Consider the following 47,390-nt stretch of genomic DNA (forward strand, 5'->3'; position numbering starts at 1 on the left):
GGTGGACTCCTTGCTGTTCGCGGCGCGCATTGCCGCTACGGGCTACGCCCTTCGCGCCAATGCGCGCCAGCATGAAAAACCAACCACTGTCAGATTTAGTCTAGTCCACCGCACATCAAGCAGGGTCATTCGAGCGTCGTCGTCGAGCTCGATTTGAGCGCGCCTTCGTTCTCCGACGCACTCTCGATCCTGTCCGGCACGAAGGAGAACGTGCGTCTCTATGAATCCATTGTCGCCGAGCTCGGCACGACCAACCCGGATGCGTGGCTTCCGGTGTTCTACGAAAGGAGAAATGCAGCATGAAACGCCTTGTTATTACCGCTGCCCTCTTGGCGGCACTGGCTTCCGGGTCGGCCTTCGCGCAGGGCATTCCGGTGTACGACAACACTTCGTTCCTGCAACTCGTCCAGAGCTTCCAGCAGGCGCAGGCGACCTATCAGCAGTTGCAGCAGACGTACAACTCGACGATCGGCAGCCGCGGCCTGAGCGGTCTCATCAACAACCCGGCCGCGCGGCAATACCTGCCGTCCGACTTCCAGAATGTGCTGTCGGGAATCAGTACGGGTAGCGGCGATCTGTCGGGCGTGGCGAAACAGATCCTCTCGAAAAGCGCCGTGCTGAGTTCGAGCCAGCTTGCGGCCCTGAGCCCGGCCAACCAGCAGTTGATTTCGAACGCGCGCAATCAAAACGCGTCGCTCGCGGCGGCTGCGCAGTCGGCTTTCTCGGCCGCAGGCCAGCGTTTTTCGACGCTGCAAACGCTGATTGACTCGATCGACTCGGAAACCGACCCGAAGGCCATTCAAGACTTGCAGGCACGGATTCAGGCCGAGAACGTCATGATGCAAAACGAGAATGCGCGCCTTGCGGCCATGAGCGCCGCGAGCACGCAGCAACAGCAAGTGCAGATGCAGGCGGATCGTGAGCGCGCTGTCGGCTTCACGAACACCGCTCCCCCTGCTTTCTAAGGAGTCACACACTCATGCGCCGAAACACGCAATTGAAGGTTGTCGCGGGCTTCGCGTTGTGCGCCGCACTCGCGGCGTGCAACACGAAACCGACTGCGATCCCGTTCTTGGATCGCGTTTTGACCGTCGACGAATTCACGCAGCAGGCCGACATGCGCAAGCGTGTCATCGACGCCTGCCACGCGAATCCGGGCGAGCTCGGCCAAGACCCGAACTGCATCAACGCGGCGAAGTCGGCGGAAGCGCAGTTCACGAAGGGCAATATCCCGAAGTTCTAACGAAGGCACGGCCCCATGAATATCACTCTGTTCCAAAACATATTCACGCACTATCAGGCCGCGATCGACGCGTTCCTGAATGCGGGAATCTCGCGCACCATCAGCGCGTTTCTTCCGGTCGCGACAACGTGCTTGGGTATCTACTTCATCCTGTACGCTTGGGCCGGAATTCGGGGCAAGGTGCAAGACTGGGGTAACGATATGGTCGCGCGCACGATCAAGCTCGTGCTCATTCTGAGCATTGGGTTCTCGGTCGCGGGATACGGTACATACGTGCTCAATCCTGTCCTGAACCTGCCGAACGATCTGACGACGGTTGTAACGGGCCAAACGGCCGACTCCGTTGCCGGCCCGTCGATCCTCGATCAGCAGCTTGGCAAGGCAATGGACATGGGTAATGACGCCATGTCGCAAGGTGGCATCACGTCGTCCAGCGGGTTTTCGTACTACCTCGCTGGCATCGTGTTCTATCTCGCGGGCATCATCATGACTGTCTATGCCGCGTACCTCATCCTGCTCTCTAAGGGCATGCTGACCGTGTTGCTCGCCTTCGGGCCCATCTTCGTCGGCTGTCTCATCTTCGACGTGACCAAGCGGTTTTTCGATGCATGGCTCGGCCTCATCGTCAATTACATCTTCGTCAACGTGTTCGCGGTAACGATCGTGTCGTTCACGTTCGTCGCCTTCCAGCAATACCTTGCGGCAATGAACTCCGAATCGGGCCTCGGCGGTGCGCTCGGTCTGCTCGTTATCGCGATCATCGACATTCTCATCATCATGGGCGTGCCGCATGTCGCATCGAGTCTCGCGGGTGGTTCGCCGGTCGGTACTGGCTTCGGCAATTGGGTCGTCTCGACCGCGACGGGCGGCGCTTCGCGCGTGCTCGCCGGCAAGCTGGGTCAGGGCGCGAAGTGGACGGGCGGGAAAGCCGGCCTCGGCGCGCGTGCTGCGGCCCGCGCTGCGACGAGCCGGTTCCGCATGAACAGCGTCAAGGGGCTCTGACGATCTAACCATCGGGTCAAAGCGGCGGGTTTCCGCCCGCTGCTTTTTCTTCGCCCCAACTCATCAAAACATACTGTTTTGATAAATCAAAATGTGCTATCTTGATTAGCGATTATCTAGTTCCTGGGAGTCCAAACCATGCGCTACACCTTCCTCGCTTTGCTCGCGCTGCTGCTGTCAGCTTGCGCATCTGGCCCGCCGAAGCCAGTCACGTGCGACGGTTCAAACCTTCGTCCGATCAACCCCGGCTATTCGGTGCAGTACCAGCCGAAGGCTGACGTTTCTTCGGCTGCGCCGGCTTCGGCCGCGTCGGCCGCACACCCCTGACCTGACGGAGTGACGTAATGCAACCGAAGACGCCCGAACCGGTGCGCGAGAGTTTGACGATGCACCACATGACGCCCGAAGAAGAGCGCGAGTATTTTGCGCGCGCTCGCACGTGGGACGAGGACCGCGTGACAAAAGCGGAAGCGAGCGAGAAACGCGCGTGGACCGTTGCGCGGTGGCAGTGGGTCGTGATTGTGCTGATTATCGTGCTCGCTATCGTGCTGGCCGCCTCGCGCAAGGTGTTCCCGTTCCTCATCATCCAGCATGCGGACGGCACGACCGAAACGACCGATCTGCTCGCGAATTCGCAGCAGACCTATCAAGAAGCGCTGAATCAGTATTTCATCCGGCAGGCTGTGCAGTACCGCGAGAACTACAACTACTCGCAGGCTCAGACGCTTTTCAACATGGCGCAGTTGTTCAACTCGCCCGAACAGCAGAAGGTCTACAAGGCGCAGTCCGACCCGGATAACCCCGAGTCGCCCTCGGCGAAGTATTCGAATCGCTTCGATGTGACGATCGACGAGAACAGCCCGCCCGTCACGCAGGATTTCAACAAGCACACCGGCATCACGATCGCCACGTACCGCTGGCGTCAGATTGTCACGCCGAAGGATGGAAGCCTGCCGGCGAAGCCCGTCAACTGGATTTCGACGATCACGTACAAGTACGTTGGTACGCCCGCGAATGCGAAGGTGCGTTCGATCAATCCGTTGGGCTTCCAAGTCCTCGACTATCGCCGCGACCCGGACCAAGGGGGGGCACTGCAATGAAACGCTTCCCTGCCCTCTTGGCTGCTCTGCTGATCGCTGCGGCCGTCGTGCCGAACCTCGCCTGTGCGGAGTCGATTCCGATGGCGAGCCCGGAAGATCCCCATATTCGGGTGGTCAAGTATGACCGCGCCGATGCGGTGCGACTGGTGGTTGCCTACGGGCAACGCACCCATATCGAGTTCGGCGCGGGTGAAACCGTGACGTATGTATCGACCGGCGACGATGCCGCATGGGACGTCGGCCCGGCCAAGAACATCAAGAATCACCTGTTCTTGAAGCCAGTCGATAAATTCCCGCAGACGAACTTGATCGTCGTCACTAACAAGCGCACGTATAACCTCAATCTCGTCGTTGGAACGAAGGCCACGTACTACGCCGATCTGCTCTATGTGTACCCCGACGAGCTCAAGGCGAAGGCCGACGCGAAGCACGCGCAATCGACGCTCGACGCAACGAGCGCCGGCAGCGAGCCGAAGCCCGGCGACAACACGAACTATTGGGTGCAGGGCTCGGACGAGCTCACGCCATCGCGTGCGTGGGATGACGGGCGGTTCACGTACATCGCCTTCCCGGCCGGCGCGCAGTTGCCCGCCATGTATACGGTGGGCGATGACGGCGAAGAAGTCATCGCGAATCCGTCCGTCGATCCGAATACCGGCGTCCTGTCCCTGCCCTACCTCGTCAAGAAGCTCGTTCTGCGGCGCGGCGACAAGCTCGTCGCGTGCGTGTTCAACAAGAGCTATAGCGGGCCGGGCCGTGGTTCTCCGACCGGCACGATTTCGAACAAGGTAGTACGCACGATCAAGGGGGCGGCGCAATGAGCATCTTCGATCGCTTCAAGCGCAACCAGCCGAACGCCGGCGAGACTGTTGAACAGTCCTCCATCGAGCCCGTACAGATCGAAGGCGATCGCGGCATTCCTTCGGTCAACACGAAGCGCCGCTCGTCGTTGATGACACGGCTTCTCGCTGGCGTGCTCTTCCTGTTCGCGCTCGCCCTGCTTGCCGTGTCCGTGTGGACGCTCTACAAGAAGTATTTCGCGCCTGCCGAAACGCCCACTCAGGCGACGGGCAAGAAGCGCGACGAGCTCGGCAACAGTGCGCCGCTCGACTTCTCGAAGGCAAAACCCGCCTTGCCGGCCTCACAGCCGGCAAGCGTGACTCCGCAGCCGGCATCGCAGCCCGCAGCGGCATCGCAACCCGCCGCGCAGCCTGTACGGGTGCAGGGCCAGCAGAAGGTTCCCTTGACGCCTGCGCAGCGCCGGATGGAGAAGGGCATGCTGTACGGTAGCGGTGAGTCTGCGGAAGCTGTGCAACCGCCTCCCGGCGGTGGTGCGGGTGGCGCAGGACCGCTTGGCGGTGGCAACGGCTCGCAGCAGAACGGCCTCGGCTCGATGCTGTCGAGCACGCGCACGCCGATGGCCGTTGCGTCGTTGCTGCCCGATCCCGACTACCTCATCCAGAAGGGCACGATCATCGACTGTATCGCGCAGTCCGCTATCAACACGACGCAGCCGGGCATGCTCAATTGCATTGGCTCCGACGACGTGTATAGCAAGAGCAATCGTGTGAAGCTGCTCGATCGCGGGACGGTCTACCACGTCGAGTATCAGCGCGGGTTGAATCAGGGGCAGGACCGTATTTTCCTGCTCGCGAGCCGCGCGGATACACCGCAGAATGTGTCGATCGACCTCGATTCGCCAGTTACCGACGCACTCGGTCGTGCGGGCCTCGATGGCACGATCAACACGCATTTCTGGCAGCGCTTCGGCGGCGCAATCATGGTCGGCCTGATTGGCGATTTCGGGCAGGCGGTATCAAACAAGGCCATGTCGAGCGGCAGTCAGTTCAGCGTCAACAACACGACGCAAAGCACAAGCAGTGCGGCCGACGTTGCGCTTCAAAACTCGGTCAACATTCCGCCGACACTGGAACATAACCAAGGCGCGCATATCAAGCTGTATATCGCACGCGACCTTGATTTCCGAAGTGTGTACGGCCTCGCGGAACAGCAGTAACGCGAGCACTCCCCGGTCGAGCTCCGGGGAGTTTTTCTTTGAGGGCCAATCTATGCAATCGCAACAACACTCCCGCACAAACGGCGTTGATTCGGCGGTGCTGTCGAAAGCGCCGCTCGACTACGGCAAGCCGCGCGACGCGAAGGATGAGCGGTCATCGTCCCTGCTGCGCTATCTGGACGAAGGGCTCGGCGAGTTCATGAACGACCCGGAAATCACCGACATTACGATCGACTATGCCGGCATGGTCGGCACGCTCGCATCGGATGGGTGGATTTTCCATAAGCGCGAGAACATCACCGAGAACTGGTGCCGCAATATCGCGTATTCGCTTGCGAGCTACCGCAAGCAAACCATCAGCGATGAAAAGCCCCTGCTCGGCGGCACGTTGCCGGGCGGTGAACGCGTTGCGATCGCGCTGCCGCCTGCGACGCCGGCCGGCGAAGTCTCTATCTCGATTCGCAAGCCATCGCGCCGACGCATGACGATCCATGAAATCGACGCGGGCGGTGCGTTCGCCGACACGATCTGCGAATACGACACGACAGAAGAGGAACAGGCGCGTATCCGGCTCTCGCCCGAAGAGCGCGAGCTTTGGGACCTTTTCATCGCGCGGCGTTTCGTCGAGTTCATCGAACGCGCCGTCGCGGTGTACCGGAAGAATTTCATCGCGTCGGGTGCGACCGGTAGCGGCAAGACGACGATCGGCAAGGCGATCGCCGACTTGATTCCGGCGAACGAGCGGCTTATCACGATCGAAGATACGCCGGAAATGGATCTGCCGAAGCATCCGCATCGCGTCCACCTGTTCTACAGCAAGGGCGATCAAGGCGTGTCGAAGGTCACGGCGAAAGACCTGCTCGAAAGCTGCCTGCGCATGAAGCCCGATCGTATCTTGCTGTCCGAGCTGCGGTCGGACGAAGCGTATTACTACCTGCGCAACGTCAACAGCGGGCATCCTGGCTCGATCACGACGATCCACGCTGACTCCGCGCCGCTCACGTTCACGCAATTGCTGCTGCTCATCAAGGATAGCCGCAGCGGTGGCGGCATGACGAACACGGAAATCTACGCGCTGCTGCACGCGCTGGTCGATGTTGTCGCGCACTTCAAATTCGATACCGTGAAGCGCAAGCGCGTCTGCACTGGCATCTATTTCGACCCGTTCAAGAAAAGGATGGCGATCCGTGGCTAAAGCTCTCCGCATTCTGGCCGGCATCGTTCTCTCGGCCCTGTTGTTGGCCCTCATGTTCGGCTATCTGTCGAGCGCGCTTTTCGTGCTGCTCTACACGCTCAAGTTCGACGTGCATCAGGTCGGCTTGCTGCGCACGTTCGAATACGCGCGCTACTACTGGACTGACAACGCCGTGAAGTGGCGTTTGATCGTGTCGTGGTCCATCGCCGGCCTGATCGTCGTTATGCCGATCATCGGCATGATCGCGCTGGTGATTCGCAAGATGCTGGCCGGCGAAAAGCTGTTCGGCGATGCCAAATGGGCGACGCCGGAAGAGGTGCAGCAATCCGGCCTGCTCGGCGAGCGCGGCATTATCGTCGGTAAGTACAAGGGCCGGTATCTGACCTTCGACGGTCAGCAATTCGTGCTGCTTTACGCGCCTACGCGATCGGGCAAGGGCGTCGGCGTCGTCGTGCCGAACTGCTTGAACTGGCCTGATTCGTTGGTGGTGCTCGACATTAAGCCCGAGCTCTGGCGCATCGCGTCGGGCTTCCGTCGCAAACATGGGCACGAGTGCTACCAGTTCTCGCCGCTCTCGCCGAACACGCATCGCTGGAATCCGCTGCACTACATTTCGGACGATCGCAACAGGCGCATTACTGACATTCAGCAGATTGCAAATATGCTGGTGCCCGACCGGCCGGGTGTCGATCCGATCTGGACGGCCACGCCTCGCAAGCTGTTTCTCGGTGTCGTGCTCTACATGCTCGAAACGCCGGGCGTGCCGGTGACACTCGGCGAACTGCTGCGGCAACTTTCGACGGCCGAAGATACGGCGAGCTACTTTGCGCGCGTCATCAACGAGCGCGAAGGATCTGACAACGAGCTCAGTTTCGCGTGTACGCAAGCGCTTATCAGCTTCATCGGCATCGAGTCGGAGAAAACGCGATCGGGCGTCAAGGAATCGCTCACGTCCACGCTCGAACTGTGGGCGAATCCGACGATCGACGCGGCGACGAGCGGCAACGACTTCGACTTGCGCGACCTTCGCAAGCGCCGCATGGGCGTGTTCCTGAGCATGAAGCCTGCGCAGCTTGAAATGCTCGCGCCGGTCATCAACCTGTTTTATCAGCAGGTGTTCAACCTGAACACCGACCAGATGCCGGAAGAGAATCCCGAGCTCAAGTATCAGGTGCTGTTCGTCAACGACGAGTTTCCGGCGATTGGCAAGATCGGCATCGTGGCGAAGGCAAACGCGTACATCGCCGGTTTCAACCTGCGACTGCTCACGATCTGCCAGAGCCCGGCGCAAATCCGCTCGGTCTATGGTGCGGACGACGCCGAGAGTTTCTTCGATAACCACGCGCTGGAAATCGTGTTCCGGCCCAAGAACAAGAAAATCGCGAAGGAAATTTCGGACAACCTGGGGACGAAAACGATCGACGTCACGTCGAAGAGCCGACCGCACTTGGGCGGCAAGGGTGGGTCGAATACCTCATCGCAGCAGGGGCGCGCGCTCATGCTCGCGCAAGAGCTCCGCAAGCTCGGAACGAAGCATCAAATCATCTTCCACGAAGAGATGGATAACCCGCTGTGGTGCGACAAGGTGCGGTACTACAAGGACCGCAATTTCAAGTCGCGACTGCTGCCGGCTGCGTCGGTGCCTGAGCTCGATCTGTCGGGCGTGCTGGCCCGGCAGGACGAATTGCAGGCGCAGTACAAGGCGCTACGCGAAGAGCAGGAAGCCGCCGAAGCCGCGGCCGCTGGCGAGGCCACTGAGCCCGAGTTTGTCGAAGTGACGCTCGACAACCTCGACAAGATCATGGCCGAGTCGCACACGATCAGCCTCAACGATCTTGAGCTTCCCGACGAACTCAAGGAGCAACTACCCGAGTCAATTGCGAGCGAAGAAGAAGTCGATGAGCTCGTCAATCTCTTTTTGGCGGAAGCCGAAGCATAAGGAGTCACGCACATGGCAGATTCGATCGAACACAACGGCAATCGCGTTACCTCGATTCGCTTCGAGCGGAGCCCGAGCCCGGACGGCTCGACCTCCACGTACAACCTTCGTTTCTTCGACGGTCGCAGGATTGTCGATCGCGCCGAACGCCTCTCGTCTGAGGCGACGGCGAAGCTGCTCGGCGATGAGAATTTCCGGGCAATGAATACCCTCGCGCCCGATCCTCACGCGGAAACGTCGGGCGTGCTCAAGGGCGAGAACCTGAGCCCGTTGGAGCCGCCGCAGCACACGCCGGCCGCGATGCCGCCGTCCCCTGCCCCAAGCCTCGCAACGGCAGTAGCCGCCAATGAGGCGAACGCGAAAAACGCGGCGAACGACAACACCATCGAGCCGCACCGCGAGCTCGAAAAGGACGTGCGCCAGTGGGTCGAGAAGCGGTGGGGCGAGCGCTCGTCTGCGCCGGCCGCTCCGGTCAATGACGATCCGTTCGCCTCGGAGTCGGCGAACTCGGTCGCCGACGTGACGACGACGCTCGATGCCGGCGACGCCGACGTGCCGCAGTACAAGCGCGTGCAGCGCGAGAAGCTGATGACGCCTGTTCCGGCGCACGTTGCCCGGCGCTTCGCGCAAGGCGAGAAGAATCAGTATTTCTTCGATCAGCAGCGACAGAAACTCGCGTTCGTGGATAAGGGCTTGCGTCTCGAAACGAAAGACGCCTCTCCTGTCGTCGCCGAATCGCTCGTCGAAATCGCGATGGCGCGCGGTTGGGAAACGCTTCGCGCGAAGGGCTCGAAGGATTTCCGCCGCGAAATCTGGCTCGCGGGCGAGCTCGCGGGTGCGGAAGTCGTTGGCTACGACCCGACCGAAGCGGACAAGGAATTGCTCGAGCGCAAACTCGAAGAGCGCGGCGTGCCGAAGCGTGAGGCCGCGCAGCGCGCGCACGTGGATCTCAACGCGGTCGAACCCGCAGGCGCCGAACTGGAGAAACCGGGCGAGAAGCGCGCAGGAGCGGCCGGCAAGAAGCGGCAGACCCCGGAAGCCGCAGAAGAGGTCGCGAGCGCCGCAGCGGGCATTCTCGCGGGCCGCGTATTGGCTCACGGTGCCGCGCATTACCAACACGACGAGCGCAACGACGAGAGCTACTTCGTGCGCCTCGAAACGGCGAACGGCAAAGAGCGCGAGGTGTGGGGCAAAGACCTCAAGCGGGCAATGCAGAACGCGAACGCGGACGTAGGCGACAACGTGACGTTGAAGCGCACCGGTCAAGAACCGGTCGTCGTCAAGGAAGCGGTGCGCGACGACAAGGGCGCTGTGGTCGGCACGCGCACGAAGGATGCCGTGCTGAACGGGTGGAGCGTCGAGAAAGCCCGCGACTTCCGCACGCTCGACCAGGCGCACTCGCTCGCCAAGCATCCCGATCTGCTCGGCGCACACGCCACGATGGCAACGACGGTCAAGGCGCTTGCGAACAAGTACCCGAACATGGCCGGCAAGATCGAAGAGCGCTTCCGCGAAGGGCTCGCGCAGCGCATCGAGCGCAACGAGACGATTACGCCGCCCAAGGTGAGCACAGCGAAAGCCGAGCAACGGCAGGAACCCAAGCAACAGCAGCGGCCGGCGCAGGCGCAGGAACGCTCGGAGCGTGCGCCGTCGCGTGGCCGTGAAGCGGAACGGTAATCAGGAGCGAAGAAACATGGCAACGACGAAACCGCAGACGACGGAGCGCCCGGAACCGAAAACGCGCAGCGGCCACATTACACACGTCACGGTCGCGAACGGCTCGCGCAATCTCGACGGCCCGATGCCGGGCCGTGGCGAGCGCGTGACGATTCACTCGCTGCCGCCGCGTGGTGTTCCGAGCGGCACGTATCGGCTCGATACGGCCGCGCCGGCTGCTACCAAAGGCGGCGAAACCTACCTCGGTGCCATCGTCCACAAGGACGATCGGCACGTGTTCCAGTCGGTCGGCTCGAAAGTCGTGCGGCACGATCTGGATCGTTTCGACGCGAAGAAGGTGCCCGAGCTCGGCGAAACCCGAAACATCAGCTACCTGCTCGGTCGAGCTCGCGTGCAATCTCTCACGCGCGAGAACGAGGCCGAGCGTTGAAAGGAGCCAGCAACCATGAATGACGATGTGCGCAAGTTGCTCAAGCTGGTTGACAACCTGCCCGCCGAGTCCGACGCCGACTTGTCGGCGTTCGAGCGCGCGCAACGAGTTTCGCGTGCGCTCTCGGATTCGCCGGCCGACGCGGAGACGGCCAACGTTTCAGGCAAGGTCGAAGGTCCGCAGCCGACCGACGATCTTCTACGGTTTCGCGACCTGGTGATTGAAGAAGCGTTAATTCGCTTCGTGTCGGGCACGTACTTCGATATTTGCCCGCTAGATCGGACAGCCGAAGCGATCGACGCGAGGCTTGGTCGTCCGTCGCGCAGCTACGGCGACAAGACGCCAGTGCAGGCCGCCATCGAGCCGGCGCTCCGCGCGTTGCACTGCGCGCACTACGACAAGATGACTGCGGCTGTGCGCGCGGGCTTGCCCGCCGCACTTTTGGCCTACTTCGGCCTCGACGACGCGAGCGGCGAGGAAATGCTGGGGCCAGAGGCATGGGCGCGAGTTGCAAACGCCTACAAGGCACTCGCCGCGCCTTCGGCTGAGTTGGTCGACGAAGCTGCACCGGGGCTCTTAGTGGAGCTCACTCGCGAGCATGCGACGCAGCGCCCCGGCGTCGTTCGGCGCATGGTTGCGTGGCTCTTCGGGGGCACGGCATGAATCGCAACGTGATTGAGGCCATGCCGACGATGGACGAGCCCCGAGTGATTTTTGAAGGCTCGCCCTCTCAAGTGGTCAACCTGCCAACCCTGACAGGTAACGCGCTTGCGGCGGTCGTGGTGCTCATCGCCGGTCATTTCGCCTCGGCGCGCTGGCACGTTACGCCGCTGGTCGGCGTTGTGCCGGCGCTGCTGCTAGTGGTGCGCGCGCTCTTTGCCTGCCTTCAAACGGCGTTCGTCGAAATCAGGATCGACGTGGAACGGATCACATACCGGCAAGGCATCTTGAACAAGGAAGTGTCGAGCCTCGAACTGTTCCGCATTCAGCACGTGACCTCGTTTCATCCGTGGTGGGAACGGCCGTTCGGCGTCGGCACTGTCATCGTGGCGACGAGCGATTCAGACGCGCCGCGCTGGCGTCTCGCCGGCCTGCCCGATGCCGAAGCCCTGCGCGCCGATCTGAACCGCGCAGCGATCGCCCTGCGCGACCGCAAGGGCATCCGCGAAGTCAACATGGGGCGCGTATGAGCCGTCGCAAGAAAAACCGGCCCGGCCTGCTCACGCTCGCATCGCGCGGGCCGTGGTGGGTCGGCGCTTCCATCGCAACGGCGATTCTCGCCGTCGAAGCGCTCGCGGCCACTGCGTCGCGACGCACCGGCCCGCTCGGCGCGGCCCTCGCTGTCGTCCAGTCGAAGCCAGTCGCGCTACTGGCGATCGCCGTTGCCCTGCTCTTCTTCGGCGCGGCTGTCGTCGCCGCGCTGCGTGGCCGCGAACGCGCGAACCTGCTCGACGTACAACGCGACCTGAACAGCCTCAAGGCGCTCGACTGGCGGCAGTTCGAGCGCCTTGTCGCCGAAGCGTATCGGCGGCTCGGCTATCGCGTGCGCGTGACCGGTCAAGGCGGTGCCGATGGTGGCGTCGATCTGATCCTCACGCGCGGCACGGAGAAAGTCATCGTCCAGTGCAAGCAGTGGCAATCGACGAGCATCGGCGCATCGGTGGTGCGTGAAATGTTCGGCTTGATGGCGCACCACAAGGCAACCGCCGTCGCGATCGTCTGTACTGGCAAGTTCACACGCGACGCCGCGACGTTCGCCGCTGGCAAGCCGATCGAGCTCGTAACCGGCAACGCCCTCGCCGAGCTCGTCGAGTCCGTGCGGCGCGGTGGTGTCTCCCCGGCGCGTGCGCGCCCCGTTGCGGCCGGCAGCCGTCGAGCGTAGGTGAATCATGGGCGAGTGGAAGCAAAACAGCGCATACGGCTGGTCCCATCCGAGCGGTTGGGAGATTGGCCGCTATCTCCAGAACGGCGAGGAAATCTTCATGCTCTGGCACGGTGGAGAAACGCAAGGGCGTTTTGCGACACTCGAAAAGGCCATCGGCCGACACGCCGAGCTCGTACCGCAACCCGCTGGCAAGTAACTCTCTCGGTAGCTCGTTCCGGCTCGACGGCCCTCGGATTACGGGCCGGAATTTTTGGACCGCTTCGGCGGTCCTTTTTTTCGTCTATGCACCCGGTGCGCGCCACGTGCGCCGCCACGCGTCGCGCGCTACCTGTTCCAGCCGGTCGGCCTCGCTCTTCGCCTCCAAGGCCGCGAGCTCAAGCGCGCGCTGCGCGTCGGTGCCGTCCTCGGCGTCGAGCACGCAATAGAAAAGCGCTTCGTGCTGAGCTTTCGCGGCCCGCCATGCTTCGTACTCGCGTGGTGCGACATGAGGCGCGTCTATCAAAAACCAGTCAACAGCCATCGTGCATCCCCCACGGTGAATGGTTAATCTCGATCGTAGTCTTTGTCGCCGCGCGGCTTCGGCGGCTGCTGTGCCTTGGTCGCCGGGCGGGGCGTCGTCGAGCCCCGCGTGCCCTGCTCGTTCGCCGCCTGCTTCTCGGCCTGCGCAGCGCGCTTGCGCACAACGTCGCGCATACGCTGCTCAAGCTCTTGCTGTTGGGTGAGCGGTGCAGGCATGTCACGCACGAACGCGCGAACCTGCTGCGCGAGCGCGGCATCGCCCGGCTCGGCGCTCTTGTCGAGCACGTCGGCGAGCGCAGTCCAGCCGGCCCGAATCGTCGCCTGACGGTCCGCAATGCGTTGCTCCCACGGTCTCGCCTCCGTGCTGTTGTCGAGCACGGCGCGGGCCGCATCGCGAATCGCGGACGCCTTGACTGTCGAGCGGTTCGCCTTCGAAGCCTGATACACCGGTTGCCTCATCGCCTTCTTGACGATCCCGCGCACGTTGCGGGGCGTCGCCGCAGCCTCGATGCCGCGCGCGCGCAACTGCTCGGCGAACATTTCACGCCACTCCTGCAACTCCTCGCGGCCGTGTACAAGCCTGCGCCCGTCTTTCCCTCGCGCCTTCACGGCCAGGTGAATGTGTGGATGCGGCGGCGCATCGGGGTCGGGGTCCGTCTCAGGGGTATGCAGAACAAACACGTATTCATGATTCGCGAATGCCTGCTTGGCGAATTCCCGCGCGGCTTCCTTCAAGCGCTCGGGATTCGTGCCGACCGGCATCGACAAAACCATGTTCACGGTCTGCTTGCCGTTCGCGCGCCGTTTGCCGATCTGCTGCGACCAGTGTTCGTGTAGCTCTTTGATTTCGTCGAGCCCGGAAAGAATCTCGCCCTCTTCGTTCTCTGCCTCGATCTGGCCGTTTCGCGTGATGTAGGTAAGGTGCGCCCACACTCGGCCCGTTTGCTTCCCGACACTGCTCACCTTCACCATGACTTCGGGAACCTTGCGAGTCACGCGGGCAATGACGTTTTTCGCGCGTCTCGCCCTGCCCTTGCCTGCCGAATTGGACCGGCCCGGCAACCCCGGTCGTACTTGGTCCCCCGGCGGTGATTTGCTGCCTGCCGGGCCGTGTACGAATTCTTCGAGCGAATCGAACATGCCGAGCGAGTCGAAGAGCGTTTCGAGCGGCGTCGTGTTCGTCATGAGTCGAGCCCCCAGCGATCCAGATTCGTATCCATGACCCGCGCAACGTGCGCGCGGTGCTGCTTCAAGTCCGCGACGAGCGTTTCGATTGCTTCCAGCGTAACGCTACGCATCGCGTTCGGGTCCATGTTGATGTTGCGCGCGATCTGATTCAGGTTCCGGCCGATGGCGGCGATCTGTCGGTTTGATTCCATCAGCGCATCGAGCTCGGCGGTCGAAAACTGAGGCTCGCGGAGAATGTGCGCCCGGATGAGATTAACGATCCACGTCGTGCGGTTCACCCCTTGCTGGCGCGCCCGTAACTCGACCTGGTAGTGCTCGTCGGGCGTCAACCCGATATTGATTTGCGCGCGCTTCGGTTTCGCCTCTCGAACCGGGCGCGGCGGCGGTGCCGGCTCATCCCCTAGAACGCGATCAATCACGACGCGCAGCAATTGCGCCTCGTTCGCGTAGCCGTGCTTGGTCGCGGCGGCGGCAAATTTGGCTTTGGTCTCTTCCGAGACGTAGGTTCGCAGTAACGGCTTTCGTGGCATTGGCAATCCCTCTCGATCCGGCTTCAACGCACGAAAACTTTCGTCAACGAAAGTCGCTGCCGAAGCCGCCCTCGCTTTGCTCTCGCCTTCAATCAATCCAGTCGTTCGGTGGGTTTCGTCGAGATAGTGAAGCGCGGGCGTGGGAGCGAGCACTTTCGTCAACGAAAGTGGCTCGTTCATTGTGCTGCAATTGTAGCACAATCCATATCCTGCCTTAGAATACAACCTCCCACGCCACTTTCGTCAACTAAAGTCTGCTAGCGCCGTAGGCGCTTCGCGCTGCGGCTTCGCCCTCGACGGGCGCGGGCGCTGCGCCGTCTGTATTGCACAATACAGACGAATTCGCCATACTCTGTATTGCACAATACAGAGACTAATTGACGAGGTTCGCCGATGGATGCCGCTGCCTTGAAACCGACTCCGAAAGCCTACGCAGAGCTTCAACAGGCATACGACTTTTTCAACGACGAGTTATTCGCAGGCGAGCTCCCGGCGTGCCTCATTACGTTTCAGCGCGAACGGCGATCGTATGGCTACTTCTCGAAGGAGCGATTTTTCGATCCCACGTCGGGCGAAGTGACAGACGAAATTGCGATGAATTGCAGGTATTTCGCGACCGTGCCGCTCATCGAAATCCTGCAAACGCTGGTGCATGAAATGGTGCATCTGTGGCAATTCCGATGCGGCACACCAAGCCGGAAGGGCTACCACAATCGCGAGTTCGCCGACAAGATGAAAGAGGTAGGGCTCATGCCGTCCTCGACGGGTCAGCCGGGCGGCAAGGAAGTCGGCCAGCACATGGCCGACTATCCGCTGCCGGGCGGGCCGTTCATCGTCGCGTGCGAAAAGCTGTTGCAGACAGCGTTTCGCATCACGTGGATGGATCGCTTTCCGATCCACCCGGAGCACGTAAGTACGCCAGAAGAGCTTGCGGGCGATCCATCAGCCGAAGCGCTCGTCGCGCTCGGCGCATTCGATGTTCCGGCAGAGAGCGATTCGCTCGACGGCGAGTCGCCCGCAATAGCGGGCGAGGTCAGTACGAACAACAGCAACCGCATGAAATACACATGCCCGGTCTGTGGCGACAACATTTGGGGCAAATGGGGCAAGAACAGGATTCAGGCGGGCTGCTTCCAGACCGACGAATGCAAGGGGGCTAGGTTCGAACCGCAGCAGTAGGGCACTCGTTTGCGCTCCCGCGCAAACAGGTCCGGACAGCGGCTTTCAGGGGCGAGGGCGTTGCCCTCGGGGGCGGCTCCCGCCGCTCGGCGCGAGCGCGGATTCGGCGGCGTCGTACTGCTCGACCCAATCGACGAGCTCGCGCAGGGTGTCTTTGTCGGGCTGCTCGGCGAGCGTGCGTAGCACGTGCCCGTAAAAATCGCCTTCCTTCGGAAACTCTATGCCGCGAGCGCGGAGAAACCCGGCTGCGATCCGTAGCCGGGTTTTTGCGCGCTCTGACAGGGGCTGCATCCGTCAGCCTTCTTGATCCTTGCGCGCGAGCTCGCGATCGAGTTGCGCAAGATTGATCCGGTCGAGCGACGAGATAAAGTCATCGGGCAAGCCCACGCCACGCAAGATACCGCGAGCCTTTCGTAGCACGCTCTCGACGCGCGTGACGTAGATGAATGCGACAACGAGCGAAAGCACGAACGCACCCGCGCCGATCGCCCTCGCAACGCCCGGCAGCGGCGACGACCAAGGCGCGCCCGCCGCGTCGTGCTCTACGGTGCTGGCGAACTGTTGCAGGACAAGCAATGCGACCGCCCCGACCGCCACGCCTGCCAATACCCACGCATACCGGCGCTGCTTGAACCGGCGCATTGCCAGATACGCGGCCACTTGCTCCTGCTGGCCGTCGTTGAGTTCGAGCTCGCCGGGCTCGGTGTTTTTCGTTGCGGTCATCATCAGTCTCCTACTTCGAAATCAGGTCGGTTAGCTTGTGGTGGCGAGCTTGGCGAGCGCGTCGCCGAGTTCGCGCGCGTTGAGGCTCTTGAACGTCTTGTAACGCCCGGCCTTGGTGAGCACGATTTCATCCCATATGCCGAGCGTGTCGCGGTAGATCACGCGATGCGTGCGCAAGTCCACGCCATCGCGTGCGATGTCCGAAAGCACGTTCTCAACGTCATTCGTGACGCTGCGGCCCTCGTCTTGATCGACGATGCAGACGACGTTGCCGCGTAGCTCGTAGGTGAAAGCGGCACGCGGCCCAAACAGGCTTTCGGTCATGTTCTTTGCCTCGCGGAGTTTGATATTGATCCGGCACACTGGCCCCACGCCGAACTGTACCGAAACAGGGTCGGTGAGGGGCTTGCCGCAAATGCCGCACGTACAGGCTCGCACTTCGCTTTGGGTGCTCATGGCCGGTCAGTCAGAGGGACACGGGCGCGCCGCTGAATCTCGGCCAACCCTGCGAGGCTGGATCAACAACCGGCCCGGCTTGGCGCTGCAACTCCTCGAAATCGGGATCGGTTTCCTCCCACGTGTCCGCGTCCGCGAAAACAGCGCGAGCGCCGTCGTATCCGATGAAGCGCACCAGTTCGCCATAGTTCGCGGTCGGCGTGCCGTCGCCGTCCTCGTCAACGAACACGCAGACATACATCGCGCCGACTTCAAGCGGCTTTCCCTGAATATCTTCCATCGCGTTACCTCTCCGGTTTCGTTTGAAGGATCAGCTTCGGTTACTCACGAACCAGCATGAGGCCGTTCCCGGCCATCACACCCAGCAGCGAATCGTAGCCCCACGCGAGCGCAATCGAGCCGATACCGACGCCGGCCAGCATAAGCCGCGTATGTAGCTCGACCGGAGACATAAACCACGTAACCACGAACGCCAGAAGCGACACGTAGGACAGGATTTGAAGCGGGAGATGCACCAACGGGCGCAGCCAGAGAAGCGCAAAAAACAGCGCTTTGACCAGGCCGTACAGAAGGCGGGATTTCGTCGTCATGATGCACCTCGGGGCTATTGACCACACATAACCCATTATACCTGTTACAAGCTATGGTAACAAGTGATTTTCACTCACTGTTACACTTTCCCGAAAGCCTAAAATCCAAGCGGGACAAGGCTTTGCGCCCGGTACGGCTTTCCCTCTGCAAGACAAACTAGGGCGGTTGAATACCTGTGGCGCACCGCTCCGCGCCTCGTCCAGACGGCGCGGAGGCGAAGGCATTTAGCCGTGTGTGCAGGCGTAGGACAGACAAGCCCGCCACGCATCAAACACGCTGCGCTGTGCTAGTTGTTGCGGACAGTCGCCATTGCCCGACCTGCGGAAACGCCAGCGCGGCTCGGCATCGGCTCGGCCTGCGTCGGTCGGCACAACCTCCCAACCGTCCGCGACACATACGGCGATCACCCACGGATACGGCTCGACGTATGCGCGGCACTCAGCGGCGAGCGCCTGCGCGACTTCAACGGCGGCGAGCTCGGTTCGATAGCTGTCGTGCTCGATACTGCGTCCATCGTTCCAGAGTTCGAACACTGTCCATCGCGCCGTGCGCGCGTCGGGGCCGTCGTGCTGCGGAGTTGAGATTCCGTCCACATCGGCGCACGGAAGGATCTGAAGCGCGGTAATAGCAGGGCATCGCATCGTTCCTCCCGTCCGGTTAGAAAGCAAAACCAAGCTGGCCCGTAGCGTCTGCGAACGCTTCGACGGGCGGCGCTGCGAGCTCGGCTAGCCAGGGTCGCGCGTCCTCCGCACGCCGCACCCGGTAATCGTCGCTAACCATGCACATACCCTCGGCCATGAGCTTGGCGAGCATGCCTTCTACGGCTTCCTTGACCGTTGCGCCGCCTACGGGCGAGGCGAAGTGCGACCGATAGCCCGTCTGCGAGATAAAGGGCCGGTCGAGGTCAACCGCGCGAAACTCGAAATGCGTACTGCGCACGCCGAAACCTTCGCTCACGCTCACAAGCGCTCGCATACCTTGCACGGTCGCGACGAATTCGCCCGCTTGCCCCCACTTTGGCGCGGTGCCGTCCGGGGCGCTGCATGCCTTCCTCGCGATCACACCGCCCGAATCCGGGCCTGCCATGCACCCGAAATAGGTCTTGCCGTTGAGCTTCCAGATTGCCGCCTCGTAGCGAAGCGCCGCGGCCTCGGCCGCGTCGTCATCGCTCGCCAGCACGGCATCGTTCATTGCGTCGATTGCCGCGCGAGCCTCGCAAAGAATGCCGCCGCGATCTTCGGGCATCTGCGCCGCGATCTGCTCGGCTTTCGCTTCGCGCTCGTCCCGCTCGTTCTGAATCTTCGTCATCGTTAGTACTCCTTCCTAATTGGCCCGGCGCTGTTGCAGGCCGGGCCGTGTTAGCCCTTAGCGTGCTGCCCGCTCCGCCATGTCGCGGAAGATTTGCGCGTAAAGCTGATTAGGAAACTCGGCGATGACTTCCAGCGCGTCCGTGCCGATGCGTCTACCGATAACGCGATGCGCGGTCACGGTGCCGTGCTGCGTGCTGATGGGTGCCTCGTCCTTGAAAAACAGGCTGTACTGCTTCAAGTCGTCAACGGATGAGAAGTAGAACAGGACCGGGTTAAGCGTGTCCGTGTTCCGAAAGAAAGGTGCGTTCATGCTCTGTCACTCCTGCTAGTTGAGGGTCGAGCCGGAAGCGGTTGCCGCCGCTTCGTTCCGGCTATCGCTGCGTACTATCGTGCGCCTCGATGTATCTATTATCGGTGATACCCGGCCCAAAGTCAATAGCAGTCAATAGTAAATGGTGATTATATTTACTTGCGACGGAACATGAAAAAACGGCCCGTGTGGGCCGCTCTCGCTTGCAGGTGGGCTCACCCTAGCAGGTGTTGCGCGGCGAGCTCCCACGCCTCGCCCTCGCTGTCAGCAAGGGGTATTGCGCACGCGCGCTCGGCAAGGTCCGACCCGGCAAGCGCAGAAACAAACCATTTCGCACGCTCTGCCTCGGGGATCGGCTTCCCTTCGCTGCCTGACTCGTACACCTCGCCTACGCGATAAACCGCTATACCGAGCTCTAGCAACGTGTCGTATTTCGCACGATCCAACATAGGCCCCGTCTCCTTACTTGCCTGTATCTATCCGGGCCTTCGCGTCTGCTGCCAACTGGCGCACTTGGGCCGCGAGCTCAGGCGGTAGCCATACCTCTACCTGTTCCCAATCTGCCGGGATTTCGCGCGCGATGGCCTGCACGCTCTTAACGAGCGAGTTAACGCGCTGTTTCGTCAACCCGCTTTCGTTCGCGGCTTCCACCTGTGAGAGCCCGTCAACGAGCACGCGCCGCGCGACTTCAACGTTACCGACCGTCATTCGTTTAAGGCGCGGCATAAGCGCCTTGAACTCCTTCGCCGTCATTTTTTCTGCTGCCATGATGGTTCGCATGGGTGGTTGTCTGAGGCTCGGAATTATCCGCTTACGGTCAATACCGGTCAACGGCACGGCGCGCACGCTGCTCATTGCTGCACCTTCGCCATAATTACCGCATGGGTGAGGGCGGCGACACCCTTAAGCTGCGCAATAAACGCCTCTTCGTCGTCGATCACGACACCGGGGTAACGCTCGGCAAGCTGCTCAAGCGTCTCGCGCGTCCAGTTCGTGACGACTCGGCCGTCGTCGAGCTCAAGCGCGTAGTCGATCGCGGTCGGCGTGCCGGGAATATAAAAAACCTTGCCCATGATGCTGTGCTCCGTCTGTCCCGATGGGAACTACCGGGCGGGTTTCCTCGCCCGGTAGCCTGCCGCGTTACGCCATCAGCTTGCGCATTTCATCGGCCAGAACCCACAACGCACGGTTCAACTTAACGTTTTGGTCGATGCCGGCAACCTCGCGCGTGGTCGTCGGGCGACCGTTCGCGTTACGGCCACGAAGCCCGCCCTTGGTCAAGTTCTCCTGCACGCGGTTAAAGGTCGTCCATAGATCCGGGCGCGCATCGTCCATGCGACGCGGGCGCAGAATCTGCGTTTCGGTAACGGGTGCAGCGACTTCTTCGGTGTCCCACTTGAGCTCAAGCGCCGCGCGGGCGAATGCCGTTTGCTGGCCTTCGGAAAGCGTGAGGGCTTGCATGCCTTCGCGCTGCTCGTCGGCTACCTCGAAGTTCTTCAAGACGCGGATTGCGCCCTCGATCACGTCGCCGACTACATCGCCCTTGTGCGGCACGCGCACCTCGCCGACGTTCTTGCCGCACACCATGCCGTTCTGGCACACGAAGCGGAACACGCCCGCAAGCATCTGATAGCTCGACGTGCCATCGTGGGAGTTGAGCAAAATGATTTCGTTTGCTTCCTTGCCGATGATTTGGTCGGCGTGGCGCAGGCGGATCATGTGCTTCGTGTGCTCGCGCTTGCCTTCATCGCGCACGCGGGTCTGTGCAACCATGAACGGCTGGAAGCCTTCGCGGCGCAGGCCGGTCAAAACTTCGATGGTCGGAATGTAGGTGTAACGCGCCGAGCGGCTGTCGTGCGCCTCTTCGGCAAAGATCGACGGGGCAACCGTGCGGATTTGGTCGTCCGTGAGCGGAACATGCGAGCGGAGAACCGGAGCGGTGCGGCCAAACTTGGATGCGAGTTGCATGGTAAGGACTCCTAGCTAGATTGGTGGAAAGTGAGCCGGGAGCGGTTGCCGCCGCTTGGTTCCCGGCTATCGCTGCGCCGTACTGTCTAGCGCCTCGATGTATGTATTATCGGCGATACCCGGCCTAAAGTCAATAGCGGTCAATAGAAATGAATTAAAATATTTACTTGCCTTCTGGCTTGAAAGCTGCTGCTCCGAGCGGCGAGTGTTGGGAGCGGTACGTGGCTTTTGATCTAGACGGGCGCGCAAGCGACCGTCTCATTCTCTCGGGAGTGGAGCGCGGCTAGGGCGCCTGGTGGCTCTGCTCGTCGGGGTCGGTCGGTCGCGGTAAGCCCGATCTGCTGCACGAACCGGCGCGGTCAAGGGGACCGTGGAATACCGCAGTCCGCGTAGCGGGCGAGGATATGCCGCGAAAGCCCCTTGACCGGAGAAGCCGGGGCGTGTGGCAGATTTAAGGGCGATAGCGGCCGGCCGACCCCGACGAGCTACCTGCAACACGCGGAACGACCGGCAAGCCCCGCTAGGGGCGCGCAGCGCCGCTAGGCGCGGAGTAGGGGAGGGCGGCACACCCGCAAAAGCAAAAGCCCGCAGCGCGGCAACGCTACGGGCTTTCTAGGCTTCCACCAATCTAGCAGGAGTGACGGAATAGCTTCCTGCCAGTGTACCTTACTCGACTGCCACCGATACGATCTGCTCGATTGTGCCGACCTCGATTTCCGTTTCGTGGCCGTCGTCCTCGTACTTGATCCACGCGAGGCCGTGTGTGCTCGGCACTTTCAGCAGCAGGCGAGCGGGCCGGCCGTCGTGGGTAACGTCAATGCCGGCAATCTTCGCCTTCGGCGGCTTGTGCGCTGCCGGCGAGCCTTCGCCGTCTGCCGGGCCTGCGTCGCCGTTCGAGCTCGTCGCGCTGCCGTGGCCGCCGTCGCCCTCGTTCGAGCTCGATGCGCTACCGTCGTCCGGTTCCTCCGGGTCGTCGTTCGAGCTCGACGCGTTGCCGCCCTCGCTCGGGTACGCATCCAGTCCGCCATTGCCGCCAATCACGCCTGCCGATCCGTTGCCGCTTGGCAGTACGGTAGGCGGGCTAGGCGGCGTCGGCGGCTCCTTGAGCTCCGCGATATACCTGCGCACCTGCGCCTGCGTGATTTCCTCGTTCTCTTCGCAGAATGCCGCGATTTCCTCGGGAAACTCTTCGTAGGCGCTGCCAAGCTGGAGCAGGGCAGTCACGTCCTGCGACTTGCCTTCGCGAATCATGGCCGCGACCGGCTCGGGCAACTTCAACAGGCGAAGGTGATTCGAAACATAGCTCGGCGACATGCCAATCTCTTGCGCAATGTCTTTCTTGCTCATGCCCTCCTTAACCTTCTTCTCGATCCCATGCGCAATGTCGAGCGGGTCAAGATCGGCGCGTTGGATGTTTTCGACGAGTGCGTCGATGCCGTCGTGGTCGTCATCGAGCACGGCGGGAATCGTCTCCTTGTTTCCCGCCATGACGGAACCGCGATAGCGGCGCTCGCCGTGGTTAATCTGATAGAACCCGTCGAGCTCGGTCGGCGCTTCGAGCCCCTTGCTCTGGTAGTAGAACGGCAGGCCCTTCGATTCGAAGTACGCCGCGACTTGCTCGGCGCTGACTGCGTGAACCGAAATCGGCGACTTCACGCGGCGCGCGCGAATCGACGCGGCAATGCGCTCCATCTTCTCGGGCGGAAACGTCGTGCGCGGGTTGTCGCCCGGAATGATCTTGTCGAGCGGGATTTCGAGCGGCACGCCCTTCGCGGCCTCGGCCGGCTGCTCGTTGAACGTCGCGAGATTACTGAGTGAAGTCAGATCCATTCTTAAAACCCTCCTACCTTGCTGCCAATCACATCGAACACTTCGCGCAGTTCCTTCGCCGCCTCACGCGCCGCGCTCTTGTCCACCTTCCAGACGGGCATACCATGATCGGCGGCATACGGAAACGCCGAACGGTCGCTGATCTTCGTGCGCAAAACGGTGTCCTTCTGGAACGTCAAGAGCTCTTTGAGGTGTCGCACCATTTCACGATCGTTCGCCTTGAACCGCACCGGCAACAAGCCGACGAGCTTTAATTTCGGATTCAAGTGCTGCTGTACAGCACGAATCCGCGTCAACATTTCGTTGGCGACGGGCAGGGCGTAAGAGTCGATCGTGCAGGGCACGATGACGTAATCCGCCGCGATCAGGGCCGCATTCGGCACCTTGCTATTTGCGCCCGGCGTGTCGATCACGCACCAATCGAACCGGTCGGAAATCTCATCCAGCCGCGCACGCAGGTTCGTCGCAATTTGCGGCAGGATGGCTTTCTTGTTCGCGTCTAGCTTGATTTGGTCATCCATCTTCTCGACCAGGCGTAGGTGCTCTTTGTCTGCCGAAAACAGCGTCATCGCGCCTTCGGCACCGTCGCCGTTCACCTTGACCGGCTCACTGCCAAAGAACTGATACGCACGGTTGCCGCCCTCGAACGCGCGAAGCGTATACGTGCTGCTTGCCTGCTCGTCCGCGTCGATGAACGCTACGCGCTTCTTCTCCACTTCCGAAAGATGGAAGCCGAATTGCGTCGAAAACACCGACTTGGCCGAACCGCCTTTTTGGTTCGCGACTACGAAGATTTTCATCGCTGATCCTTTCTCAATTTGTCGCGCGCCGACTTCTCCATCTGTGTGACGACCTTCGCCATTTCGGGCGGCAGTAGAGCGCTCACCTTGATCCAGTCACTCGGGATAGCAAGCCCGGATTCCTGCTCGTAGTGTTTCTGGAAGTGCTTCCAAACGGCATTCACGGCATCGCCAATGCTTTGCTGTGTCACGCCGAGCTCGCGCGCAATTTCAGACTGCGTTTTGTCGTTCACCAAGACCTGATAGGCCGCGTCAACGTTACGTTGGCTCATCCGCTTCAAGCGAGGTTTGATGGCCTTAAATTCTTCCGGGGTTAGCTTTCGCTGGATTTTCATCAGTGATCCTTGCAACCCTGCCGGGCGCGGGAACACTCGGCAGGGCAGGGGTTATTTAACTTGCTGCGCCGCTACCCGTCCTCTTGCCTCCACGCGAACCTTTGCCCTTGGCCGGTGCCGCTGCCTCCGATTCCGCGGCCGGTTGCTCGTCGAACGGCGCGCCGTCGTCGTGCCCGTTGCCGTGCCCGTCGCCCGCGTCGCTGTCGCCCGATGCGCCCGACTGGCGCTTGCCGCCGACGAAGCTGAACTCCTCGAGCACGACTTCCGCGACGGTGCGCTTAACGCCGTCCTCCGGCGTCCATTGGCGATAGCGAATCCGGCCCACGATCGCGACATTCGAGCCCGGCTTCGCGTGCTCAAGCCGACGCTTGAACGAATCGCCGAATGCCACGATGCGATGCCAGCAGGCCCGCGTTTTCCACTCGTTACCGTCCTTGTATGCCTCGTCGGTGGCGAGCGAAAAATTCACGACAGGATCGCCGTTAGGCATGAAACGCGCCGCGTCGATGTTGCCGATATTCCCTTCGAGAATGACCTTGTTGAGACTCATGATGTGACTCCTTTCGAATTGATTGACTTACAGGCAAACAACGGCGCTTGCATCCGAGGCAGATGCAGCCCCGAAAGGAGTGACGAAAACAGTAAAAAGCGCCAGAATATGAAACATTGCTAACTCCCGATTTACCTTCAAACAAGGCGGCTACAGTTCCCGCTGCTACCGCCCCGGCCATACGGCGACTGCTTACCGTATGAATCTATTATACTTGTTACAGGCACTTGTGACAAGTATATTTAGACCGTTGTTACAACTTTCTCGCGCTCAGACTTTCGTCAACGAAACCCCGTTCGACGCAGCCCCGAGCCCCGGCCGACCTCCCTCTCTGCAAGCCAAACTAGGGCCGTGGAATACCTGTGACGGCTCCGAGCGCATGTGTCCGAAGCCCAACAGTCCGGTGGACTGTTGGGTGCGGCGGTAGCCCCCCCGCCGTGGTAGCGGGCGCACGCGCGTAAGCGCGGGCGAGGGGGCGTATCCCGCCGCAGACATGCGCGCCCGACGAGCTCGAACCCGCGACGGTGTTGCATTGCCTCGCGCTCCCGCGCGTGGCACGTCGTCGATGGCTTTCAGGGGTGAGGGCGATGCCCTCGAAGCGGCTCCCGCCGCTGGCTTAGGGATGACAGCCCGAATGGGTCGAGACACGCGCAGCGTGGCTCGATGCCGCCCACGGTCACGGCGCGCGCGCCGTGAGCTCGGCTGCGGCACAACAGCCCGACCGCGACCGCAGGACGCGGGAAGCCTCAAGGTAGTACCTTGCAATAACCGGCAACCCGGCCTAGTATTCACGGGTAGTACCTTTTACTAAAGGCGCATCATGGCAACTTCGATCAAGCTCGATGACGAGCTCAAGGCTCGCATCCAACACCTTGCCGAGCAGCGGCAACGCACACCGCACTGGCTCATGCGCGAAGCGATCACGCAGTACGTCGAACGCGAAGAGGCGCGCGAAAGTTTCCGACGCGAAGCGCTCGCGTCCTGGGAGCACTACCGCGAAACCGGGCTTCACCTGACGGGCGAAGAGGTACACGCATGGCTCGACACGTGGGGCACGGACAAAGAAAAGGCGGTGCCTGAGTGCCACGAATAATCATTACCCTGAGCGCCGCGCGCGGCTTGGAGCGGTGCCGGCGTTTCTTGGAAGAGAAGGCCCCGGACGCAGCAAAGAGGGCGGCACAGACAATCAAACAGCACCTTTTGACGTTGGAGCGCTCGCCCGATATAGGCCGGCCGCTCGACGAGTCTCCCGAGCTCCGCGAGCTCATCATTCCCTTCGGTGGCGCTGGCTACGTGGCACGTTACCGATACGATCGCGGCGAAAACACGGTGTATGTACTCGCGTTTCGGCATCAACGCGAAGCCGGATATTGAGAATATGGCCCGACGAGGCAAGCGCGTAACAAGCCGTGAAAACGAGCATCCGAAATGTTCGATAACTTTAGTTATGTAAAATTACGTAGGAATCCTAACTAATCATCGGCCCTACAGCCGTGGACTGAGAGAAAAGGAGTCGCAACGATGGTCGACGAAAACAACGAAAACAAGCTGCTGGAACAACTCGGCAGCATCGCCGGTTCGCTCAAGGAAATCGCGGTACTTCGCGGCGTGGATGCGTTCTACTCACGCGATGAGCGCGCACAATTGGTCAACGATTACCTTGCACTTCGCGCTGCGGACGACGCTGCGTTCCAACGACTTCGCGACGCCGAAGGGGTGGACGCGAACACGGCAGCGCTTGAAGCACGCCGCACGACGATCGCGAACGTGGAAGCCTTCGAGAATCGTCATCCGCTCATCGAAAGGTTTGCGCGTCTGTATCCGTTCTATAAGGGGAGCCGGCAATCGTGAGAGTTAATGGCATGGCTGCGATCGCGGCTATGGTAATCGGAGCAACAGCCGTCGGCGTGGTGGCAACGAAGATCGCGAGCAACGCGGGCAAAGCCGATGCCGAGCTCGCGAAGCAACGCCTAGAGCTTGTGTGGCCGTCGTTTATGTCGATGCCGGATGGCGATCGCGCGCTTGTGGTCGGACTGGCGATGACGTGCAACCTGTCGCGCAGGCCGGCCGACGCCGGCCAGGTTGTCGCGTGCCTGAAAAGCGCGGCAAGCGATCCGAACGCGACACTGCCGAAAGGCACGGACAGGCGAGCCGTGCCGGCGCGGCTCGATGCACTGCTCCGCGAGAAACAGACGTGAAGAAAGCCCGGCATGCCGGGCTCTTTCTGGCCTGCGTCGATCAGCCCGCCGAGCGCGAACGCGCCGGCTTCTTCTCTCGACTGGCTTCGAGTTGGCCGCGTAGCTGCGCGGCCTGCTCGCCGGCTTTCTTGGCCTCCGCGCGGGCGCGCTCGGCGTCTGCGGCCGCGGCGGCCGCTTCACGCTCGAACGCCTTTGCGCGTGCCTCCGTTGCCTGCAACGACGCGCGCGTATCGGCGAGCTCGCCTGCGAGCTTGTCGGTGCGCTGTTGCTGCGCCGATAGCGTCTCTTCGGCACGCTCGCGCCGCGAGCCGGCATCTGCCAAGCGAGCGGTCAAATCATCCTTCTGCGCGGCGAGCACTGCGGCCGACTGTTCCGCCGCTACGCGTGCATGCCGCTCGGCGTCGAGCTCGCCACGCACGGCCGCGAGGTCGGTTTCCAATCGAGGCATTGCCTCAAGCCGCAACTGCGCCTTGGCGAGCTCAGTTCTCGCGAGCTCGGCCGCGTGACGTTCGCGCGCAGCTTCTTCGCGTGCCGCGTCGAGGTCGGCTGAAAGCTGACCGGCCTTCCCTTCTGCCTCGGCCTTCTCGATCGCGAGCGCTTCGAGTTCTTCATCGCGCGCGGCGATGAGCTCGGCCTGTCGCTCGTTCTCGGCGGCTAGATCTGCCGTTTCCTGCTGCTGTTCCGCGAGCTCAGCTTCAAGCGTCGCGCGAGCGGTGGTGAGCTCCGCATCCATGAAGTCGATCAGCGCCTTTTGAAGCGCGGGCGGAAGCGTGAGCGCTGCCGTTGCCTGCCGGGCCTGCCCTGCTTTCCACTGCTGCAAAAGCCTGTTGATCGTTCCCATGCTGCCGGTGTTTCCCAAGCGCTCACGCACGGCGCGCGATGTGGGCTTGGTGCCCTCGACCTTCATCGCGTCGGCGATCGCGTTGACCTGCTCGGCGGTAATCGTAGCTTCGCGTCCCATAACGGCTCCCGATACGTTACGTTATGATTGTTATGATACGTTACGTTATGAAAAGAAGCAATCCCCCGCTCGCGGACTTTCGTCAACGAAAGTCATCGCGCCGCAAAAGCATCAGCCGTGTGGAAAACTGGCCTGACCACACCACAAGGGTGTGGACAGCCGCCCTGCGGGCGGTTCGCCAGTTTCCGCACACTCTCCCTACGCGCTCCATGTGGACAATGCGCTTCGCGCACCGGCCGCTCGTTGGCGGCCTTTGACCACATTCCGCTTGTGCTACGAATGAAATAGAGAACCCTTTAAAACCAAGGGCACGAATACAAGGATGAGGGACTTTGAACAGCCGAAGGGGACTATGCCGATAGAGAGAAGCTATCGCGCAGAAACGCGGCGGGGCTAGCGCCACTATCCAAGGATGAGGGACTATGAACGCGGTTTCAGATATCCACTGACGGCCCCTACTGAAATGCCAAGCTCGGCCGCGATCGCTCGGACGGTCTTGCCCTCTTGGCGTAGCTGGATAGCCCGCTGACGCTTATCGTCGGCTTGGGCGAGGTATTCATCGCGGCCGACGCTGCCGGCCGTCCTGCGGCGCTTCTCGTCGGCCTTGCGCCATGACTCCCGGCGTCGCTCGATGTGCAGCGACTCGGGAATGATCGCGCGAAGCTGGACGGCAAGCTCGTCGGGAATCAGGTCGGCCAGGCGGTCGTACAGCGTGGAGCGCTTGTAGGCGTAACGCTCTTCGCGGCCGTGGCGCTGCGTATCGCGCGCGCGCCGAATGATCGACGAGCAATAGCCGCGGGCTTCCTGTTCGGTGAGCGTCGGCGTGATTTGCCGTGCGAGCGCGACTATCTCGGATTCAAGCGCCTCGGAGACGGTGAACCAGCTAAGGGCGTTCGCCATATGAAACAGGATGCGATCGCGATTGCCCTCGGCGACGCCGCCGAACCAGTGGTAATCCACGATCTTGTGCAAGTCCTGATAGCGCAGATACCAAACGTCGTAGATCGTGCCCTGCCCTGTATTCGGGCGGGGCTTCTTCGCGTTGGCTCGCACGGCGCGAATGTCGCGAACCTCGGCGCGCGTAAGCGGCAGGATCTGTTCGGCGAGCCAGTCGAACTCGTAGCGGGCCGGCGTCAGGAGCTCGGCGCGTACCTTCTGGCCGTTGTGGCCGTTGATGCTGCCGATGACGCGCAGCACGCGCGTCGCATCGGCGCTCATGCGATCGGCGCCAGTGACGCGAACGAGCTCGCGCTGGCACGCCTGCCAGCGCGGGAGCGCCATCGAGGGCGTGCGCTTGATGAGCCAGTAGAAGTGTGCGCCCCGGCCGGTATAGACGATCGTGTTCGGCTCGGGAATCTTCGCTCGTACAAGCCCGTCGAGCGCGGTTTCGACGAGAGCCGCTATATCCTGCCCGCTGTGGGCGTCAATATCGACGTAGAGGGCGTTGAACGCGGCCGTGTTTGCGATGCGACGCCACTGATAGAACTCGTTGGGCGTCACGTATACGTCGGGCTGATCGACCCACGCGGCGAGCCGGTCGCGAGCTACCTCGGCGTTGAGGGTATGCCACTGGCGGGATTGTTGAGGGGTGAAGGCGACGACGGTTTTGCGCTGCTCGACGTGAAGCAAATCGTAATGATCTGCGGGGCTCCGTAAATCGAGCCTAAGCTGTGCCTGTGCCAGTCCCATACGCTGCGCGTCCCATAGGGTTGCAAGGGGTCGCGCTCATGCGTACAATGCAGTTTGCTAGTCTGCTTTGCATGAACGTGATCCGCCAGATCATCATCTGCAACAGTCGCTTCACCCGGTCGCCTAACCGGATTCTTTACAAAAGCCCGCCTGCCAAGCGGGCTTTTGTTTTTCGGCTGCTGCTCTCACTAAATAATCAAATCTGCCAAACTTGATTATTCAGGTACTTAATTCTTGATTCTACCTGTAGCTAACTCCTGTAGGCAAGGGGTTTACCGGTCCTTATCCGCGTCCTTACTGCGTTTCGGCACAACGACGGCGGGCTTTGTCGGTGCCGGCAATTTCGGCTTCGGTGCCGCGTCGCTAATCGCTTCCTGCTTACGCGCGGCAAGTCGATCGCCCATTTTCGCGATGGCCTGCTGCACGCCTTCCAGTTGCGCCCGCTTTGCCCCTTCCTGACTGGCGACGAGCGTTGCGAACTTGCCGACAAGCGCCGGCTGCTTGCGCATCTGCTCGGCCGACGCGAACAGCTTTTCGTAGCCTCGGCCTCGGCCGTGGGAAGCTGAGCGGCGCACCTCGTCGGTGGCGAGCTTCGTCGTCGATGCAATCTCGTCGGCCGGCGCGGCTCGGTCCTTCATCTGCTTCACGACGCCGCCCCAACCTGTCGCGAGGTCGCGCTTCTCGTCGAGCGTCATTTCCCGGTTGCGCTCGATTTCGAGTGCCTGACGCGCGGCCGGCGTCTCGATCCAGCGATCACGGTCGAGCTCGTTTCGATAGATCGCTGCACCGTCTCGATTGAATAGCGTGAGCTTGTCGAGCGCCTTGTTTCGCTCTAGGAGCTCAAGGCTCGTCGGCAAGCCGCTATACGCGCGTTCGTGCTGCTCCTTCGTCGCAAAGCGGCCGACGCCCTGCGCCTGCATCTGATTCTCGTAGCGCTTGTGAATGTGGAGGGTGCTCACAAGGTCGTTGACGGCCATCACGCGGCCCTCGACGGTATAGCCTGCCTCGCGCAAGCGTGAAGCGACTGTCGCGATAGCCTGCGGGTCGCGCATGGTGCCGTCGATGACGAGGTTATAGCGCTGCTGCATCGCTTCGTGCGTGAGTGATGCCGCCCAACGGCCCGCGTCAGCATGGACAAGATCAGGCGCATTCTTGACGCCTGCACTCATCAACCGTTCGTAGTCCTTGTGATATGGACGTAACTCGTCGGCGTCCACTCGCACGGCGTTATGACCGAATTCCTTCATCGCTTGCGCGGCGATCATGGACTTGCCCGAGCCGGGTTGACCGCCAGTGAAAATCGCGCGCGGTCGTGTCTCCGGCGTGAGGCCGACGAAAGCGTCGCTGCGGATTCTGGCGAACTGCCTGTCATGCTCGGTCTGAGATAGTTTGAAATCCTCTGGTTTCATGCCGCCTGCGACTGCGCGAAACGACGTTTAACGACGGGCGCATAGTCCGCGTATACATGGTCGATCGCCTTCGCGTCGTCCGGGTCGAGCGCGCGGCGCTCTGCGAGCAACGTTTGGCGCTCGGCGTTCAGCGCATCCAAGCGCTTCGCGTTCGGCTTCGCCTTGGCTTCCTCGTCGGCCTGCGCGCGCGTGTTGTGCGCGAGCATCATGTTAAGGATCTCGGCCGCGCCCTCGTAGCGCACGGCCTTGTCGTCATTTATCCCTGCGATCATCGTGTCTCGCCTCCTGCTGTGCGACGCAAGACGGCTCTGCCGTCGTGTTCGTCGTGGCCGTCCGCGAACAGCGTCGCGGGCGTGGCCAGGTTGGACAGGTCGAGCTCGGCATGCACGATGCCGAGCGCGTGCAGCGTCTTTGCTGCTGCGTCGATGGTCTTGAAACGACGCACGTGCCCTCGCCTTGCTTGCACAACTCGTTCCGTCAGTCCGTACTTGACCACGATCGCGAAGCCCTGCGGCTCCCCGACAATGACGGCATGACGAATCGAGCCTGCGTCAACAAGCTCCCTCAGTGTGGTGCTGGTAATTAGTTCTCTATCGGCCATCGGTCCAACTCCATAAAGGCGTTTTCGGCCTGTCCACTATTCTAGTTTCGGCGAGCCAAAAAGGCAAAAATGGTTAACCCGGCCAATATTACCGGGCCGACCCATTCGGAGTTAGTTACGTTCTTACCGAATTCACTAGAATATGTATTGTGCAATACAGAAGCGGAGTTTCACCACATGATAAGCTGACGGCGCTCGGCCAACGGAGACGCCATCATGCGACTGCTAAAAACCGTCCTGTTCCATATCCTCTACACGTTCCGGGGGCTCGTGCTGGTTCTCTGCCGGTTGCTCTCGGGCCTGTTCCTCTTCGGCTTCCTTGGTACGCTCGTCTTTGGCGGTGGCCGCGTGGGCTGGTCGCCGAAGCTGACGATGCTCGCATTCGGCATCGGCTTCGGCGCGCTGTCGTGGTACTACGACCGGCTTGTGATCTACCTCGCGCCGGAAAACTCGAATCTCGTCCTCTATCGCTGAATCGAGCTCGACCAGGCGCACGCCGGCCGCTATCGGCGAAGCGGTCGAACCTCGTAATCCTTCATGACGACGCCGCGCTCGGAGCTCGCATTGACGAGCGCATCGGACACCCACACCTGTTTGTGTTCGAGCCGCCGAATGTGGCCGCGCCGTATGTGCGCCTTCGGGCTGGCGTGCTGCCCGCCTCGGCCGTCGCCGGCTTTTCCCTGCGGCGGCCTGAGAGCGAGCACGCGGTAATCGAAAAACGGCGTGCGCCCGGCCTGCTCGCGTTTGCGGTTCAGCTTGGCCGGCGCATCGAGTATCGGCGCGTCGATGTTCGCGCAGTTCACGACGCAACCTGTCTGGATCAGCGCGAGGATTTCATCGCGGGCCTCTGCAAGCGTGCGCGCATGCACGGCGCGCAACGACCCGTACTGTTGCACGTCGTGCTCGTACCGCTCTGGCAACACGACGAACGGCGCAACCTGAAACTGGCGCATCTTCTTCGGCGACAAGCCTGCCTCGCGCAATGGCTCATTGACCATACGCGTGCGCTCGTCGGCCTCTTCCGGCACATAGGCGCTAACCTCGTTCGAATGCGGCACGAACGCTCCACCCGGCGCGATCTGCCAGCCGCCCGCCTCGGTCCAGAAAACCGGAATCACGCACACACCCCCGCCCTCTTCGGCGAGAAAGTGCGCGGTGCCGGGCAAGAGCTCGGCCACGTCGGCATCGAGCTCGACACACAACGCGATACGCTTCGGCGAGCGCGCGGCGGTCTTATCGCCGCCCTCGCCGTCTGTCAGTATCCACGGTGCCTCAAGCGCGACGACTGGATGCGGCAAGCGCATGCTGTCGATGTGTACCTGCCGGAGCTCGCGCACGTCGATGAGCTCGGCGCAGTTCGGCAACAGATACTTGACACTGACTCGCAGCAGTTGGGACACGGCCTCATAGCCGGCACGCATGCCGGGCATGTCGCGTCGAATGGTCGGGATAAGCGCGGCGAACTGGTCAAGCGCGTGCGCGCTGTAGTTGAGACGCTGAATTTCTTCGGACATACCTGCACTCAGTTACGGTCGATGGGGCTGATTCTAAGGGCTCTGCGCCGGCTCTCGCCGGCTATTTACCTCTCACCAATCGAGCACCTTGCCATCGGCCGATACAGGCTTGCAGCCAAGCTCGCGCGGGCCAGCAAGGCGTGCATGGTATCGAGCGCCGCGCACCTTCTCGAACATATTCCGCTTGACGGATTCAATCGCGCCCTCGGCCGTTCGTGTGTGTGCGTAGTACGTGCGTGCGAAGGTCGGCCGCTTCGCGGGCCCGGCCGTCACGTCAACCGCCCATTTCTTAAATTCCTTGCCGGCCCAATACGCTTGCGCGTCGGCTTCGTCGGAGAAGAGAAAGCGTGTTTGATTCATAGCTGCCTCGATGTTTTTTTCGCTTGTTTCTGGCCCGCACGCCTGCTATTGAAGAGGGGCAACAGCGAAAGGATTTGAACGTGTCACTGCATCAAACTGGCGAGCTCGTCGATTCAGTTAGCGGCCTCGTCGTCACCCTCGACACTCACCCTCACGGCGCAATGTGGCTGCTTGCCCTGCTCGCGCTCGCGGTCGTGTGGAAGCTGCTCGACAGACGCCGCGGCCGTCGCGCCCGCTAATCAACGGCGACCGGGCCAATAGCGGCCCGGTCCTCGCCTCTTCACTCGGCAAGCGCCCGAAGCTGCACGAAATAGAACCTTGCTGCGCGGGCTTGCGCCATAAGGCGGGCGTGTCTCTCGCCGTTCGAGCGCGCTTGCTTCGCGAGCTCAAGCGTGCGCGTGTGCATCAAGCGGTGATAGCTGCTGAGTCGCATCGTTTGCTCTCCTGTGTAACCGTGGGAAGTGGCCGGCTCAACGTGTGCCGGCCGGGCTGCTGTATCAGTTGAAGGCTGCTCGCATCATTGGTACTTCGAGACGTTGAGGCGTCACGCACCAGGTGTGGTCGTCGTGACGGAAGAAAATCAGCGCGATCGGTCCTTGCGGACGCATTGCCTCAACTTCGACATAGCGCCGATGATCCATTGCCGTGCGCTGGAATCGCACGACGCGCACGGGGGTTTGCGGGCCTGCGTGAAGCCACTGCTGCACCATCACGCGTAGAGACTTGTCTTTGGTGTACATCGCCGTTGCTCCTTTCACGTTGTTTCCCAAGATTCGGCCGTCCCCGGTTTGTCGTTTTTGTTTTTCGGAGATGGCGCGGGCTCTTGCCTTGCCGCTGTTTCCCTGAGTTCGTCGCCCCGCAACTCGGGTTAGGCGCGACGGGCGACCGCGCAAGGGGGAACAGTGGAGGGGTGGTGCGGGATGGAGCGCAGCGACTGACACGGCCCGGAACGGCCCTTGTGCGGGCGCACGGCGTGCCTATAGTTGCGGGATAAGGCGCGAATCAGGGAAACAGCGGCAAGGCGCGCGGCGTCGGAGAAAAACGCCAAGCGGCGAGCGATGCAGTGCGCCCGATCGGGCGCACTCTGGATATGAAACCGGCGCGAGGATTCGCGCCGGCTGTGGATCTGACTCGGAATCGCTTGCGCTCCCGCGCAAGCTCGTTCGTCTGTCTTTAGAAGCGAGGGCGTTGCCCTCGAAGCGGCTCCCGCCGCGTCAACCGCGCTTGCGCATGAGCGCGAGCGCAACATAGCGCGGCCACTGCCACGCGTGATAGAGACGCAGATAAATCCGGTTGCCGAACGAGAGCCCGGCGAATCGCTCGGCAGGAATGACGCGCAACAGGCGGTTGACGATGAGGCCGGCCGCAGCGTACAGGAATGCGTAGGTCGGCAACTCAAGCAACCGGAAGCGCGTAGCGACGAAGAGCACGCCGATCAGTAGGCCGACATTGACGATGTGTATCTTGTTCGCCTCGGCCTTCGTCGGAGCATTCAGGAGATATTGCTGCTCGTTGCGCTGCTGCTCTTCCTGCAAGGCGCGCTCGATGTGCTGCAATGCGTTTTCACCCTCTCGCCGGCCCCACAGGTACGGCGAAATCTTGCGCACGACGATATATGCCATGACGCAGCACACGCCGATGAGAACAAGGTTCTTGATCGTGTCGAGGTCAATGCTCATTGCGTTCGCTCCGCGCGTGACTTCGGCGGCTGCACGGCCGGCGAGATAAGGTAACGGCTGCGGTCCTTGCCACGCAGCCAGCGCGGCGGATTACCACGCCCGGCCCACTCCGCGCCAGTTACCGGGTCGCGGTACTTCGGCGGCAATGGAGCCGTGTCGTATTTGCCCCGGCTTCCGGGGCCGCGCACAAGCTCCATGTGCTTGATGCCGTAGGTATCCATCAGTCGATGGATGGTCGCAATAGCATCGGTGCGCTCGCGCGCCCTCGCCTGCTCGATTTGTGCGTCGAGCTCGACGAGCTCGGCGCGCAATTCGCGGTAGGTTTTGCCTGCCATCTGCCCTACTCCCGTGCTGTCGATCAGTTACCCGATACCGCAAGTACCGGCACGTCAATATCGTGGAGTGCGATCACGGTGAACGGGTCGTCGTCGTGGATCGGAATGCGCGACGCGAATGCGGTGCCGTTTAACACCTTGTCGCCGACGACGATGCCGGTTTCCGTCGTCCACGAAGTCCACTCGATCTGATCGCCCTTCTTCCAACCGAAAAGCCTCGATTTGCGCGGGATAACGAGTTTGCCGGAAATCGTTGCATGAACGTCGCTCGCGACGACGCACTGAACTGGCGAGTCGTCTTTGGCTCCCATGAGATACGTCGCCTTGAAATACGACACGCATTGAAACGCCGTGCCTTTTAGCAGGCTCATTTCCTTGCCGGCCGATGCTGTCGGATTCATGGTGCGAACGAGCGCCGCGCGCTCGTCTGCTACAGCGTCGCTCGCCTCGTTCAGTACGAGCCCCCCGGCGTCGTTGATCGCGAGCCGGAACAGTTTCGTGTAGTCCCAATTGTTGATTGTGCCGTTGCCGCGCTTCATGGCGTCGGCAATCGTGTCACGCGTCGGCTGGTGAAGCCTCGGCCACGCCTCGCGCAACACGGCGTAGTCGTTCGCGTCGATTTCGCGTGTCACGTGATAGGCTGCGGCCGCTGCGCAAAGCGCAGGTACAAGCAGGATCACCATGAGATAGTCGGTAAAGAACTGCCAAGCGCGCTTCATCACTTGCCCCCCTTGTCCGTATTGAGCCCTTTGAGCACGTCTGCGTATGGGTTCGCAGTCGATATGTAGGTATGCCCTTCGATCCACGAAAAGCCGCAGCGGATCACATAACGGTCATCGCCCTTGCGATAGACCTCCATACCCTCGCCCTTGCATTCGTTCAGACGCAGCTTTTCGAGCGTGCTGTAGCTTGCCGCGCCAAGGTCGTGCGCGAGAAAGCTCGGATAGCTCCCGCCGTTGACGAGATACAGGCGCTCGACGGCCAGCAGCGCGGCCCCGACGAACAGGAGCGCGCATGCGGCCCATATGACGTTACCTGCGATGCGTACAGGCGGGCGTGTCGAGCGGCCCGCCTCGCGGCCCGCTCCGATCGCGAAGAAGTACGCGGCGATCGCAGCGAACACCCCGAACGATCCCCATGAACGCCCCACGATGCCGGCGAACGCGCCCATGCCGAGCCATCCCCCGATGGTCAACTGAAACCAGAACCGTTTCATTTCATTCATCTTGTAGCCCTTTAAAAAAGCCCGCGATCGACGCGGGCAACCTCGGATTATGCCTGCTGTAATGTGGCCCATTGACCCTTAACGGCCTCGATGTGGCCCGGCGTGACCTCTGCCGTGTCGGGCCTGTCGTGGAGCTCGACCAGGCGCACGCCGTTCGCCTGCTTCGCCGCCTGCAGGCGGTCGAGCTCCGCGCGGGCCTCCGCGCTCGATGGTTCGACACACACGGCAATTTCGGCACGCAATACGGCCTCGGTAAGCCAGTCATCGAACGCCGCACGCGTCCCGGCCTCGGCGTCGGCAAGCTCGCGGCGCTTGGCGTCCTGCTCACGCATTTCCTTCGCGCTGACGAAGAGCTGGTAGGCGAACACGATCAGCGTGACCGGGAAAAACACGATCGCGAGCGCCCCGAGTAGCAGCGTGCCGAACGCCTCTTCGCCTAACACCTTGATGAGCGCGAACAGGAGTATCGCTATACCGGCCATGACCGGCATCCACGTTGCCACTACTCCGGTGAGTATGTCGATGGGCCTGTCCATCGGCATCATCTGCGCGAAAGCGAGCGCCGGGGCGCAAAGCAAGCCGAGCCCGCCCGCGATGGTTGCAAGGGCGCGGGGCTTCATGGTCAAGCCTCCGCGCCGGCGCCGGCGGCAACCCGCTCTTTGAGCGCGGCAAGACGATCGGCGACGGGCGTGGGCGTGAGCGCCGCGAGTTCCGCGTCGATGTTGCTGCCTGCCTTGTCGCGCGCGAGCTCGTCGAGCGCTTCGGATTCGGCCTCGATCTTGTCGACGCGAGCGCGCACGCTGTCGAAGTCGATCGGGTTACCGCCCACGTCGCCGAGCACGCGTGCAGCGCGGCTCGATGCGTTCGCGACCTTTGCGCGTGCATCGAGCAATTCGGCCTCGTTGTTCGCGTCGTCGAGCTTGCCGCGCAAATCGTCGAGCTTCGCGCGCAACGATTCGACGCGCGGCGCGAGCACAGCAAGCGACGCGTCGAACACGGTCACATTTCGCTCGGCTCGGGCGGCGTACTCGAGCGCGGCCGTCGCGAGGTCGTCGCGCTGCTGCCGCACGGCCTGCTCTGCCTTGGCATTCCAGTCGAGCGCCGTCGCGTGCGCCGTGTCTCGCTTCTTCTGGATCGCCTTTTGATCCGCAATAACCGATGCGGTAGCTTCCTCGGTCTTGGCGATTTCGGCGCGGAGCTCGCGCAGCATTTCGCGCGCCGTCGCGCCCGGATCTTCGATCGTGTCGAGCGTATCGTGCGCCGTTGCTCGAATCAGCCGCACCAAGCGCTTTACAATGCTGGTAGCCATTGTTCAATCTCCTATCAGGTTGAGGATGGTCAGGCGGGCTTCGGCGATTCCAGCGCCGTTGCCTGCCGCTACTGCCTCCGCGTGCGTCGAGCGCGCGGTATGAATCAAACGAACATGCCTCGCGGGAATTCGCAGCCGTCGATGCGCTGCACCTGACCCGGAAGCCACGGCACGACGCGCCCGGCGTCGATGAATGCGAGGCGGTCGCCGTCGCGACATACGAGCGTTTCGCCAGTCGCGGCGAGCTCACGCACCTCGGCGGGCGTAACCCGATGCGCCTCGAAGCGGTGATAGTCCCGGTCGTAAATCCAAGCGGTCGCCATAGGTGCGCCCTCCTTCGAATGTGCCGGCCAGAGCGGCCGGCGCTGCGTGATTAGCCGTCGCTTTCCGATTGATGCGAAGGGGTTGCAGGCTTCGGAACGCGGGCGAAGATGGCGAGCACTCCGCGCGCGAGTTCGCGCATTTGCTCGCGACTGAGCTCGGCAGGGTTGCCCTGCGCGTCGGTCTGGTCCGCGATCTGGTGCAGCACGTCGGCCGCGTCGGCTGCGGCGTCGGCGAACATCGCCATGCGGGTGAGCTCCGCGCGCGCGTATGCCCGGTCGCCGTCCTCGTACAGCGCCAACAGCGCCATCAACAAGCCCGCCCATGTCGGGACAATCTTGATCGTCTCGATCCGCGCTATTTCGCGATCGCCGCTGCTATCATTCGAAGTGGACATATTGCTGACTCCCGTTGGTTACTGTGTCTGACGGCCCGCGATGAACAGTTCCCGCTGTTCGGGCCGTCTCCCCTACGTCGGCTCATCGCCAACCAGTGAATCAATTATACCTGTAGCCAACCCCTGTAACAAGTGTTTTTGCACGCCCGTTACAAAATTATCTGCACTACTTAGCATCGCATTCTTTCGTTATCCATGCCGCGCTGCGCAATTCCACACACGTTCGGCAAGACCCATAAAACATAAGGCTCTTCGCCCTGTCGTCGAGCAGCTGAGCGGGTCATCCGATGCCATCCTCTCGCTGCACCGCACCACCCCGGCCGACCTCCCTCTCTGCAAGCCAAACTAGGGCCGTGGAATACCTGTGACGGCTCCGAGCGCATGTGTCCGAAGCCCAACAGTCCGGTGGACTGTTGGGTGCGGCGGTAGCCCCCCCGCCGTGGTAGCGGGCGCACGCGCGTAAGCGCGGGCGAGGGGGCGTATCCCGCCGCAGACATGCGCGCCCGACGAGCTCGAACCCGCGACGGTGTTGCATTGCCTCGCGCTCCCGCGCGTGGCACGTCGTCGATGGCTTTCAGGGGTGAGGGCGATGCCCTCGAAGCGGCTCCCGCCGCTGGCTTAGGGATGACAGCCCGAATGGGTCGAGACACGCGCAGCGTGGCTCGATGCCGCCCACGGTCACGGCGCGCGCGCCGTGAGCTCGGCTGCGGCACAACAGCCCGACCGCGACCGCAGGACGCGGGAAGCCCCGCAGTTTGCGAACCATGCCGCCGACCTTGCACCCGATGCAATACCCAGAACGCATAACGTTTGCACCTACTGTGATATGCGAATTTTCTTGTCTTACCAACGATTTCAGCTTATGATTCGACAATCAAAACATACCATTTTGATTAGTCAATTTAACAGTTTTTGACGAGCGCGTTACCGGATTCCGAGGCGCGCTTCTCTTCTGTCCGATCAAGGAGCGCGGTATGAAACTCGGTAAGCCTCTCGCGGTTTTGGCGTTGATGATGGGTTCATGGACGGTGCCTCAAGCGGCACATGCGAGTACCTACGGCTGTCAGGTGCTGCTGTGCCTTGCGAATCCGGGCGGCCCGACGCAGTACTCCGAGTGCGTGCCGCCGATCACTCGTCTGTGGGACGATCTGGATCACATGCGGCCCTTCCCGACTTGCGATCAGTCGGACGGCAACCAACCGGGCAATTACGCGCAGCAGCTTTACGCCCCTTACGACCCCTGCCCCTCGCCTCTGAAACCTGCCGCTCAAGGCAGCTATGCCGTGCAGGGCTCGCGCAACACGACGAAGAAACAAAGCTGGTTCTATGGCGGTGCCGATCAATACACGCTGGTCGGCCAGCCGCAAATGTCGGAGCCGCAAAGCCAAGGGCAAGCCGCAGGGCCGCAGGCGTGCGTCGGCAATATTGTGGGCACGTACACGATCGGCAACTACAACGACGGCGATCAGCAAACGATCACGGTTTACGATCAGGTGCAGTGGCAGCAGTACAAATCGCCGCGCGCAATCGACGTGTACGTGAACGGCAAGATGTACAACCGTGTTCACTGGTAAGCGGGGTCGGCGATGAGAAACCGTACTCTGCTCGACAGCAATTCGCGTCGGGACTTGATCCTCAAGCTCGGTGCATGGGCCGTGATGCTTGCGGCGATTCTCGGCTTTGCGCTCATTGCAGCGGAACGCGCCGGGTGGTTGCCGGATGGTGCGAATCACTCGCATGCCGCTATGGCTGCGATGAGCGTTTTCGGGCTTGTCGTCGTGGCGTTGTGCGTGCAGGCCCGCACGCTCGCGTTCGCTCTTGTGTCAGCGTTCGATCGTGATGGTGGCCGCGATGCTTGATTTCATCGCCATCGCGCAGCAGTGCGCGCCGACTGTCGCGCCGCAAACGCTCGCCGCGGTCGCTCACGTCGAATCGTCGTTCAATCCGTATGCGATCGGTGTCGTAGGCGGGAAGCTCGAACGCCAGCCGCGCAACAAAGCGGAAGCCGTTGCGACGGCGCGCGAGCTCGAACGGCTTGGCTATAACTTCAGCCTCGGAGCGGTTCAGGTGAACCGCTACAACCTTGCCAAGTATGGCGAAAGCTACGACACGATTTTCGATCTGTGCCGGAATCTCCGGGCCGGTGCCGCCATTCTTCAAGACTGTTTCACGCGCGCGAAGCCGATCTATCGCAGCGATCAGCAAGCGCTTCGCGCGGCCTTTAGCTGCTATTACAGCGGCAACTACGTGACCGGGTTCCGGCAAGGTTACGTGCAAAAGGTTGTGCTCGCAGCATCCGACGATCCGAACGCAATCCCGGTTGTGCCGGCGATTGATAAGAATGCGTCGCCGGCAGCGCCGGCAAACGCGGCATCGGGCGCGGTTGTGTTGCGTGCCCGGCGTCTTGCGCCGGCCGAGCGCCCTGCCCCTGCGTGGGCGGTGCGCGAGGTTGACGGCGGAACGAGCGCCGGAAAGAGCGGGGGTCTTAAATACGAAGCCACGGAGGATGACGGTGACAAAACTCCTGCTAATTGAGTCGCCGAATAAGGTTCACACGTTGCAAGAGATTTTGGGCGACGAGTGGAAAATCATCGCCACTTACGGCCATATCCGCGATTTGCCGGATGACGAAATGGGCGTAAGTGCGCCGACGTATCGGCCGCAGTATGTGTTGAGCGAGCGCGGCGCGCGCCAAGTTGCAGCGATCAAGAAGGCGATGGCAACTGCCGATGAGATTTACCTCGGGACCGACCCGGATCGCGAGGGCGAGTCGATTTCATGGCACATCAAAGACGCGTGCGGTATCACGGAGTACAAGCGCGTTCGCTTCAATGAGCTGACGGCCGACTTCGTTCGCAAGGTCATCGCGAAGCCCGACAAGATCGACAATCAGCGCGTGTTGGCGCAGGAAACGCGTCGCGTTGAGGATCGTTTTCTTGGTTACAAGGTGAGCCCGGCACTGAGCCAGATTGGCGGCATGAAGCTGTCGGCCGGTCGCGTGCAGAGCATCGCTAATCGCATCGTCGCCGAGCGTGAGCTCGCCATCAAATTCTTCAAGCCGACCGATCACTTCGGCGTGAAGCTGGATTTCGGCGAATGGTTCGCGGAATGGGACACGAAGCCCTTCGTTACCGAAGAGTCGCCGTATGTGCTCGATCGCGAGCTCGCGACGCGCATCGCGGCGCTTGCCTCGGTGACAGTCGCGCAGTTTGACGAAGGCCGCGCGACGCGTTCGCCGCCCGCGCCATTCACTACGTCAACGATGCAGCAGGCCGCATCGGTGTCGCTCAAGATGAAAACGAGCGACGCGATGGATACGGCGCAAAAGCTCTTTGAGAAAGGGCTGATTACCTACCACCGCACCGATAGCCCGAACCTGTCGGCCGACGCCGTTGCGGCGATCTTCGCCTATTGCGACGCGGCCGGCCTGCCGCGCGCCGAGAAGCATCGCCAGTTCAAGGCACGCGAGAGCGCTCAAGAAGGTCACGAAGCCACACGGCCTACTGAGTTTGAAGTGCTGGAAGCAGGCGATACGCCACAAGAGCGCGCGCTGTATCGGCTCATCTGGCAACGCGCGGTTGCGTCGCAGATGGCCGAAGCGAAGTACGCGACGCGCACGGCTGTCTTGTCGGGTGGGGAGTTCGACGGCAAGCCGGTCACGTTCACGGCGAAGGGCCGCACGCTGCTCGAACCGGGCTGGCTTTCGTTGACGAAAGGCGACCAGGCGGAAGAGCAAGAGGCCGAAGTCGCCAATCCGATTCCGAAGCTCACGAAGGGCTCGGCGCTCGCGCCGACCGGCGAAGTTGTCGCGAAGAAAACGCGTGCGCCTGCCCGTCTTACTGACGCGTCGCTTATCAAGATCCTCGACGAGCGGGGCATCGGCCGGCCCTCGACGTTTCAGAGCATGGTCAAGACGTTGCTCGATCGCGGCTATGCCACGCAGACGAGCGATATGCGGCTGTTCGCGACCGACCTCGGCATCTACGTCTATCAGACGCTCAACGGCCGTTTCGGCTTCATGGATTTCGACTACACGCGCGACATGGAAGCGCGACTCGACGAGATTGCGCAAGGTCGCGCGAAGTACGTCGATACGGTCGCGGCGTTCGAGAGTGACATTGATACGGAAGTCACGCGGTTCCTGCGTGATGTGAAGCCGCGTTTTCCGTGTCCGACGTGTGGGCGTCCCATGCACCGGATTGAACCCGACGACAAAGAGCCGTTTTGGGGCTGCTCGGGCTATCCGGACGATTGCAAGACGACGCGGCCGGATGCCAACGGCAAGCCGGGCGCTGCGGCTGGCCCTGCCCTCTCGGCCCACAAGTGCCGTTGTGGGAAGCCTTTGATTCACCTGAAACGCGCTGCTTCGGGCGACTCGAAAGGCTACGACTTTTGGGGGTGCAGCGATCGCGGCACGTGTTCGCAGACCTATCCGAACAAGAACGGCAAGCCCGATTACGCGGCAACGATGAAGAAGCCCGGAGGGGTTCAGGTCGGCGGGAGGAAGCCGGCAAAGAAAGGGCTCGCCCTTCTCAAAAAGCACTAAATTGATAAATCAATTCGTTGCTTTTTGATTGCTGACACCCTATGATCTGAAATATCAAAACGAGTAATTTTGATGCTCAAGGCTCGTATGTGGATAGAATTGTGTCCCTCACCTTACGAGACAAACACGAGGATGGACACGATCAACGAAGTGGCGCTGAAAGAGCGCGAGTCCCTGGGGCAGCTAGTCAGTTTCAGGGTGGTTGAAGTCGATGACAAATACGAACTCCATGCCCGTTTCATGTGGCAGGAAAGCGAGGTGCAACTAATCACGCAGCGCAAGAAACCCCGTACTTGGTCGAGCCTCGATAGCCTCGTCGATTACCTCGACAAGACCTATGGGCCAATACCGACCATATTCCTTCGTCATTTTTCTGAGAGTGAAGCAAATGCAATTGCAAACGGCCGACCTGAACCGCCCGAAGCTGGCGAAATTCCTGACTGACGTTCTCGCGCGCAAGCGCGTCCAACTGGCGACGGCGCGCGGCGCTGTCGTCGCCGGCTCGCTGCTGCCGGCGCTGTGCTTTGCGCAGGTGAGCATCGCGTCTCCGGCTCAAAGCATCCTGCAAATCATTTCGGCGGGCTTCGCGATCATCGCCGGTATCGGCGTGATCTTCTGCACGATCGCAGGCGTGTTCGGGTTCGCGCAGTGGACACGGCTGCTCAATATCATCGGCTGGATCGTGGCAGGCGGTGGTGGCCTCGCTCTCGCGACGTATGCCGCATCGCTGGCCGTCTGAGCGCGAGTTCCGACATGGCCTCTTCCGACAGGGATGAACTCATCACGGTCGAGAAAGTCGCGCTCGGCATGACGAAGCCGGTCATGAAGGGCGGAATCCCGATTTCCGCTCTCGCGATCATCTTCGCTTTTAGCGCCGAGCTCGTTCTGTTCGGCTTCCTGTTCTTCAAGAACCCGTTTTTCGGTTTGGTGGGCCTGCCGCTGTACGGCATGGCCCGCATCCGTTCCCGGGTCGAAGAGCGCTTCATCGAGCTCATGGCGGCAGCGGCACGCACTCGCTGGTTTAACCGTGCGCGTCGCCGTTGGGGCGCAACGACGTTAAGCCCGCTCCGGCATCGCAAGAGCAAGGTTTGGCGTTAAAGGGGACGACGTGATGACACCGATCGTTGCTCATGCAATTCCGCGTTTTGGTGCGTACTCCGGTGGTCATGGGGCGCACGGCATTCTCGATCTCATCATTGATTCGGTGGTCCGCAGTTCGGTCTATCGGATGGTCGGCGCGACGATGCACGGGCATGACTTGGCGGCAACGTTGGGGATTGGCGTGAGCCTGATCCTCGGAGCCGTCGCACTGCGGCACTTACTCCGATAGCAGAGAGCACTATGAATCTGGCTGACCGACAATTCCTGCTTGAAAATACCGGCTTCATCGCCGGTCAAATTCCGTACAAGGTTCATGCGACGCACGAATTCGTGAGCACGCAGGCGGGCGACTATACGACGGTCGTTGCCGTCGATGGCGTTGCGTTCCAGACGGCCGACATTGGCGACGTCAACATTGCGCACGAAACGCTGAACATCATCCTGCGCAACCTCGCCAGTCCGCACCTGACGATCTGGACACATACCGTCCACGACGAGGAAAAGACCTATGTGGATGGGTCATTCCCGACGAAGTTCGCGCAGCAATTCAACGACACGTATCGCGCGGACGTAACAGGCACGCGTCTCATGGCGAGCAAGCTCTACATCACGCTCGTTTATCGTCCAATCGTCGAAGCGGCCGAGCGGGCCGTGCTGCTGCGCAAGAACACGAACAAGCGCGCGGCGGGCGAGCTCGATGAGGTTCGCGCCGAGGCTCGCGACAAGCTAACGGATGCGGTTCGCACGCTTTCGCGCATGCTTGCGCGGTACAACCCTGTGCAACTCAAGACCTATCGGCATAACGGAAGCCTCTACTCCGAAGTGCTCGAATTTTTCGGCTATCTCGTCAATGGCTACTGGCAGCGTGTGCCGGTGCTCGCGGCTGATATTTCGAGCTACCTGCCGACCGCCCGGCCGATTTGGGGTGTGGACGCCTACGAACTGCGCGGGCCGGTAGAAACGCGCTACGGCGTGTTTCTGGCCTTCCAGACCTATCCGGGCAACACCTATCCCGGCCTGCTCGATGGCCTGCTCAACGAGCCGTTTAGTTACGTGCTCACGCAGAGCTATCAATTCATGGATCGCGTTACCGCGCATGAAGCGTTGCAGCGCGAGCGGAACAAACTCGCCGGCAGCGGCAATCTCGTCGAAGAGCAAATCGAGGATATCGACGACAAGATTCGCATGCTCAACAACGGCGAAATCGTGTACGGCGCGCATCATCTGTCGCTGAACGTTTTCGGCAAGGATCAAAAGACGCTGCGCAATGCTGTCGCTGTCGCGCAAACGGCGCTCGGCAGTATCGGTTGCAACGTCGCGCGCGAGGACGAATCGCTCGTCGAATCGTTTCTCGGGCAATTGCCCGGCAATTTCCGCGAGCGTCCGCGTCTGAGCGGCCTCGATTCGCGGAATTTCGCTTCGCTGTCTGCATTCCACAACTACCCGACCGGGCAGAAGGAAAACAATCAGTGGGGCGACGCGATCGCGATGATGCGTACCACTGCCGGCTCGCCCTATTTCTTCAACTTCCACCACTCGAAGGCCGCGATCCAGAAGCTCATTCGTAACAGCGCCTCGCTGGACTACGATGCGAAGGTGTCGGCCGCCGACGAAATTGCCGTGGAAGAAGAGCGTCGCAACGCGCGCGATGTGTACGCCTCGATCGCCGAGCAGGAAGTGACAGCATTGCAGGTTGCGAAGGACGAGGAAGAATTCCTCGACAGCGACGTGCCGCCGATGACTTTCGTTGACGAAACTGAGGCGCCGTTTGCGAAGCGCACGCCGGAAATCAAGGCGGCGGTTAAGCAAATGATCGCGAACCTTGGCAACTTCATCATCATCGGGCCGGCCGGTAGCGGTAAGACCGTCATGCAAGGTGTTCTCGCCACGTTCAGCACGAAGATTCCCGGTATGCGAATCGCAGTGCTCGATAAGGACGAGGGCATGAAGCTCATGGTCGTGGCTAACGGCGGCACGTACCTGTCGATCAAGCACGAAACCGACGAGAACGGCAAGGCCCGTTACTCGGGAATGGCTCCGCTTCAAATGGAGCGCAACGAAGCAAACGTTGCGTTGCTGATTCGACTCGTTCGCAAGTTGTGCTCGTCGGCCGGGCAAGCACTCTCGATGCGCGAGTCGAATTCGATCACGTATGCCGTGCGTCAGGTCATGGAGCGCCCGGCCGAAACGCGCCGGCTGCGTGACGTGTTCGACCTCATCCCGAGCGATTCGATGGAAGGCGCGAAAGCCCGCCTCGAACAATGGGTGTATGACGGCGATCACGCATGGGTATTCGACGGCGATCGAGACGAAATTTCGCTCGGCGCGAAGATCGTCGGCTTCGACATTACCGACTTCCTCGAAATCCCCGAACTGCGCTCGCCGATCATCATGTACCTGGCGCACCGCGTTCGCCACGAAATGATTACGGGCTCGCCGTTCGTGTGGTTCTGGGATGAGTTCTGGAAGAGCCTCCAAGACGAGGAATTGAGCTACATCGCCAAGGACGAGCTCAAGACGATCCGTAAGAAAAACGGTCTGCTCGGCATGGGTACGCAGGAAGCTGAGGACATTGTGAATTCTGCGATCAGCAGCACGATTATCCAGCAGACCGCGACCATGATCCTGTGCCCGAATCCGAAGGGCGATCGCAAGGCATACGTCGATGGACTCAAGCTGACGGAAACGGAGTTCCAGATTGTCGTGAGCGGCATGCCTGTCGGCAGCAATCGCTATCTCATCAAGTGTATTAGCCGGGACTTGATCTGACAGGTAGTCGGGCCGACAAAGTACGAGTCGTCAATGGGGGATGAGTTTCTCCTTGGCGAGATCGAGCGAATCGAGGAAAGTGCGCATCGGCGTCTTGCCGTAACACCAGCGCCCCTGATGCTCTCGTTCATTGTTGTACTGGTCGAGCCACGCATCAAGGTCCGTCTGCAAGGTGGCGATCGAGTCGTAGATCTTCTTG

At 61.5% G+C, this 47,390-nt stretch carries 67 protein-coding genes and 1 pseudogene; 32 read left to right on the top strand and 36 right to left on the bottom strand.

Annotated features, from left to right (window positions below; translation table 11 throughout):
- Positions 1–153: 153 nt before the first annotated feature.
- The 16 genes from WS68_RS28300 to WS68_RS08855 all read left to right on the top strand — a co-directional run bounded on the left by WS68_RS28300 (position 154) and on the right by WS68_RS08855 (position 12,684).
- Positions 154–303 (top strand): hypothetical protein, encoded by a 150-nt coding sequence (locus tag WS68_RS28300; RefSeq protein WP_197419559.1) that lies wholly within the window; start codon positions 154–156, stop codon positions 301–303.
- Positions 300–965 (top strand): P-type DNA transfer protein VirB5, encoded by a 666-nt coding sequence (gene virB5 / locus WS68_RS08790; protein ID WP_082709895.1) that lies wholly within the window; start codon positions 300–302, stop codon positions 963–965. Before WS68_RS28300 ends, virB5 begins: the two co-directional genes overlap by 4 nt.
- Positions 966–979: 14 nt before the next feature.
- Positions 980–1,243 (top strand): EexN family lipoprotein, encoded by a 264-nt coding sequence (locus WS68_RS08795; RefSeq protein ID WP_059570426.1) that lies wholly within the window; start codon positions 980–982, stop codon positions 1,241–1,243.
- Between the two features lie 15 nt (positions 1,244–1,258).
- The gene (locus tag WS68_RS08800; RefSeq protein WP_059570427.1) at positions 1,259–2,245 is read left to right on the top strand and encodes a type IV secretion system protein; all 987 of its coding nucleotides are present in this window, start codon (positions 1,259–1,261) and stop codon (positions 2,243–2,245) included.
- Positions 2,246–2,383: 138 nt separating this feature from the next.
- Positions 2,384–2,572: a hypothetical protein gene (locus tag WS68_RS27430; RefSeq protein WP_156429415.1), complete on the top strand. Its 189-nt coding sequence runs from the start codon at positions 2,384–2,386 to the stop codon at positions 2,570–2,572.
- A gap of 17 nt (positions 2,573–2,589) precedes the next feature.
- Complete coding sequence (locus WS68_RS08805) at positions 2,590–3,345, top strand: virB8 family protein (RefSeq protein ID WP_082709896.1); 756 nt, start codon at positions 2,590–2,592, stop codon at positions 3,343–3,345.
- Positions 3,342–4,166 (top strand): TrbG/VirB9 family P-type conjugative transfer protein, encoded by an 825-nt coding sequence (locus WS68_RS08810; protein WP_059570429.1) that lies wholly within the window; start codon positions 3,342–3,344, stop codon positions 4,164–4,166. Before WS68_RS08805 ends, WS68_RS08810 begins: the two co-directional genes overlap by 4 nt.
- Positions 4,163–5,362, top strand: a complete 1,200-nt coding sequence (gene virB10 / locus WS68_RS08815) for a type IV secretion system protein VirB10 (protein ID WP_059570430.1) — start codon at positions 4,163–4,165, stop codon at positions 5,360–5,362. The genes WS68_RS08810 and virB10 overlap by 4 nt, the downstream gene beginning before the upstream one ends.
- Positions 5,363–5,414: 52 nt before the next feature.
- On the top strand, positions 5,415–6,557 hold the full coding sequence (gene virB11 / locus WS68_RS08820; RefSeq protein WP_059570431.1) for a P-type DNA transfer ATPase VirB11: 1,143 nt from the start codon (positions 5,415–5,417) through the stop codon (positions 6,555–6,557).
- Positions 6,550–8,496, top strand: a complete 1,947-nt coding sequence (locus WS68_RS08825; RefSeq protein ID WP_156429416.1) for a type IV secretory system conjugative DNA transfer family protein — start codon at positions 6,550–6,552, stop codon at positions 8,494–8,496. Before virB11 ends, WS68_RS08825 begins: the two co-directional genes overlap by 8 nt.
- A gap of 12 nt (positions 8,497–8,508) precedes the next feature.
- Complete coding sequence (locus tag WS68_RS08830) at positions 8,509–10,173, top strand: LPD7 domain-containing protein (protein ID WP_059570433.1); 1,665 nt, start codon at positions 8,509–8,511, stop codon at positions 10,171–10,173.
- A gap of 16 nt (positions 10,174–10,189) precedes the next feature.
- Positions 10,190–10,603, top strand: coding sequence for a KfrB domain-containing protein (locus WS68_RS08835; protein ID WP_059570434.1), 414 nt, complete (start codon positions 10,190–10,192; stop codon positions 10,601–10,603).
- A gap of 15 nt (positions 10,604–10,618) precedes the next feature.
- The gene (locus WS68_RS08840; protein WP_059570435.1) at positions 10,619–11,266 is read left to right on the top strand and encodes a hypothetical protein; all 648 of its coding nucleotides are present in this window, start codon (positions 10,619–10,621) and stop codon (positions 11,264–11,266) included.
- Positions 11,263–11,793 carry a PH domain-containing protein gene (locus WS68_RS08845; RefSeq protein ID WP_059570436.1) on the top strand — a complete coding sequence of 177 codons (531 nt, stop codon included), beginning with the start codon at positions 11,263–11,265 and terminating at the stop codon, positions 11,791–11,793. Before WS68_RS08840 ends, WS68_RS08845 begins: the two co-directional genes overlap by 4 nt.
- The gene (locus WS68_RS08850) at positions 11,790–12,485 is read left to right on the top strand and encodes a restriction endonuclease (RefSeq protein WP_059570437.1); all 696 of its coding nucleotides are present in this window, start codon (positions 11,790–11,792) and stop codon (positions 12,483–12,485) included. Before WS68_RS08845 ends, WS68_RS08850 begins: the two co-directional genes overlap by 4 nt.
- Before the next feature lie 7 nt (positions 12,486–12,492).
- Positions 12,493–12,684: a hypothetical protein gene (locus tag WS68_RS08855; protein WP_059570438.1), complete on the top strand. Its 192-nt coding sequence runs from the start codon at positions 12,493–12,495 to the stop codon at positions 12,682–12,684.
- Positions 12,685–12,768: 84 nt separating this feature from the next.
- Here WS68_RS08855 and WS68_RS08860 read toward each other — a convergent pair whose 3' ends face one another.
- Genes WS68_RS08860 through WS68_RS08870 form a run of 3 tightly spaced genes read right to left on the bottom strand, consistent with a single transcriptional unit; the run spans position 12,769 to position 14,878 of the window.
- Positions 12,769–13,008: a hypothetical protein gene (locus WS68_RS08860; protein WP_059570439.1), complete on the bottom strand. Its 240-nt coding sequence runs from the start codon at positions 13,006–13,008 to the stop codon at positions 12,769–12,771.
- Between the two features lie 23 nt (positions 13,009–13,031).
- On the bottom strand, positions 13,032–14,192 hold the full coding sequence (locus WS68_RS08865) for a relaxase/mobilization nuclease domain-containing protein (RefSeq protein ID WP_059570440.1): 1,161 nt from the start codon (positions 14,190–14,192) through the stop codon (positions 13,032–13,034).
- Complete coding sequence (locus tag WS68_RS08870) at positions 14,189–14,878, bottom strand: plasmid mobilization protein (RefSeq protein ID WP_231752977.1); 690 nt, start codon at positions 14,876–14,878, stop codon at positions 14,189–14,191. The genes WS68_RS08865 and WS68_RS08870 overlap by 4 nt, the downstream gene beginning before the upstream one ends.
- A 240-nt stretch (positions 14,879–15,118) precedes the next feature.
- Between WS68_RS08870 and WS68_RS08875 the strand changes: the two genes are divergently transcribed.
- Positions 15,119–15,904: a SprT-like domain-containing protein gene (locus tag WS68_RS08875; RefSeq protein ID WP_059570442.1), complete on the top strand. Its 786-nt coding sequence runs from the start codon at positions 15,119–15,121 to the stop codon at positions 15,902–15,904.
- Positions 15,905–15,949: 45 nt separating this feature from the next.
- Here the strand turns inward: WS68_RS08875 and WS68_RS08880 are convergent, their stop codons facing one another.
- The 16 genes from WS68_RS08880 to WS68_RS08955 form a co-directional block, all read right to left on the bottom strand.
- On the bottom strand, positions 15,950–16,195 hold the full coding sequence (locus WS68_RS08880; RefSeq protein WP_059570443.1) for a hypothetical protein: 246 nt from the start codon (positions 16,193–16,195) through the stop codon (positions 15,950–15,952).
- Positions 16,196–16,198: 3 nt separating this feature from the next.
- A complete protein-coding gene (locus tag WS68_RS08885) occupies positions 16,199–16,630 on the bottom strand; it encodes a hypothetical protein (RefSeq protein WP_059570444.1) in 432 nt (143 codons plus the stop codon).
- Between the two features lie 27 nt (positions 16,631–16,657).
- Complete coding sequence (locus WS68_RS08890) at positions 16,658–17,083, bottom strand: DUF6011 domain-containing protein (RefSeq protein ID WP_197419561.1); 426 nt, start codon at positions 17,081–17,083, stop codon at positions 16,658–16,660.
- A 10-nt stretch (positions 17,084–17,093) separates the two neighbouring features.
- Entirely contained in the window at positions 17,094–17,363 is a 270-nt protein-coding gene (locus tag WS68_RS08895) for a hypothetical protein (RefSeq protein WP_059570446.1), read from the bottom strand.
- Between the two features lie 40 nt (positions 17,364–17,403).
- Positions 17,404–17,673, bottom strand: coding sequence for a hypothetical protein (locus tag WS68_RS08900; RefSeq protein ID WP_059570447.1), 270 nt, complete (start codon positions 17,671–17,673; stop codon positions 17,404–17,406).
- Between the two features lie 225 nt (positions 17,674–17,898).
- Complete coding sequence (locus tag WS68_RS08905) at positions 17,899–18,315, bottom strand: hypothetical protein (protein ID WP_156429417.1); 417 nt, start codon at positions 18,313–18,315, stop codon at positions 17,899–17,901.
- 16 nt (positions 18,316–18,331) lie between these two features.
- On the bottom strand, positions 18,332–18,982 hold the full coding sequence (locus WS68_RS08910; protein ID WP_059570449.1) for a hypothetical protein: 651 nt from the start codon (positions 18,980–18,982) through the stop codon (positions 18,332–18,334).
- 57 nt (positions 18,983–19,039) lie between these two features.
- A complete protein-coding gene (locus tag WS68_RS08915) occupies positions 19,040–19,294 on the bottom strand; it encodes a hypothetical protein (protein WP_059570450.1) in 255 nt (84 codons plus the stop codon).
- A 215-nt stretch (positions 19,295–19,509) separates the two neighbouring features.
- The gene (locus WS68_RS08920) at positions 19,510–19,743 is read right to left on the bottom strand and encodes a hypothetical protein (protein ID WP_059570451.1); all 234 of its coding nucleotides are present in this window, start codon (positions 19,741–19,743) and stop codon (positions 19,510–19,512) included.
- Positions 19,744–19,756: 13 nt separating this feature from the next.
- Positions 19,757–20,149, bottom strand: a complete 393-nt coding sequence (locus WS68_RS08925) for a TrfB-related DNA-binding protein (RefSeq protein ID WP_059570452.1) — start codon at positions 20,147–20,149, stop codon at positions 19,757–19,759.
- On the bottom strand, positions 20,146–20,367 hold the full coding sequence (locus tag WS68_RS08930; protein WP_059570453.1) for a hypothetical protein: 222 nt from the start codon (positions 20,365–20,367) through the stop codon (positions 20,146–20,148). Before WS68_RS08930 ends, WS68_RS08925 begins: the two co-directional genes overlap by 4 nt.
- Positions 20,368–20,434: 67 nt before the next feature.
- Positions 20,435–21,262 (bottom strand): DUF932 domain-containing protein, encoded by an 828-nt coding sequence (locus WS68_RS08935; protein WP_059570454.1) that lies wholly within the window; start codon positions 21,260–21,262, stop codon positions 20,435–20,437.
- A gap of 666 nt (positions 21,263–21,928) precedes the next feature.
- Positions 21,929–23,092, bottom strand: coding sequence for a ParB/RepB/Spo0J family partition protein (locus tag WS68_RS28305; protein WP_059570455.1), 1,164 nt, complete (start codon positions 23,090–23,092; stop codon positions 21,929–21,931).
- Positions 23,093–23,094: 2 nt separating this feature from the next.
- Positions 23,095–23,892 carry a ParA family protein gene (locus WS68_RS08945; RefSeq protein ID WP_059570456.1) on the bottom strand — a complete coding sequence of 266 codons (798 nt, stop codon included), beginning with the start codon at positions 23,890–23,892 and terminating at the stop codon, positions 23,095–23,097.
- Positions 23,889–24,227: a TrfB-related DNA-binding protein gene (locus WS68_RS08950; protein ID WP_059570457.1), complete on the bottom strand. Its 339-nt coding sequence runs from the start codon at positions 24,225–24,227 to the stop codon at positions 23,889–23,891. Before WS68_RS08950 ends, WS68_RS08945 begins: the two co-directional genes overlap by 4 nt.
- 55 nt (positions 24,228–24,282) lie before the next feature.
- The gene (locus tag WS68_RS08955; protein ID WP_059570458.1) at positions 24,283–24,777 is read right to left on the bottom strand and encodes a single-stranded DNA-binding protein; all 495 of its coding nucleotides are present in this window, start codon (positions 24,775–24,777) and stop codon (positions 24,283–24,285) included.
- Between the two features lie 820 nt (positions 24,778–25,597).
- On the opposite strand from WS68_RS08955, the gene WS68_RS08960 reads away from it, so the two are divergent.
- From WS68_RS08960 to WS68_RS08975, 4 genes are all read left to right on the top strand, one after another.
- Positions 25,598–25,870, top strand: a complete 273-nt coding sequence (locus WS68_RS08960) for a CopG family ribbon-helix-helix protein (RefSeq protein WP_059570459.1) — start codon at positions 25,598–25,600, stop codon at positions 25,868–25,870.
- A complete protein-coding gene (locus WS68_RS08965) occupies positions 25,858–26,151 on the top strand; it encodes a type II toxin-antitoxin system RelE/ParE family toxin (protein WP_059570460.1) in 294 nt (97 codons plus the stop codon). The genes WS68_RS08960 and WS68_RS08965 overlap by 13 nt, the downstream gene beginning before the upstream one ends.
- Before the next feature lie 147 nt (positions 26,152–26,298).
- Positions 26,299–26,628 (top strand): hypothetical protein, encoded by a 330-nt coding sequence (locus tag WS68_RS08970; protein WP_059570461.1) that lies wholly within the window; start codon positions 26,299–26,301, stop codon positions 26,626–26,628.
- A 29-nt stretch (positions 26,629–26,657) separates the two neighbouring features.
- A complete protein-coding gene (locus WS68_RS08975) occupies positions 26,658–26,975 on the top strand; it encodes a hypothetical protein (RefSeq protein ID WP_156429418.1) in 318 nt (105 codons plus the stop codon).
- A gap of 40 nt (positions 26,976–27,015) precedes the next feature.
- Here the strand turns inward: WS68_RS08975 and WS68_RS08980 are convergent, their stop codons facing one another.
- The 5 genes from WS68_RS08980 to WS68_RS09000 form a co-directional block, all read right to left on the bottom strand.
- On the bottom strand, positions 27,016–27,936 hold the full coding sequence (locus WS68_RS08980; RefSeq protein WP_059570463.1) for a DNA-binding protein: 921 nt from the start codon (positions 27,934–27,936) through the stop codon (positions 27,016–27,018).
- 420 nt (positions 27,937–28,356) lie between these two features.
- Positions 28,357–29,625 carry a helix-turn-helix domain-containing protein gene (locus tag WS68_RS08985; RefSeq protein ID WP_156429419.1) on the bottom strand — a complete coding sequence of 423 codons (1,269 nt, stop codon included), beginning with the start codon at positions 29,623–29,625 and terminating at the stop codon, positions 28,357–28,359.
- A gap of 272 nt (positions 29,626–29,897) precedes the next feature.
- Positions 29,898–31,034 carry a zeta toxin family protein gene (locus tag WS68_RS08990; RefSeq protein WP_059570465.1) on the bottom strand — a complete coding sequence of 379 codons (1,137 nt, stop codon included), beginning with the start codon at positions 31,032–31,034 and terminating at the stop codon, positions 29,898–29,900.
- Entirely contained in the window at positions 31,031–31,306 is a 276-nt protein-coding gene (locus WS68_RS08995) for a hypothetical protein (RefSeq protein WP_059570466.1), read from the bottom strand. Before WS68_RS08995 ends, WS68_RS08990 begins: the two co-directional genes overlap by 4 nt.
- Entirely contained in the window at positions 31,303–31,635 is a 333-nt protein-coding gene (locus WS68_RS09000; RefSeq protein WP_059570467.1) for a hypothetical protein, read from the bottom strand. The genes WS68_RS08995 and WS68_RS09000 overlap by 4 nt, the downstream gene beginning before the upstream one ends.
- 216 nt (positions 31,636–31,851) lie before the next feature.
- On the opposite strand from WS68_RS09000, the gene WS68_RS09005 reads away from it, so the two are divergent.
- Positions 31,852–32,109, top strand: a complete 258-nt coding sequence (locus tag WS68_RS09005) for a hypothetical protein (protein ID WP_059570468.1) — start codon at positions 31,852–31,854, stop codon at positions 32,107–32,109.
- A 29-nt stretch (positions 32,110–32,138) separates the two neighbouring features.
- Here WS68_RS09005 and WS68_RS09010 read toward each other — a convergent pair whose 3' ends face one another.
- Together WS68_RS09010 and WS68_RS09015 are read right to left on the bottom strand one after the other, a co-directional pair.
- Positions 32,139–33,149 (bottom strand): hypothetical protein, encoded by a 1,011-nt coding sequence (locus WS68_RS09010; protein WP_059570469.1) that lies wholly within the window; start codon positions 33,147–33,149, stop codon positions 32,139–32,141.
- Positions 33,150–33,221: 72 nt separating this feature from the next.
- The gene (locus tag WS68_RS09015) at positions 33,222–33,509 is read right to left on the bottom strand and encodes a hypothetical protein (RefSeq protein WP_059570470.1); all 288 of its coding nucleotides are present in this window, start codon (positions 33,507–33,509) and stop codon (positions 33,222–33,224) included.
- A gap of 80 nt (positions 33,510–33,589) precedes the next feature.
- Between WS68_RS09015 and WS68_RS27440 the strand changes: the two genes are divergently transcribed.
- Positions 33,590–33,748 carry a hypothetical protein gene (locus WS68_RS27440; protein ID WP_156429420.1) on the top strand — a complete coding sequence of 53 codons (159 nt, stop codon included), beginning with the start codon at positions 33,590–33,592 and terminating at the stop codon, positions 33,746–33,748.
- A gap of 258 nt (positions 33,749–34,006) precedes the next feature.
- Here the strand turns inward: WS68_RS27440 and WS68_RS25890 are convergent, their stop codons facing one another.
- From WS68_RS25890 to WS68_RS09055, 9 genes are all read right to left on the bottom strand, one after another.
- The gene (locus WS68_RS25890) at positions 34,007–34,249 is read right to left on the bottom strand and encodes a hypothetical protein (protein WP_082709897.1); all 243 of its coding nucleotides are present in this window, start codon (positions 34,247–34,249) and stop codon (positions 34,007–34,009) included.
- Positions 34,250–34,723: 474 nt separating this feature from the next.
- Positions 34,724–35,188, bottom strand: a complete 465-nt coding sequence (locus WS68_RS09020) for a hypothetical protein (protein WP_059570471.1) — start codon at positions 35,186–35,188, stop codon at positions 34,724–34,726.
- Positions 35,185–35,523, bottom strand: a complete 339-nt coding sequence (locus WS68_RS09025) for an H-NS histone family protein (RefSeq protein ID WP_059570472.1) — start codon at positions 35,521–35,523, stop codon at positions 35,185–35,187. Before WS68_RS09025 ends, WS68_RS09020 begins: the two co-directional genes overlap by 4 nt.
- Before the next feature lie 23 nt (positions 35,524–35,546).
- Entirely contained in the window at positions 35,547–36,242 is a 696-nt protein-coding gene (locus WS68_RS09030) for a hypothetical protein (protein ID WP_059570473.1), read from the bottom strand.
- Entirely contained in the window at positions 36,242–36,748 is a 507-nt protein-coding gene (locus WS68_RS09035; protein ID WP_059570474.1) for a hypothetical protein, read from the bottom strand. The genes WS68_RS09030 and WS68_RS09035 overlap by 1 nt, the downstream gene beginning before the upstream one ends.
- Positions 36,749–36,795: 47 nt before the next feature.
- On the bottom strand, positions 36,796–37,368 hold the full coding sequence (locus WS68_RS09040; RefSeq protein ID WP_059570475.1) for a hypothetical protein: 573 nt from the start codon (positions 37,366–37,368) through the stop codon (positions 36,796–36,798).
- 2 nt (positions 37,369–37,370) lie between these two features.
- Positions 37,371–38,057 carry a PspA/IM30 family protein gene (locus WS68_RS09045; protein WP_082709898.1) on the bottom strand — a complete coding sequence of 229 codons (687 nt, stop codon included), beginning with the start codon at positions 38,055–38,057 and terminating at the stop codon, positions 37,371–37,373.
- A gap of 104 nt (positions 38,058–38,161) precedes the next feature.
- Positions 38,162–38,380: a hypothetical protein gene (locus tag WS68_RS09050; RefSeq protein ID WP_059570477.1), complete on the bottom strand. Its 219-nt coding sequence runs from the start codon at positions 38,378–38,380 to the stop codon at positions 38,162–38,164.
- Between the two features lie 50 nt (positions 38,381–38,430).
- On the bottom strand, positions 38,431–38,775 hold the full coding sequence (locus WS68_RS09055) for a hypothetical protein (protein ID WP_059570478.1): 345 nt from the start codon (positions 38,773–38,775) through the stop codon (positions 38,431–38,433).
- A gap of 974 nt (positions 38,776–39,749) precedes the next feature.
- Here WS68_RS09055 and WS68_RS09060 point away from each other — a divergent pair.
- From WS68_RS09060 to WS68_RS09095, 9 genes are all read left to right on the top strand, one after another.
- Positions 39,750–40,349, top strand: coding sequence for a hypothetical protein (locus tag WS68_RS09060; RefSeq protein WP_442857155.1), 600 nt, complete (start codon positions 39,750–39,752; stop codon positions 40,347–40,349).
- 54 nt (positions 40,350–40,403) lie between these two features.
- Positions 40,404–40,634, top strand: a complete 231-nt coding sequence (locus WS68_RS09065; RefSeq protein WP_059570479.1) for a hypothetical protein — start codon at positions 40,404–40,406, stop codon at positions 40,632–40,634.
- On the top strand, positions 40,627–41,310 hold the full coding sequence (locus WS68_RS09070; protein WP_197419562.1) for a lytic transglycosylase domain-containing protein: 684 nt from the start codon (positions 40,627–40,629) through the stop codon (positions 41,308–41,310). The genes WS68_RS09065 and WS68_RS09070 overlap by 8 nt, the downstream gene beginning before the upstream one ends.
- A 22-nt stretch (positions 41,311–41,332) precedes the next feature.
- The gene (locus WS68_RS09075; RefSeq protein WP_059570481.1) at positions 41,333–43,321 is read left to right on the top strand and encodes a type IA DNA topoisomerase; all 1,989 of its coding nucleotides are present in this window, start codon (positions 41,333–41,335) and stop codon (positions 43,319–43,321) included.
- A gap of 132 nt (positions 43,322–43,453) precedes the next feature.
- Complete coding sequence (locus tag WS68_RS27445; RefSeq protein WP_156429421.1) at positions 43,454–43,765, top strand: hypothetical protein; 312 nt, start codon at positions 43,454–43,456, stop codon at positions 43,763–43,765.
- Entirely contained in the window at positions 43,710–44,060 is a 351-nt protein-coding gene (locus WS68_RS09080; RefSeq protein ID WP_059570482.1) for a hypothetical protein, read from the top strand. The genes WS68_RS27445 and WS68_RS09080 overlap by 56 nt, the downstream gene beginning before the upstream one ends.
- 14 nt (positions 44,061–44,074) lie before the next feature.
- Positions 44,075–44,419: a VirB3 family type IV secretion system protein gene (locus WS68_RS09085; protein WP_059570483.1), complete on the top strand. Its 345-nt coding sequence runs from the start codon at positions 44,075–44,077 to the stop codon at positions 44,417–44,419.
- Between the two features lie 13 nt (positions 44,420–44,432).
- Positions 44,433–44,651 carry a hypothetical protein gene (locus tag WS68_RS09090; RefSeq protein WP_059570484.1) on the top strand — a complete coding sequence of 73 codons (219 nt, stop codon included), beginning with the start codon at positions 44,433–44,435 and terminating at the stop codon, positions 44,649–44,651.
- Between the two features lie 11 nt (positions 44,652–44,662).
- The gene (locus WS68_RS09095; protein ID WP_059570485.1) at positions 44,663–47,191 is read left to right on the top strand and encodes a hypothetical protein; all 2,529 of its coding nucleotides are present in this window, start codon (positions 44,663–44,665) and stop codon (positions 47,189–47,191) included.
- A gap of 30 nt (positions 47,192–47,221) precedes the next feature.
- On the opposite strand, the pseudogene WS68_RS27450 reads toward WS68_RS09095, so the two are convergent.
- Positions 47,222–47,390, bottom strand: a pseudogene (locus WS68_RS27450) (IS481 family transposase); the annotation flags it as partial.

The sequence above is a fragment of the Burkholderia sp. TSV86 genome (assembly GCF_001522865.1).
Lineage (GTDB): Bacteria > Pseudomonadota > Gammaproteobacteria > Burkholderiales > Burkholderiaceae > Burkholderia.

Bases quoted from the DNA above. Each gene is read 5' to 3' on its own strand.
- virB5 (WP_082709895.1), top strand. From the start codon at position 300: ATGAAACGCCTTGTTATTACCGCTGCCCTCTTGGCGGCACTGGCTTCC.
- WS68_RS08845 (WP_059570436.1), top strand. From the start codon at position 11,263: ATGAATCGCAACGTGATTGAGGCCATGCCGACGATGGACGAGCCCCGA.
- WS68_RS08970 (WP_059570461.1), top strand. From the start codon at position 26,299: ATGGTCGACGAAAACAACGAAAACAAGCTGCTGGAACAACTCGGCAGC.
- WS68_RS08890 (WP_197419561.1), bottom strand. From the start codon at position 17,083: ATGAGCACCCAAAGCGAAGTGCGAGCCTGTACGTGCGGCATTTGCGGC.
- WS68_RS09080 (WP_059570482.1), top strand. From the start codon at position 43,710: ATGCAATTGCAAACGGCCGACCTGAACCGCCCGAAGCTGGCGAAATTC.
- WS68_RS08850 (WP_059570437.1), top strand. From the start codon at position 11,790: ATGAGCCGTCGCAAGAAAAACCGGCCCGGCCTGCTCACGCTCGCATCG.
- WS68_RS08990 (WP_059570465.1), bottom strand. From the start codon at position 31,034: ATGAAACCAGAGGATTTCAAACTATCTCAGACCGAGCATGACAGGCAG.
- WS68_RS09000 (WP_059570467.1), bottom strand. From the start codon at position 31,635: ATGGCCGATAGAGAACTAATTACCAGCACCACACTGAGGGAGCTTGTT.
- WS68_RS08985 (WP_156429419.1), bottom strand. From the start codon at position 29,625: ATGGGACTGGCACAGGCACAGCTTAGGCTCGATTTACGGAGCCCCGCA.
- WS68_RS09035 (WP_059570474.1), bottom strand. From the start codon at position 36,748: ATGAATGAAATGAAACGGTTCTGGTTTCAGTTGACCATCGGGGGATGG.
- WS68_RS09085 (WP_059570483.1), top strand. From the start codon at position 44,075: ATGGCCTCTTCCGACAGGGATGAACTCATCACGGTCGAGAAAGTCGCG.
- WS68_RS08860 (WP_059570439.1), bottom strand. From the start codon at position 13,008: ATGGCTGTTGACTGGTTTTTGATAGACGCGCCTCATGTCGCACCACGC.
- WS68_RS09050 (WP_059570477.1), bottom strand. From the start codon at position 38,380: ATGGCGACCGCTTGGATTTACGACCGGGACTATCACCGCTTCGAGGCG.
- WS68_RS25890 (WP_082709897.1), bottom strand. From the start codon at position 34,249: ATGTACACCAAAGACAAGTCTCTACGCGTGATGGTGCAGCAGTGGCTT.
- WS68_RS09020 (WP_059570471.1), bottom strand. From the start codon at position 35,188: ATGAGCATTGACCTCGACACGATCAAGAACCTTGTTCTCATCGGCGTG.
- WS68_RS09045 (WP_082709898.1), bottom strand. From the start codon at position 38,057: ATGGCTACCAGCATTGTAAAGCGCTTGGTGCGGCTGATTCGAGCAACG.
- WS68_RS09055 (WP_059570478.1), bottom strand. From the start codon at position 38,775: ATGTCCACTTCGAATGATAGCAGCGGCGATCGCGAAATAGCGCGGATC.
- WS68_RS08910 (WP_059570449.1), bottom strand. From the start codon at position 18,982: ATGACGAAGATTCAGAACGAGCGGGACGAGCGCGAAGCGAAAGCCGAG.
- WS68_RS08955 (WP_059570458.1), bottom strand. From the start codon at position 24,777: ATGAGTCTCAACAAGGTCATTCTCGAAGGGAATATCGGCAACATCGAC.
- WS68_RS08840 (WP_059570435.1), top strand. From the start codon at position 10,619: ATGAATGACGATGTGCGCAAGTTGCTCAAGCTGGTTGACAACCTGCCC.
- WS68_RS09010 (WP_059570469.1), bottom strand. From the start codon at position 33,149: ATGTCCGAAGAAATTCAGCGTCTCAACTACAGCGCGCACGCGCTTGAC.
- WS68_RS08885 (WP_059570444.1), bottom strand. From the start codon at position 16,630: ATGATGACCGCAACGAAAAACACCGAGCCCGGCGAGCTCGAACTCAAC.
- WS68_RS09025 (WP_059570472.1), bottom strand. From the start codon at position 35,523: ATGGCAGGCAAAACCTACCGCGAATTGCGCGCCGAGCTCGTCGAGCTC.
- WS68_RS08930 (WP_059570453.1), bottom strand. From the start codon at position 20,367: ATGGGCAAGGTTTTTTATATTCCCGGCACGCCGACCGCGATCGACTAC.
- WS68_RS08920 (WP_059570451.1), bottom strand. From the start codon at position 19,743: ATGTTGGATCGTGCGAAATACGACACGTTGCTAGAGCTCGGTATAGCG.
- WS68_RS09060 (WP_442857155.1), top strand. From the start codon at position 39,750: ATGAAACTCGGTAAGCCTCTCGCGGTTTTGGCGTTGATGATGGGTTCA.
- WS68_RS08900 (WP_059570447.1), bottom strand. From the start codon at position 17,673: ATGACGACGAAATCCCGCCTTCTGTACGGCCTGGTCAAAGCGCTGTTT.
- WS68_RS08895 (WP_059570446.1), bottom strand. From the start codon at position 17,363: ATGGAAGATATTCAGGGAAAGCCGCTTGAAGTCGGCGCGATGTATGTC.
- WS68_RS08805 (WP_082709896.1), top strand. From the start codon at position 2,590: ATGCAACCGAAGACGCCCGAACCGGTGCGCGAGAGTTTGACGATGCAC.
- WS68_RS08925 (WP_059570452.1), bottom strand. From the start codon at position 20,149: ATGAGCAGCGTGCGCGCCGTGCCGTTGACCGGTATTGACCGTAAGCGG.
- WS68_RS08810 (WP_059570429.1), top strand. From the start codon at position 3,342: ATGAAACGCTTCCCTGCCCTCTTGGCTGCTCTGCTGATCGCTGCGGCC.
- WS68_RS08855 (WP_059570438.1), top strand. From the start codon at position 12,493: ATGGGCGAGTGGAAGCAAAACAGCGCATACGGCTGGTCCCATCCGAGC.
- WS68_RS27430 (WP_156429415.1), top strand. From the start codon at position 2,384: ATGCGCTACACCTTCCTCGCTTTGCTCGCGCTGCTGCTGTCAGCTTGC.
- WS68_RS08945 (WP_059570456.1), bottom strand. From the start codon at position 23,892: ATGAAAATCTTCGTAGTCGCGAACCAAAAAGGCGGTTCGGCCAAGTCG.
- virB11 (WP_059570431.1), top strand. From the start codon at position 5,415: ATGCAATCGCAACAACACTCCCGCACAAACGGCGTTGATTCGGCGGTG.
- WS68_RS08875 (WP_059570442.1), top strand. From the start codon at position 15,119: ATGGATGCCGCTGCCTTGAAACCGACTCCGAAAGCCTACGCAGAGCTT.
- WS68_RS09090 (WP_059570484.1), top strand. From the start codon at position 44,433: ATGACACCGATCGTTGCTCATGCAATTCCGCGTTTTGGTGCGTACTCC.
- WS68_RS08830 (WP_059570433.1), top strand. From the start codon at position 8,509: ATGGCAGATTCGATCGAACACAACGGCAATCGCGTTACCTCGATTCGC.
- WS68_RS08795 (WP_059570426.1), top strand. From the start codon at position 980: ATGCGCCGAAACACGCAATTGAAGGTTGTCGCGGGCTTCGCGTTGTGC.
- WS68_RS08980 (WP_059570463.1), bottom strand. From the start codon at position 27,936: ATGGGACGCGAAGCTACGATTACCGCCGAGCAGGTCAACGCGATCGCC.
- WS68_RS08950 (WP_059570457.1), bottom strand. From the start codon at position 24,227: ATGAAAATCCAGCGAAAGCTAACCCCGGAAGAATTTAAGGCCATCAAA.
- WS68_RS09030 (WP_059570473.1), bottom strand. From the start codon at position 36,242: ATGAAGCGCGCTTGGCAGTTCTTTACCGACTATCTCATGGTGATCCTG.
- virB10 (WP_059570430.1), top strand. From the start codon at position 4,163: ATGAGCATCTTCGATCGCTTCAAGCGCAACCAGCCGAACGCCGGCGAG.
- WS68_RS08995 (WP_059570466.1), bottom strand. From the start codon at position 31,306: ATGATCGCAGGGATAAATGACGACAAGGCCGTGCGCTACGAGGGCGCG.
- WS68_RS09070 (WP_197419562.1), top strand. From the start codon at position 40,627: ATGCTTGATTTCATCGCCATCGCGCAGCAGTGCGCGCCGACTGTCGCG.
- WS68_RS08975 (WP_156429418.1), top strand. From the start codon at position 26,658: ATGGTAATCGGAGCAACAGCCGTCGGCGTGGTGGCAACGAAGATCGCG.
- WS68_RS09095 (WP_059570485.1), top strand. From the start codon at position 44,663: ATGAATCTGGCTGACCGACAATTCCTGCTTGAAAATACCGGCTTCATC.
- WS68_RS27445 (WP_156429421.1), top strand. From the start codon at position 43,454: ATGGACACGATCAACGAAGTGGCGCTGAAAGAGCGCGAGTCCCTGGGG.
- WS68_RS09005 (WP_059570468.1), top strand. From the start codon at position 31,852: ATGCGACTGCTAAAAACCGTCCTGTTCCATATCCTCTACACGTTCCGG.
- WS68_RS08960 (WP_059570459.1), top strand. From the start codon at position 25,598: ATGGCAACTTCGATCAAGCTCGATGACGAGCTCAAGGCTCGCATCCAA.
- WS68_RS08835 (WP_059570434.1), top strand. From the start codon at position 10,190: ATGGCAACGACGAAACCGCAGACGACGGAGCGCCCGGAACCGAAAACG.
- WS68_RS09015 (WP_059570470.1), bottom strand. From the start codon at position 33,509: ATGAATCAAACACGCTTTCTCTTCTCCGACGAAGCCGACGCGCAAGCG.
- WS68_RS08915 (WP_059570450.1), bottom strand. From the start codon at position 19,294: ATGAACGCACCTTTCTTTCGGAACACGGACACGCTTAACCCGGTCCTG.
- WS68_RS08880 (WP_059570443.1), bottom strand. From the start codon at position 16,195: ATGCAGCCCCTGTCAGAGCGCGCAAAAACCCGGCTACGGATCGCAGCC.
- WS68_RS08865 (WP_059570440.1), bottom strand. From the start codon at position 14,192: ATGACGAACACGACGCCGCTCGAAACGCTCTTCGACTCGCTCGGCATG.
- WS68_RS08905 (WP_156429417.1), bottom strand. From the start codon at position 18,315: ATGCGATGCCCTGCTATTACCGCGCTTCAGATCCTTCCGTGCGCCGAT.
- WS68_RS08800 (WP_059570427.1), top strand. From the start codon at position 1,259: ATGAATATCACTCTGTTCCAAAACATATTCACGCACTATCAGGCCGCG.
- WS68_RS28305 (WP_059570455.1), bottom strand. From the start codon at position 23,092: ATGGATCTGACTTCACTCAGTAATCTCGCGACGTTCAACGAGCAGCCG.
- WS68_RS08935 (WP_059570454.1), bottom strand. From the start codon at position 21,262: ATGCAACTCGCATCCAAGTTTGGCCGCACCGCTCCGGTTCTCCGCTCG.
- WS68_RS09040 (WP_059570475.1), bottom strand. From the start codon at position 37,368: ATGAAGCCCCGCGCCCTTGCAACCATCGCGGGCGGGCTCGGCTTGCTT.